Here is a 48354-nt window from a genome sequence, read left to right as displayed (position 1 = left end):
CCTACAGGATAAAATACAATACCTATAGGCCGCATGAGGCGCTGGGATATGATATCCCGGCTAATTATTATAAACTTGAAAATCTGGTGGGACTAACTTTAAACTCGAAATAGTTGTTCCGAAAAAGTCGAGCAGGACAACAATAGGCATAGATTTTACATTTTAAAGTTATCTTCCATTCTTTAAGGTTTTCCAGATAATAAAGATAATCTTCGTCATCTGCAAAGACCACCTGCCTATTGTGGCCTCTCTGGATTATATGATGAGGATATTCGGTCAAAACAACTCTTGCTATCCGTGGCATAAGACATCTTACTCATATCGCTTTTCTCTGTCAATAAATAAATCTGTCCCCTTTTCTTTTTTCCTTGCTTTTCTTTTTTCTTGATAATATTTTTAATTTCTGGGTTGATTTAAATTATGGCAAAGAAGATTTTAAAGCTAAAATGCTATATTCTGCCTTCTTTAATGAGAGCTAATATTATTTTCTGGCAATTTTCTGCTGCTGTTTTGATATCCCATTTACTCCTGTCCCTGTCCTCAACAATATTGCTTATACCTCTTATTTCAAGCATCGGAATTCCATACATCGCGCAGACATGCGCAACAGCCGCGCCCTCCATATTTTCGCAGATTGCATTGAATCGCTTTTCAATCTCTCTTGCCCTTCTGCCTGTGCCGGTAACAGTAGATACGGTAACAAATGCATCGGTTTCTATATTAGTTGAAAGTTGAGAGTTGAAAGTTAAAAGTTTCGCCGATTCAAAAGCTTTTTTTACAATCCCATTCTGGAGCGGAAATTCATTGAAGTATTTTTTCCTGCCTTTCTTTAATAAAGGTATCCCAATTGCATCAGCTTTATGAAATCCGTCTTTCAGCCAGAGCCCTTCATCACCGTATATCTCCTTGTCTGCAATCGCTATATCCCCTGTCCTGAGATTCGCCGAAGGATAGGCGCCGCCGATCCCAAAGTTTATCACAGCGGATGGAGAAAATTTTTCGATGAGAAGGGTTGCTGCGTGCGCGGCATTGGCCTTGCCGATGCCTGAGATGATATGAATGATATTTGTCTTTCCGATCTTCCCCTGATAAACAGGCAGCGCTAAACTTTTACCTCTAATCCTTCTGAGAGTTTTTAAGACAGCCCTGCTCTCTTTTTCTGTTGCTGATATCAGGCCTATACGTTTATTCAAAGATTACCTCCTGCCAAGATTTAAACCTTTATCCGTCATCCGATTTTACCATCACTGCTTTTGAAAAAACAAAGTAAAAAGTGTTAAATTAAAGAAACAAAGGAGACTGATGATTATGCAGAGAGTTCCCATGACGCGCGAAGGCTATCAGAAACTTCAGGAAGAACTTGATAGACTCCTGAAAGTAGAAAGGCCTAAAAATATTCAGGCAATAGCAGAGGCGCGCGCACACGGAGATCTTTCGGAAAACGCAGAATACCACGCTGCAAAAGAAAAACAGTCCTTCATGGAAGGGAGGATACAGGAACTTAAGGCAAAATTAGCCCTGGCTGAAATAATTGACCCTTCAAAGATAAATCAATCAAAGGCAGCTTTTGGCGCCAAGGTAAAGGTGCTGGACACAGCAGCAGATGAAGAATATATTTTTATGCTTGTAGGCCCTGACGAGGCAGATGTTAAGAGCGGGAAAATATCCATAAGCTCGCCTGTAGGCAGGGCCTTGATAGGTAAAGAGGTGGGCGATACAGCAATGATTAAGGCGCCTGCAAGAACAATGGAATACGAGATATTAGAGATAACCTTTGAGTAAATACATAAGAGCAAAAATAACAGAAAACACTCCTGTAAACAAAGGCCACAATCTTCTTGTCCTGAGTTCTGATAATATTCAGCAGCATCCGCTTCCGGGCCAATTTTATATGATCGGAACTGATTTTTCCTATGACCCATTACTCAAGCGTCCCTTCAGCATCTTTAGAGAAACATCATCCGCCGAAGGCGGAGAACTGCAGTTTCTCTACAGAATCAAAGGCAAAGGTACTGAAAGAATGAAAGAGATGAAAAAGGGAGACACCGTAAACTTGTTCGGGCCGTTAGGTAATGGATACCCGATGCCGGGCAAAAACTTTACTCCCGTTCTCATTGCAGGAGGTATAGGAATTGCGTCGCTATTCCCTCTTGCAGAGAAACTTTCAGGGAATATCCATTTTTTCTACGGGGCAAGGACAAGCGGTGAACTGCTCATGCTTAACGAATTAAAGGGGCTTGTTAAAAAGGAATTGATAATCAGCGCTGATGACGGCTCCGAAGGCAGGAAAGGAACGGTTGTAGATGCTTTAAATGTTTTCTTAACTTCTAACCCTCAACTTTTAACTTCTAACTTTTTGTTATATGCCTGCGGCCCATCACCAATGCTTGAGGCTGTCTCTAAATTTGCCGCAGAAAAAGGAATCAAAGGCTATATCTCTATGGAGGAAAACATGGCATGCGGTGTCGGAGCATGTCTGGGATGCGCGGTAAAAACAAAAAAAGGCTATAAAAGGGTATGCAAAGAAGGGCCTGTCTTTGAGATTGGTGAAATTGTATGGTAGCGCAAAATTATTATGCAACTTTGCTTGTTTGTCATTGCGAGCAAAGCGAAGCAATCTCGCCATTAAAGATTGCCACGTCGCTTACGCTCCTCGCAATGACGAATAACGAACCACTATGAATCTTACGGTAAACATAGGAAAGCTGAAACTTAAAAACCCTGTTATGACCGCATCAGGGACCTTCGGCTATGGTGAGGAATACTCTGAATTTGTTGACCTCAACAAGCTCGGAGCAGTTGTTGTAAAAGGACTTTCCCTTTTACCCAGAGAAGGTAATCCCCCGCCTCGTATCGTAGAGACGCCTGCAGGGATGCTCAATGCCATTGGACTTCAGAACATAGGCATAGAAAATTTTATAAGAGAAAAACTTTCTTTTCTAAGACAATTTGATACATCTGTAATAGTTAATTTTTTTGGTGATTCCATTGACGAATATGCAAAAGCAGCAGAGAGATTAAGCGCTGTGGATGGAATACACGGACTTGAGATGAATATATCATGTCCTAATAAAGAAGCTGACTGGCGTATTTTCGGTACAGACCCAAAGGGGACTTTTGAGGTTGTCAGCGCAGTTCGGAAGGTGACAGATCTCACTCTTATTGTAAAGCTCTCACCTAATGTGACCGACATCGCACTTATGGCAAAGGTGGCAGAAGATGCAGGGGCTGATGCTGTTTCTCTGATAAACACCATTACGGGAATGGCTATTGATATAAAAACAAAGAGGCCAAGACTCGGAAACATAACAGGCGGGCTGTCAGGCCCCGCGATAAAACCAATTGCCGTTAGAATGGTCTATGAGACATTCAGGGCAGTTAAAATACCTGTTATCGGCATGGGCGGAATAATGAACTCCTCTGATGCCATTGAATTCCTGCTTGCAGGCGCAACAGCAGTCGCAGTCGGAACCGCAAATTTTATAAATCCATCCGCAACCAATGATATAATTAAAGGCATAGAATCCTTTATGGCAGAGAACAACATAACTGATTTAAACGAACTTACAGGCGGAATAAAGTCACCACAGATAGAGATGGAGGCATCAGGTGCAGAATAATCCGATCATAACCCTTACATCCGACTTCGGTTATAAAGACCCGTTTGTAGGGATGATGAAAGGCGTAATATTATCAATCAACCCTCTGGCAAAGATAATTGATATTACACACGGCATAAGCCCGCACAACATAAAAGAGGCTGCGCTTACAATCGGCATGAGCCACAGTTTCTTCCCGCCTAAAACAGTTCATGTCGTGGTTGTTGATCCCGGCGTCGGTTCAAGCAGGCGGCCGATACTTGTCATAACAGACCATGCTTATTTCATAGGCCCTGATAACGGCGTGTTCTCTCTGATATACAACTCAAAAAATGAAACTCTTAAGGTAATTCATCTTACATCAGAGCATTATTTTATGCCCGACAAAGGCCCGACATTTCACGGCAGGGATATATTTTCCCCTGCTGCCGCTTGGCTTACAAAAGGCATAGAGTCGGTAAACTTCGGAGAAGCAATTACCGATTATGTAACCCTGCATTTTCCGTCTGCATCACGGCCTGAAGAAAAGGCTGTAGAAGGAGAAGTCATATACATAGACCGTTTTGGCAATGCTATAACCAATATAAAGGCATTGGATTTGAACATGCTCTACGGCATCAATCCCGAGGGGAAAATAAAGATTATTGTAAAGGAAAGGCATACAGAACTTAGAAGCCACTATTCACAAGTTCCGGATAAAGGACTTTATGCCTTGGTAAACAGCACAGAATATCTTGAACTCTTCACTTACAAGGGCAATGCTTCTTCGGTATTTGATATTAAGGTAGGGGATGTTGTAAGAGTCATACTGTCTGACGTGAAGTAATCCCTTAAAGATTCCACTTTGAAGATTTGAAATATTTCTCTTATTTGTCTGTATAGATTAAATCTCAATTATCACAGCGTCTTCGTCGCATTCAGGAAAGCGGGGACATCTGAGGCAGTCTCCCCATATCTTCTGCGGGAGTTTTGACTTATCAATACCCTTAAAGCCGTTCTTCAGGAAAAACGCAGGCTGATAAGTGAGAGCAAACACCCTTTTTATGCCGAGTCCTTTTGCCTCCCTGAGACATATTTTCAAAAGCCTGTTTCCTATCCCCTTGCCCCTTGATCCTTCTGCAACCGCAAGCGACCTTATCTCCGCAAGGTCATCCCATAATATGTGAAGCGCGCATACTCCTTTTATCCGGCCTCTGTCTTCGCACACAAAAAGATCGCGGATGCTTTCATAGAGGTCATTTAAAGAACGCGGCAGCATCTCCTCTTTTTTTGCAAATTCATTGATAAGCCGCTGAACCTCTCTGATGTCAGATATTTTTGCTTTTCTTATCTTCAATATATCTCCGGCCCTTTACTATCGCCTCTTTGTTTGCGCCAAGAGCCTTTTTCCTTTTCTGAGGGGTAAGCTCTTCAAGCGCATTGACTGCGGATTCTTCTTTTATTATCCCTGTCTGCGCAAGCAAGGCGCTGAGCATTACCATGTTGGCGCATTTCGTGCCTCCAATTGAGGCAGCTATTTCACTTGCAGGGACGTCAACAACGCGCACATCAGAGCGCAGTTCAGGTTTTTTTATGAGAGACGAATCAAATATTAAAATTCCGCCCTTCTTCAGCCTCGGCTGAAATTTATCAAGAGATGCCTCGTTCATTACTATAAGGATTTCAGGATTCCTAACAACCGGAGAGCCTATCATCTCGTCAGAGATAATCACAGTGCAGTTTGCAGTGCCGCCGCGCACCTCAGCGCCATAAGAAGGAAACCATGTAACTTCCCTGCCCTCGAGCATACCGCTGTACGCAAGCAGTTTGCCGAGGAACAGGATGCCCTGCCCTCCGAATCCTGCTACCATTATCTTATGTTCCAAAAGCATACCCCCTATGACTCGCCATATTTATCCTTAAATGTACCAAGAGGGAAAACAGCCATCATCTCAGAGCGCATCCAGTCTATGGACTCCTCAGCGGACATTCCCCAGTCAATTGGACACGGCGACAGGATTTCCACAAAACTGAATCCCTTGCCCTCCATCTGATACCTGAATGCCTTTTCAACATCTTTCTTTGTCGTCATAAGATTTTTTACAGAGTCAACCGAAGTCCTTGCAATAAACGAAACGCCCTCAATAGTTGCAAGCATTTCAGAAACACGCAGAGGATAACCTGATGTCTTAACATTTCTGCCCCTCGGCGTGGTGGTAGTCTTTTGCGAGATAAGCGTTGTCGGAGCCATCTGTCCGCCTGTCATACCGTATGTGGCATTGTTTACAAAGAACACAGTTAAGTTCTCGCCCCTGTTTGCGGCATGGATTATCTCCGCAGTGCCGATTGCGGCAAGGTCCCCGTCACCCTGATATGAAAATATTACTTTGTCAGGCATAACCCGTTTCAGCCCTGTCGCTGCCGCAGGGGGCCTTCCGTGCGCCACCTCAAGAATATCAAAGTTGAAATAGTCATAAGCAAAAACAGCGCATCCGACAGGCGCAATCCCTACAACTTTATCCCTGATATTAAGATTGTCTATACACTCTGCAATAATCCTGTGTATCAGGCTGTGCCCGCAGCCCGGGCAGAACCTGAAAGGCACGGATTTAAGGCTTACCGGTCTTTTAAATACCTGTTCCATAAAGTTTAAATTATGAGACCCTTTCAGAAAGTTTTATTAGTACACCCTCAAGCAGTCCGTTGTCACTCACAAGAATATTATCAAATCCGAATAATTCCATGATATTAATTGTAAAGAGTATGCCTGGGATAATCAAGTCTGCCCTTTCCGGCTCAAGTCCAATCATCTTTTTTCTCTCACTGAGAGGAATACTTATAAGTCTCCCTGAAATATCATAGAGTTTTTCTAAAGAGATATTGTGCCTGTGGATTTTTTCATGGCCGTAACTCTCAAGCCCAATATCAATAGATGCAGTCGTTGTAATTGTTCCTGCTGTTCCGATAAAAACTGTCCTGTTGCTTATGAGAGGCCCTATCTTAGTTTTAAGTCCGCTTAAGACAGTATCTAATTCTTTTTTCAGCGAGGCAATATCAGATTTTGATGGAGGGTCAGATTTTATGTGCTTGTCAAAGAGTTTTACAACGCCTGTCGGAATCGTCCCCAGTTCAGCAGGGTATGAATTCCGGCAGAAAATCCATTCAGCGCTTCCGCCGCCGATGTCAATAATAAAAGACGAATCCGTCTCCGGCAGGTCAAACATAACACCCCGCGCTGTAAGTTCAGCCTCTTCTTCGCCTGAAATCACTTCTATATTTATTCCTGTTTCCGATAAAACCCTCCTCATGAATTCTTCTGAATTTCCAGCCTCTCTTAATGCGCTTGTGCCGACGGCTCTTATATGCGAAATACCGTAAGCCGAAATAATATCTGAAAAAACCTTCAGGACAGATACTGATTTTTCCATGTTGTCAGGATTCAGCAATCCTGTCTCGCCAATGCCTGCGGCAAGACGGGTAATTACCATCTCGCATCTCATACGCACAATCTTCTGCCCTTCTATCATACCGACTAATAGCCTGAGCGTATTAGAACCGATGTCTATGGAGGCCAAGGGAGGCATGGATTATTATAACGTATGGTGTTTTGGAAAATAGAGACATTTATAATGAACAATCTCTGCAAATCATAAACTGGAACTGTTCCCTGATAACATCTTTATAAATACCCTCGTAAGAACAGGGTCAAATAATTCACCGCTTTTATCATGCATAAACCTTAAGGCATTTTCAGGGCTATAGACAGTCCGTTTATATACCTTTCCAGAGATGAGCGCATCATAGTAATCAGCTATAGTTATAATCCTGCTAAAGATATTCGGTGTTCTTTTCTTTGTGAGGTCAGGATAACCGGTTCCGTCATAGTTTATATGATGTTCTAAAGATACAAGCATAGCGATGACTGATATATCACTGAGGTCTTTTGCCCTTATCAGTATTCTCACACCATCTACAGGATGTCTCATTATAAGCTCCAATTCCTTTGGATTAAGCTCTGAGGGCTTATTTAAAATTGAGCGGGGGATCTCAGCCTTTCCTATATCATGAAAGATTGCAGCTATCCCGAGGCTGCTTAACTGATTCTTCGGGAGACTGATTCTCCTGCCAATTGCTATTGAAAATATAGCGGTATTCAACATGTGATTGTATAAATAATTTTCAAAGTTCTTAAGGGTCGTAAATCCCAGGAGATGGGTCTCATCTTTTAGAATATTGTCAACCATTGCATGAATAACCCTTTTGACCGTTCTTATGTTTATCGGTTTTCCTCTCCTTGCAGAACCGTCAAGCTCTTTAACAGCAGAAAGTCCTATGGTATATAATCTTGTCGCAACTTCTCTGGCATCGCTCATATCCAGAGAGTCTTTTTTTTCAAAAAAGAGGGGCCCTCCTATAGAGATGCCTTTTGTCAGTTTGCTTTCAAGCAATGACTGTATCTCAGACGCCTCAACTCCGCCTTTGATAGAATATGCAAGATATATCAGGTCATCGCTTTGAAGCGGCGCCTTGAATGCGAGAACACCTATCTTCCTTTTTTTAAACTCTCCCGCAAGGAATTCAAAATTATCAACATCTGATAAGGATGCCTTTACCCTTACATCCTCAATAAAGAATGACCCTTCGACCAGCTTAAGACTCAATGTCCCTTCTTCACCGAGCAATGGTTCCAGGTCTGAAAGAAGCCTTGCTGCGGCATTAATCATAGCCTCATTTATTGAACCGTGAATACCTGTCAGCTTTACAAGGATTGAGAGGTGGTTTACTATCAACCTCCCGTATCTTGCAACACTCTCCTTAAATGCATCATCGCTTTTTCTATCTTTCATCTAACACCTGTCCTTGCAAGCGATTTTTTACAGGCCTCACTCAAGAGTCCTTCCTTCTCACGCATCCCTTTTTCAAGAAGCATAATAGACTCTCTGGTGCCGAGGATTCCAAGACCATACGCAGCGCACGCCCTCAGCTCTTCTGTTTCTGTCTTTCTGAACAATCCCTTTTTTTTAAAAAACTCAGAGAGTATCGGGAATGCCATATCCCTGCCTGTCTCTGCTAAGGCCTCAAACAACTCTCTCTTTTCAGTGAAAGGCCTTTCTTTTAAATCACCTGCTAATATCCTCTCTTTTACAATATCAAACAACTTCTTATCACCAAATCTTCTTAATATCTTTAAAGCGCTGGTTCTTATGCCTGCATCACTATCTCTCAGGGCAATCATAAACGGGCCCTTTATCTCTTCTGTGCCTATGGAATCCAGCGCCTTTACAGCCTCTTTTCTTACCCTGAGTTCAGGATGGGTCAGTGTGCCTTCTATGTATTTTATCGCTGCAGGGTTCTTTATAATGCCGAGTATCATTAAGATATTTCTGACAAGATACCATCTCTTATCATGAATGCCGCCGGCAAATAGCTCTACAGCCTGTTTACCTATGACAGACAGGATATTGCAGAGGTATCTTCTCGTCTTTCTGTCCTCAAGTTCTCCAAGAATGTTCAGGAGAGACCGGATTGCATTTTTATTAAGAAGAAGCATATATGCCTGAACACTATCAAGATTCTTATCCCCGGTAAAGAGTTTTCTGAGCTTATCTTCGCTGCCTGCCCTGTCAATGACATCATCAATTATTTTTTTATGTTCGGATGAAATTTCAGATCCGCGTATATCTATTAATCTGCTGAGGATCTCTGTAACTTTCTCTATTGAGTCTTTTTCAAGCAGAACATCTATCATTTTCCCAATGTTCCTCGTAAACTCTTTAAAGCCTTCTATATCGCTTTCTGTTGTCATAAGTTCTAAAAATAATTCTGTTGCCTCAGAGAGCAAGACGTCACCCTCAAATCTCTGTATCTCGTGCTGTAAAGTATTCAGCTCGTCAGCATTTAGAGGCGCTGCCTCAAAGTCAATCACAGAAGGAGCCAGAACAGCATCCATATACACAGCGCCCATTGGAGCTAATTCATCTCCTGCTTCCTCCATGAGCAGTTCGCTGTCAACAGGCAATTCCTCTTCAATAAATCCTTCTGAAACAGAATAGCTGATATGTTCAATATTCTTTTCCCACAGAAGTGTTACAACGTCATCCTCAAGATTATGACCTTCTGATACCGCTTTAAAAATATCTACAAAACTTATCAGTTCTTTTAAGGTTATTCCCCTGTAAAAGCATATCTCTCTTATACCATCCACAAATAACATGAGTGCAATGTTATCAGTTCTGTCTTCATTGTGGAAAACCTCTTTTCCGTTTAACAACAGTGAAAACTGCTCTACTGTAAGGGGAAGCGAATCGTGTATCTCAAAAAAGGAATTAAATTTCTCAAGGAGTTCTGCGGCAAACTTTTGATATATGGGATTGTTAGGCAGGTAAGCCTTAAAGGTCTTGAAGGTTTTTGTCATGGACTTGAAGATCTCGCCTGCAAGGATTAAATCTTTTTCTTCCATATCATCCATGTCTCTCGTCCCCCGGTGCTGACAAACCCTGTTTTTATATAAGCATGAAACACATATTAATTTCAACTATTGACACCTGCATAACAAATGTCTTCCGAAGCTGTCACTCCCGCTTGTCGGGAGTCCATCCGTAAGAAAGATTCCGGACAAGCCGGAATGACAAGGACAAATAGGACATTATTAATGTATGTATCATTATTTATTCTATTAAAACGAGTTGCCTCGGTAATTCATAAGTATTGCATTAATGGCGCGATGAAACTTAAAATACCCTATGAACTCCCATATCCAGCAATTCCTGCGCTATCTTGAAATAGAAAAGGGCGTGTCCCTTCACACACTCAGGGCCTACAGGAAAGACCTTGGGGCCTTCTCCAATCACGTCAAGTCAAGGGCAAAGGACATAGAGCTGAATGACATCAGAGGGTTTGTTGCCGAAGAGATAAATTCAGGGCACAAAAAGACCACCGCAGGCAGAAGGCTCGCGGCAGTAAGGTCATTTCTGAAATTTCTTTACCGTGAAGGATATATAAAAGCAAATCCCGCAAAACTCGTCCCTACGCCAAAACTGCCGAAAATGCTGCCGAAATTTCTCTCTGTAGATGATGTATTCTCTCTCGTGGAAAAACCGGAAGGAATAGGTTTCCTGCCCGCAAGGGACAGGGCCATCCTTGAACTCCTGTATTCAAGCGGCCTTCGCGTAAGCGAGCTCTCAGGGCTGAATGCTGATGACATAAATACAAGAGAGGGACTCGTTAAGGTTAAAGGCAAGGGGAAAAAAGAGCGGATAGTTCCCGTAGGCAGAAAGGCATTAGAGGCAATGAAGACATATTTCATTGAAAGAGTTTTGCTTAAAAAGAAAGACGGAGCTTTTTTCCTTAACAGAAACGGCGCAAGATTGACAGACAGGAGTGTAAGACGTATAGTAATTAAGTATGCAAAGGCAATCGGTGTTAACAGCCGCATAGGGCCGCATACTCTCAGGCATACCTTTGCAAGCCATCTTCTTCAGGGCGGCGCAGACCTGAGAGTGATTCAGGAGCTTTTAGGACATTCATCTTTGTCAACAACACAGAAATATACGCATCTGGACATAACGCATCTGATGGATACTTATGACAAGGCGCATCCGCTTGCAAAAGATAAAAAGTGAGAAGTTAAAAGTTGAAAGTTGAAAGCTAAGGAGTAACTATGTTTAAGGGAACAACGATATTATGCGTGAGGCGTGACGGAAAAGTTGCCATTGCCGGAGACGGCCAGGTGACAATGGGCAATACTGTCTTGAAACACAATGCAAAAAAGGTAAAGACAATGTACGACAATAAAATCATTGCAGGTTTTTCAGGCGCAACAGCAGATGCATTCACTTTGTTTGAAAGATTTGAGGCAAAGATTGAATCATACCGGGGCAATATCAAAAGGGCTGCTGTAGAGCTTGCAAAAGACTGGAGAACGGATAAGATTTTACGGAGACTTGAGGCGCTTTTGATCATTGCCGATAAGGAACATACATTTATAATCTCAGGCACAGGCGATGTTATTGAGCCTGAGGACGGGGTTGCTGCAATCGGTTCAGGAGGACCCTACGCACAGGCAGCAGCAAAGGGGCTTTTTGAAAATACAAATCTCTCCGCAAGAGAGATAGTTGAAAAATCAATGAAGATTGCATCTAATATATGCATATACACAAATGATAATCTGACAATAGAGGAATTACAATAGTATTTTACTATTTGTCATTCCGAGCAAAGCAACGGAATCTCGTCGTAAGATTGCTTCGGGACATATGTCCCTCGCAATGACAACATATGGGAGTTAGAATGGAAAATCTCACGCCAAGAAAAATAGTAGAAGAGCTTGATAAGTATATCATAGGCCAGCACAGGGCAAAAAAGGCAGTTGCAATCGCTTTAAGAAATAGGTGGCGGAGGCTGCAGCTTTCCCCTGAACTGAAAGACGAGGTGCTTCCCAAAAATATAATTATGATCGGGCCGACAGGCGTCGGAAAAACAGAGATTGCAAGACGCCTCGCAAGGCTTGCACATGCGCCGTTCCTAAAGATTGAAGCCTCGAAGTTTACAGAGGTAGGCTATGTAGGCAGGGACGTTGAATCAATGATCAGGGACCTTACAGAAATCTCGCTTAACATGGTTAAGTCAGAACATATAGAGAAGATCAAGGAAAAGGCTGAATCTCTTGCGGAAGAAAGGCTCCTTGACGTTCTGCTTCCTTCCCCAAGGTCTGCCTCAGGCCGCCCCGGGCGACTCGCCGAGGAGAGCGGACGGGGCATAAGCATTGACGATGAGGAGAAAGAAAAGTATAAAGAGACGAGAGAGCGGCTCAGGCAGCAGCTTAAAGAAGGCAAGCTCGACAACAGATATGTGGATGTAGAGGTAAGAGAAAAGGTAATGCCTTTCGGCGTAATCTCAAACGTAGGGCTTGAAGAGCTTGAGATAAACCTGAAAGAGATGCTCGGAGGGTTAATCCCTGACAAGGCAAAGAAAAAAAAAGCCAAGGTGCCGGAGGCATTAAGAATGCTCGTGCAGGAAGAGGCAAACAAACTAATTGATATGGACACGGTAACAAAAGAGGCTATTGAGAGGGTCCAGCAAACAGGGATTATTTTTATAGACGAGATTGATAAGGTTGCGAGCAGGGGACATGCTCACGGCCCGGACGTGTCAAGGGAAGGCGTCCAGAGAGACCTGCTCCCTGTTGTTGAAGGCACAACACTAACAACAAAGCACGGCCCGGTGAAAACAGAGCATATACTCTTCATAGCGGCCGGAGCCTTCCATATGTCAAAACCCTCAGACCTCATCCCCGAACTTCAGGGAAGATTTCCTATCAGGGTTGAGCTTGACCCTCTTGGAAAAGACGAATTTGTGAGGATTCTTACAGAACCCCATAATGCTCTCACAAAGCAGTACACAGCGCTACTTGCAACAGAAAATGTAGAGATAAATTTCAGGAAAGATGCTGTGGAGGAGATAGCAGACATTGCGGCAACTGTCAATGAGAGGACAGAAAACATAGGCGCAAGAAGGCTTCATACAGTGCTTGAAAAACTCCTTGAGGATATATCCTTTGAGGCGCCTGAAAAAAAGAACGGCAAACTTCCGATAGACAGGGAATATGTGAGAGCCAAACTCGCTGATATTGTGAAGGATGAAGACCTGAGCAGGTATATACTGTAATGCAAATTTAAAATGAAAAGTGAAAAATTAAAAATTAAGAAGTTCCTTTACTTTGCATTTTTATTTTTAAATTTTACATTTTTCTTGGTTTCATGCGGTGCGCCGAGATACGGATACTACGAAGATTCCAAATACGAAACCCAGCCAAAAGAAAGCCCTAAAGAGACGCAGGCGACTTTAGAGGCAAAATATATGGTTGCCTCATGGTATGGGCCTGATTTCCATGGAAAGCTGACATCATCAGGTGAGCCTTACAATATGTATGCAAATACATGCGCGCATAAGGAATATCCTTTCGGTACAAAGTTGAAGGTGACAAACATCGCAAATAACAAGAACGTGGAGTGCACTGTGAATGACAGAGGGCCGTTTATTCCTGGAAGGGACTTGGACCTCTCCTACTCCTGTGCAAAGGAGCTTGAATTAATAGGAACGGGAACCGGAAAAGTAAGAATTGAACCCCTCGGAAGGGACATGCGGTATATAAAATATATAAAGTACTCGCCAACTGGCGGCAACGGGCCCTTTACAATACAGATAGGCTCCTACAAAGACCTGTCAAATGCTACACGCATGAAGGCATCTCTGGAATTTAAATACAGCAAGGTCTATATAACAGAGGCGGAAATCAGCGGGAGTAAATACTACAGGGTCAGGGTCGGCAAGTTCAATTCAAAAGACGATGCATACACCCTCGCAAAGGCCCTTGCAGATGAGGGATATAACACGCTGATTGCGCCTTATGAGGAGAGGATATAAAATCCGGCATGAAAAAACTTGATGAGGTTATTAAATTTCACGGCCACATCTGCCCCGGACTTGTTCTCGGATACAGGGCATCTGCGTTTGCACTGAAAGAACTCGGCAGAAAATCAATAGACGAGGAGATAGTTGCAATAGTTGAGAACAACTCATGCGCTGTTGATGCTGTTCAGGCTATGACGGGCTGCACATTCGGAAAAGGCAATCTCATTTTCAAAGATTACGGCAAACAGGTTTATACATTTATAAAAAGGCCTTCAGGAAAGGCAGTTAGAATATCAATTGACTGGACGCCTCCGCCTGAAACAGAAAAACAAAAAGAGATGTGGCAAAAATACATGAAAGGCGTCCGTTCAAAAGAAGTTCTAAAAGCAGTCCACCTGAGAAAATCAAAGAAAATAGAATCCATCTTAAAGACGGCTGATAGGGATTTGTTTAAAATAAAACACCTGAAGATGCCGCTGCCTGATGAGGCAAAGATATATCCGAGCGTCAGATGTGAGATATGCAAAGAGAAGACAATGGAGCCGAGGCTGAGGGTAAAAAACGGGAAGACGATCTGCATTCCTTGCTTTGAAAGGTAGAACTGGTTTAATATTTTCCGTAGGTGATTATGAGGAGCAATCATGAAAAAACTTATTGAAAAAGCAAACATACTCATTGAGGCTTTGCCGTATATCAGGAATTTTTCAGGGAAAACGTTTGTAATCAAATACGGCGGAGCCGCACAGACAGAAGAGCATCTAAAAGATTCATTCGCTCAGGACATAGCGCTCTTAAGTTTCATCGGGATCCATCCTGTGATTGTGCACGGCGGGGGGCCAAAGATAAGCTCCACGATGGAGAAGATGGGCAAGAAACCGAAATTTATCCAGGGCCAGCGCGTTACAGACGAAGAGACAATGGACATAGTTGAGATGGTTCTCGGCGGGCTTGTCAATAAAGAGATAGTCTCTATGGTAAACAAGCACGGAGGCAAAGCCATAGGCCTGAGCGGAAAAGACGGAGACCTTATAAAGGCAAAGAAAAAACTCATGAAAAAGACCTCGCAAAAAACAGGGGTTGAAGAGCTGATTGACCTCGGGCTTGTAGGCGAGGTAACAGACATAAACTCACAGGCGCTTAAAAGCCTTGAAAAAGAAGGTTTCATCCCTGTCATCTCTCCGATAGGCATTGGAGAACACGGCGAGACACTTAATATTAATGCGGACTATGTTGCATTTTCAATAGCGGCAAAACTCAAGGCAGAGAAACTCATACTCCTCACAGACGTGCCGGGCATTAAGGATAAAAAAGGAAATATAATCTCAACTCTTTCTCAAAAACAGATAAAGAAACTTGTCTCTGAAAGCACAATATCAGGAGGCATGCTGCCGAAGACTCAGGCGTGCATGAAAGCGCTTGAGGACGGGGTTGCCAAAACTCATATCATTGACGGACGCATCTCGCACTGCCTCTTGCTTGAGATATTCACAAAAGAAGGAATCGGAACAGAGATTGTAAAGTAATCATGGCTAAAGCAAAAACATTTTATCAGTGCCAGGCGTGCGGATATGTGAGCGCAAAGTGGCTCGGGAAATGCCCTGACTGCGGGGAATGGAATACTCTTGTTGAAGAGAAAAAAGAGACCAGGCAGGGAAGAAAATCATCGGGAAGGTCCGAACCCCAGCCCCTGAATACAATCGTCAGCGGAAAAGAAAAACGCACAACAACAGGGATTAAGGAATTTGACAGGGTTTTGGGAGGCGGGGTTGTTGCAGGCTCTGTAATCCTTGTCGGCGGAGACCCCGGAATCGGAAAATCAACTGTCCTTATTCAGACGCTCTCCGGCCTCTCAAAAAAATATGAAAGCGTGCTTTATGTATCCGGCGAGGAATCTCCTGAACAGATAAAACTGAGAGCGGAAAGGCTTTCCGTGGATTCCGGCAAGATACTGCTTCTTGCAGAGACATCGCTTGAGAATATAATTGACACAGCCTCAAAACTAAAACCCGGCGCAATAGTAATTGATTCCATCCAGACAATGTACACAGAGGAGATATTGTCAGCCCCGGGGTCTGTAAGTCAGGTGAGGGAATGCGCGGCAAGGCTGATGTTCTTTGCAAAGAAATCAGCAATCCCCGCCTTTCTTGTCGGGCATGTGACTAAAGAAGGCGCAATTGCTGGCCCGAGAGTTCTTGAACATATAGTTGACACTGTGCTTTATTTTGAAGGAGACAGAGGACATTCTTACAGGATTTTAAGGACTGTTAAAAACCGCTTCGGTTCAACAAATGAGATAGGCGTGTTTGAGATGACAGATTCAGGGCTTTCAGAGATTGAAAATCCCTCTGAATTATTCCTCTCGGAAAGACCGCTTAATGTCTCAGGCTCCACAGTTGTTGCAAGCATGGAAGGGACAAGGCCGCTGATGGTAGAGATTCAGGCTCTGGCCTCGCCGACAACATTCGGAATGCCGAGAAGGACAAGCATTGGAGTTGATTTCAACAGGGTTAATCTTCTGACTGCAGTGCTTGAGAAAAAGGCAGGACTTCAGCTCGGCGGAATGGATATATTTATAAACGTAGTCGGCGGGCTCAAAATAATTGAACCTGCGATTGACCTTGGAATTATAACAACAATAGCTTCATCATTAAAGGACATCCCCATTGATCCTAAGATATTTATGTTCGGCGAGGTGGGCCTTTCAGGCGAAATACGCGCAGTTGCTTATGCAGAGCAGAGGATTAAGGAAGCCGCAAAGATAGGATTCAAAAAAGCGCTCATGTCCGGAACAAACAGCGAGAGGCTGAAGGAATCTTTCGGGCTTGAGATAATGGGAGCAGGAAATGTTGAAGAGGCGCTTGAAAGCATCGGGATACGATAGCAGGTCGGCTATCAGCTATCAGCTATCAGCCATAGGAAGAGCAGCAGAGCAGCAGAGCAGCAGAGCAGCAGGCAAACAAATCACCTGTTATTACTGCGCTACTGCGCTACTGTGCTTCTGCTCTATTGCGCTTCTGCTCTTAACCTCCTGTACTGCAAAGAGAGTTGAACTGCCTGATTACGAAGGCGCTGACATTAAAAAGATTATCACCGAGCGTAGCAGCGTAAAAGGCGTTAACGCAACATTTCATATTGAGTTTGAAAAGAACGACAGCACAATTGCAGGAGATGCCGCACTCACACTTACAGAGAGAACCCTCGATCTGAGGATATACTCTATGGGATTTCTCATGGCAGAGATAAAAGAGACAGACGGGATAATAAAAAGCACCCCTCCCTCTGACAGGAACAAAAATATAATACTGGTAGAAGGGTTAAGAAGCAGCATATTGTGGTGGCTGATAAAAGATTACGAGATTGAAGAGCAAAACAGTAATTATCATATCAGAAATTCAAGCCGGAGGATTGTCATTGATAAAAAAAGCATGCTCCCTGTATCCCAGACAATAGAACTGGACAATGGTAAAGAACTCCGCATTTCTTATGATGAACCTGCAAACAGCAATGGATTCTGGTATCCTTCAAAAATGAAAATAGAATTATCAAAGTATGTTGTAAAACTGCAGATTAAGAGTATCTCCTTTATTCCTCACTCAGCCCAAGGTCAATAGTAACAGTCCTGATAATCGCCTCATCTATGGTATTCGTCTTAAAGAGGAATCCGTTAAGAAGGGCATTGTCGCAGATGGTATTTATCAAACGCGGCACGCCGTTTGAATAACGGTATATAGCCCGCATTGCGTCTTCTGTGAATGGATTTTTCGCAGAACCGGCAATATGCATCCTGTGAACTATATATTCCTTTGTGTTCTCTTCAGAAAACGATTTCAATCTCACCTTTATTGCAACCCTTTGTTTTAACGGCTCGTCAAGGGCCAGCACGCTGTCAAGTTCCGGCAAACCGACAAATATGAAATTCACCATCTTTCCTTCAGGCATCTCCATATTCAGCAGCCCCCTGAACTCCTCCATTATCTCCTTTGATTTCAGCATCTGCATCTCGTCGATGATAACAACCGCTACCTTGCCCTGTTCGCCCAGTTCAAAAAGCCTCTTGTATATCTGGCTGAGAAGTTCTACCTTCTCTTCCTTTAGATCCGTAACGCCGATCTGTATGGCAAGTTTTTTCAGAAGCCAGTCAGAGCTTACCGCTGAATGAATCACAACGAGGAGAACCGCCTCATAAATATTCTCGTCAAGCTCTTCAAGGAGCCTGCGCGCAAGCGTAGTCTTGCCGGCGCCTATGTCTCCTATGACAACAGCCAGCCCTTTCTTTGTATCTATGGCATATTTCAGCCTTACAAGCGCCTCTGAATGCTGTGTGCCCTTATAGTAAAACCTGTTGTCAACAACATTTGAAAACGGATGTTCTTTCAGCTTATAAAACTCAAGATAATCCATAGCTTACAAATAAGAAACTCTCTCCTTCTTTATCTTCTGAAACTCGGTTAGCACCGGTTTTTCTGCAGGTTTTGACGCATGCACCTTCAGCAGGTTAATCTTTTCTGCAACATTTCTGAATTTTGAATTCCACCCGTATACTTCCGTATAGTGCCTAAGCGCTTCTTTAAGATTTTCATTTTTCTCATACGCCTCTGCAAGTTCGTATTTCACGCCCCAGTATGATTCGTCCTTTGTCACTATCTTTTCCATCACGCTATTAAAAGAATCAATGGCGAGAGGATATAGTCCTTTTGCCATATAACACACCCCCAGCATACTTACCGACGGGATTAATCTTTCAGGGTCGTTCTTTGATGTCTGGAATTCCTTTATGGCATCGTCTATCAAGCCCATTTCTTTATATGCAATCCCGAGATTATAATGCGTCTCCAAATCCTCTGTCCCTATTTCTTTTTCAAGCCCTTTCTTGAACTCTTCAAATATGCCGAGGACATCGCTTTCAAGATTAAATTCAGGGGCCGTTTCTGCTTCCAGGATATCTGAAATCACAAACTCTTCTGTCGGACTTTCAATATCTGCCGGCTTTTCAATAACTGTCCCGGCAGGTTTCTCAACCTCTTTTAACGGCTTTTCTTCAGCTCTAACTTCTTCTTTGGCTTTAGCTCCAACCAGCGAAAGCTTTTCCCTTATCTCATTGTTATCCGGAAATAGTTCAAGAAGTTTCTTATATACTGCCTTTGCCTCCTCATACAACCCCTGCCTTAAATAAAACTCTGCCTCTGCCGCATCCTCGCTGTAATCCTCTATTCCTGGAGCAGACATGCCTCTCTGGGCAACGAATTCTTCAGCCGGCTGCATTCCTGCCCTCTCCAGCAATCTTGGATCCTCGGGATTTATTTCATCTGCCTCTTTAAGAATCCCTTCCCTCAACTCAATGTTCCCGCTTTTATTATAAAGTTCTGCGAGAATAAGGCACTCGTTCACAGCCTGTTCTTTGTCGCCTGTCTCTGAATATAAAGATTTAAGTTTTGCATGGACCTCAGCATTTTCAGGTTCCTGTATTTTAAGGGGCTCGAGCATTGTCCTTGCTTCATCATACAGTCCGTATCTTAAAAATATATCTGCCTCTGCAAGGGACTCCTCAACTGATTTCTTAGGTTCTGCGTATTCCTCGCCAAATTCCCTTTTGATATCGGTTATTTTCTCTTTTAACTCATTATCATCAGGATGAATCTCCGATGCTTCCTTATAACACTCCAAAGCTTCCTTCAGCATTCTTCCCTCTGAAAAAATAAAAGCATCGCCTAAAGAAACCAATTCCACAAAAGCTGCTTCATAATCGTTCTTCTGTTTATACAGCGCCACAAGCTTTTTTCTTGTCTCTACAGGTTCTGTATCTATGAACATCCTAAGGATATTCATAGCCTCGTCAAGTTTTCCCTCAAATATTATCTCGTCTATAATCACCTTGTATTCTTCCCATGCCTTTTGCTTATCCCCGCTTTCCGCATACATCTCACCGAGAAGTTTCCTTGCTGCGGTATTTGAAGGTTCTATTTCGGTAACCTTTGATATGTATTGCATTGCCTCTGAAAAAGACTTTGCCTTAACCAAAAACTCTGCGTATTCCAAGATTAATCCGGTATTTGACGGAGCAAGTTCAACCGCCTTCTTCAGATATTCCTGAGCCTGCCATGGATTGCCTGTTTTCTTGTATATTGAACTCAGCCCAAGCAAAGCCTCATTATTGTCGGGCTGGAGGTCGAGGGATTTTTTATAATACATGCCTGCATTGTTGACATCATCTTTCTCATTATATAACCTCGCTATATGCAGGTACTCTTTTGCAGCCTCAATCTGGAGCCCTTCCTTTTTGAAAATCTCCGCCACCTTATTTCTCAAAGAGATGTTAGACGGCGAGAGGCTCAGTATCTTGTCATACGCCTTTAATAATTCATCTTTTTTTCCTTCTTTGGAAAGGATATCCGCGCTGGCAAGATAATACTTTGTGGCATCGGTTGTCAGCCCTTTTTCCTCGCTTAACTCTCCAAGAGCATATAAGGCAGACATGTTTGAAGTGTTAATATTCAATATCTTCTTGTAAAGAGCCAGCGCCTTCAGAGAAAAACCTTCGTCCCTGAAAAAACGCGCCGCTTTATGAAAGGAATCTACAGCAGGAGTCTTGTCGCCTTTTTTAAGGTAGAGGTCTCCGATAGTATTATAAGTATTTGCATCAGGGGATTCCTTTATAAGTTTTTCCCATTCAGCAATTGCCTTATCTATCTGTCCCCTTGCAAGAAACTTCTGGGCTTCTTTTATTATCGCTGCTTTATCAGACATTTCCCTGCCTTAAAAATATCATATATTGACAAAGAGTGTCAATTAGCGGTCATTATAATGCTGCCTTGCTTAACCGCTTAAACCTTAATTCAAAAATCAAATTCCCATAGCAGTTTAAGACCGCTTCCTTTATTCAGAGATACCTCTATCTGTAAAAATATTGACAATTTATAGGCATTTCTATTAATATGTCTAATTCTTTATGTCCACACGGACTTAACTTTAAGAAAATTCTTTTAAAGAACATTAATGGAAGGTGCGTAAATGAAAACCAGATTTGCTAAAAAAACCGATATTGAGTATAAGTGGTATCTCGTAGATGCCAAAGACGCAGTCCTCGGAAGGCTTGCTGTAAAAATTGCTGTCTGCCTGCGCGGTAAAAACAAGGCTATATTTACCCCGAACGCAGACACGGGTGATTTTGTAGTTGTCGTAAATGCCGAAAAGGTCAGGACCACAGGCAAAAAGCTTGACGATAAAATTTATTACCATCACTCAGGCTACCCCGGCGGCATAAAAGCCAAAACGCTCAGAGAGCGCCTATCGGGAGAACCCGAAAAGGTTATAAGCGACGCTGTATGGGGAATGCTTCCTAAAAACAGGCTCGGAAGGGCCATGCTCAAAAAGCTCAAAGTATATAAAGGAAGCGAACATCCGCACGCTGCTCAGAAACCTGAAATCTTACAATATAAGGAGTTTTAAATGGCTGAAATAAAACATAATGCTACAGGACGCAGAAAATCCTCTATTGCAAGTGTGAGCATGTCCCCCGGCAACGGCCGTATAGTTGTAAATGAAAAACCTCTTGACTCGTATTTCGCCCGCGAGACACTGCAGATGATGATAAGACAGCCCCTTGAGCTGACAGGGATGTCAGGCAAATACAACATAACTGCAAAAGTTGTGGGTGGCGGCCTTTCAGGACAGGCAGGAGCGCTCAGGCACGGAATTTCACGGGCCATACTCTCAATAGACAACGACCTCAGGCTGAAACTTAAGAAGGAAGGCTTCTTAACGAGAGACCCCAGAGAAACAGAGAGAAAGAAATACGGGCAGAAGGGCGCAAGAAAGAGATTCCAGTTCTCGAAGAGATAAAAACAGTAACGAGTGACGAGTGAATAAGTTAAAAGTTAGAAGTTTAAAGTTTAAAGTTAAAAAATCTGATAAAACTCTTAACTCTCACCGCTTAACTCCTAACTTGTTATTATGCTAAAGGTCGCTATTTGCGGAGGCAGCGGTTATACAGGAGGCGAACTTATCCGCCTTCTTTCAAACCATCCCTATGTCAAAATAACTGCGGTAACCTCAGAAAAATCATCAGGTAAAACCGTAAGCGATTTATTCCCCCATCTTAGCAATCACTCAAATCTGACATACGAACCATTAGACAGAGAAAAACTTCTGAAAAAGGCTGACATCTTTTTTCTTGCATTGCCTCATGCCGCCTCGCAGAGCGCAGTGGATTTTTTCTTCAGGCACGGGAAAAAGGTTATAGACCTTTCCGCTGATTACAGGCTAAGGTCTCCTGCAATATACGAGGAGTGGTATAAGACTCCGCACAAATTTCACGGAACACTGAAAAGGGCTGTATATGGACTGCCTGAACTGTACAGGGCGAAAATTGCGAAATCATCCCTCATAGCAAACCCGGGCTGCTATCCGACAGGCGCGATTCTCGGACTTTATCCTGCTATAAAGACCCGTCTCATAGATGCAGATTCTATCGTTATAGATTCAACATCAGGGACAACAGGCGCAGGCAGAAACGCTGATGCCGCATTCTCATTCTGTGAAGTCAACGAAGGATTCAAGGCTTACTCAGTTGCATCACACAGGCACACGCCTGAGATAGAGCAGGAACTCTCTGTCATAGCTCATAAAGATGTAAAGGTCAATTTCACCCCTCATCTTGGGCCTTATGACAGGGGGATACTAACAACTATCTATGCAAAATTAAAAAAGAAGGCTGATACAAAAGCGATTCTTGATACTTATAAAAAGGTCTTTGCAAAAGAGCCGTTTATAAGGGCGCTTGCTGAAGGCAAATTCCCGAATGTTAAAAATGTCCGGGGGACAAACCTCTGTGACATCGGGCTTGCTGTAAACGAACGGACAAATACCCTCATAATTGTCACTGCAATTGACAACTTGATGAAAGGCGCCTCAGGGCAGGCAGTGCACAACATGAATATCATGATGGGGTTTAAGGAAACCGAAGGGCTGAAAGACATAGCGCTGTTTCCTTAAAGGCCCTTCCCTTCCGGAGCTTGATATGTCCAAAAAAATAATCACATTCATGCTTGCTGTGCTCTTTATTATTCCGGCTGAGTGTTTGGCGATTGAGCGAAGCGAGCAGATAACTATTTTTAAAAAAAGATTAAAGCAAATTATCCAAAAAGGCGTTCTACCCATAATTGACGTGGAATATCATCACGGCGGAAAAATAGAAAATGAGAGGCTCATCAGCAGAATGGATGATAACAGCGTGGCGCTGACATGGCTTGGGCCGAATGAAAAACTCGGCAGCGAAGAATCCATAAGGCTTAATGAATTATATCCTGACAGGTTTGTGCCCACCACTGTTCACGGCGACGGAAAACTCTGGCACAATAGCGATAAAGGCTTTCTTGAGAAACTGGCAAAAGATGTTATGTCAGGCAAATATTTTGCGATGGGAGAGTTTGAGGCAAGGCATTATCCGTCCAATACCAACAACAGGAATGTGCACATGCCTGTTGACTCTGAAGCCATGCAGGTGGTTTTTGCGTTGTCAAGCGAGACAGGAATGCCGTTTCTGCTTCATCATGAGGCAGAAGATAAACTGCTTCCTGAACTGGAAAGAATGCTTGTTAAATATCCGAAGGCAAAGGTGATATGGTGCCATGTCGGACGAAACCGGAATCCTGTTACATGGAAACAATTCACAAAAGCCGACGGGGTGCGGGATTTAATTAAAAAATACCCGAACCTTTATTTTGATCTTGTACAGTCAAGGCCCGGTTCTAAATATCACGGCACAGGTTATGTAGAGGGAATCATGTATGAGATTTCAAACTGGGGGACCGCCCTTGACCCTGAATGGAAGAAACTATTCGAGGAATTCCCTGACAGGTTTGTTATCGGTTCAGATATCAACACAGGCCGCTTTGATAACTATGACAGAGTAATGGATACCTTTAGGTCCATTGTTTTCAAAGATTTAACCAAAGCTGCCGCGGAAAAAATAGCATTCAAGAATGCATGGAGATTAATGACAGGAAAGGACTGGGAAGATTAATTACAGGTTACCTCACTATCTTCATGCTTATATCAACTGCGGTTGCTGAATGAGTTAAGGCGCCTATTGAGATTAAATCCACGCCAGTCTCTGCAACCTCTCTGACGTTCTCAAGGCTGACATTCCCTGACGCCTCAAGGATTACATCCTTCTTTGAGCTGCGGACAATATTTACAGCCTCTTTCATATCCTGAACAGACATATTGTCAAGCATCACAATGTCAGAGCCTCCTTCTACAGCCTCTTTCAGGTCATTGAGGTTTTCCACCTCAACCTCAATCTTTGCAAGATGATGCCCTTCACTTGCAAGACGCAGCGCCTCTGTTATGCTTCCGACAGCCTCGATGTGGTTGTCCTTTATCAATATGCCGTCAAAAAGCCCGAACCTGTGATTGTTCCCTCCTCCGACCCTCACAGCATACTTTTCCATGAACCTCAGGCCCGGTGTTGTCTTCCTCGTATCCACAATCTTTGTCTTGAGCCCTCTTACTTTTTCAACAAACATATTTGTAAGCGTTGCTATGCCTGACAGGCGCTGAAGCAGATTAAGGCTGACCCTTTCTCCCGATAGCAGAACCTTTGTGCTTCCTGAGACCTCAGCGATAACATCTCCTTTCATGACCTTGGCACCGTCATTGAGAAAAACATTGAATCTCACTTCCCGGTCGAAAAAGCTAAAGACTTCTTTTATGAAAGGGATGCCGGCAACAACAAAATTACCTTTTGCTATTATTAAGGCCCTTGATTCGCTGTCTTCAGGTATAAGAAAAGCAGTCGTTATATCGCCGTTTCCTATATCTTCTTCAAGCGCTATGCGGATTATTTCTCTGACGCTGTGTGGTATCTTCATATCCTATCTCTTCCTGAACAGAGAAAAGAGTCCCCACACGCCTCCAAAAACAGCTCCCATGGCAACAGCCGCACGCCAGTCAAACAGTGTGGTTACATTGCCTTCAACATTATTGGCAATCATCAGGACAGATGCGCTGTTCTTAACCTTGATATTCATAGCAGCCATAACACCCACTGCGCTCTTATTGGAAACCGCTTCCTCTTTTGACACGACCATGGGAGACAGGGAGAAATTAAGCGATACATTGTTCCCTGCGGTTACCGCGCTGATGCTCTGGTTCAGGCTCACGTCATTGCCTCTGAGAATACAGGCAGCGCCCTGCGTAACTTCAATCCTGTCGCCGTCAATGCTCAGGGCTCCTACCTGCTGCATCTCAATATGCCCGCCATCAACAGCCCTTACAGAGCTCTGTTTTATACTTACGGATTCAGCCTCAATTATCTCAACATCCTTCTCCTTAATAACCTCTTTGCTCTTTGCTGCCATATTACCCCCTTCCACCTCAGGCGGATCTTGCTGCTTTAAATTTGTTAATATTCTCCGCTATCCTTTCCTTCTTTGCTTCAAGCTCACTGCGTTTTGCTTTCTCCTTTTTAACTACATCTCCGGGAGCTCTCTGCAGGAAATCCTGATTCATCAATTTCCCGTCAATGAAAGCCATCGCCTCTTCAACCTTTCTTGATTCCTTTATAAGTTTATCAATTTCCGCGTCAATATTCAAAAGCCCTTTAATCGGGATGTATACTTCCATGAAATCCTTAACGCATACTGCAGAATCAGCAGGCTTTTTTATATCCTCCCCAATTGTTACATCCGCTGTCCGGGAGAGCTTTTTAATGTAATGCAGATGGGCTCTGAGAATACCTGATACTTCACCGGAAAAGGCCTTTATTAATACGTTTACCTCAACAGAAGACCCGATATTCAGTTCGCCCCTGACAGTCCTTATGCCTGTTATCGCCTCTATAACATAAGACATCTCTGTTTCTGCCTGAGAGTCTCGTGGAAGCGATTGAGGATAATCGGAAATAACAATGCTCTTCCTGCACAACAATTTTTGCTTGCTCGCTGAGCGCGGCTCGTTACCGGCAAATGGCATGTTCTGCCATATCTCTTCTGTTACAAAAGGCATGAACGGATGAAGAAGCTTCAGGGAGGTTTCAAGCGTATAAAGCAGGCACTGTATAACTCCGGCCGTTGATTTCGGATTGCTTATTTCAGTTTTTGACATCTCAATATACCAATCGCAGAACTCATGCCATACAAAATGATAAATGCTGTTTGCCGCATCATTAAATCTATATTCTTCAAGCGCTGCGTTTATTTCATCAGCAGTTCCAGCCAGCCTGCTCAATATCCACCTGCTTGCCAGATCCAGAGACGAGGGACGAGGGACGAGGGACGAGTCTTCGGAATCTTTTTTATTCTTTAACTCGTTACTGCCTTCAATGTTCATCATTATAAATCTTGTTGCATTCCACAGCTTGTTGACAAAATGCCTGTATCCCTCAACCCTCTCCTCCGAGAATCTTATGTCCCTTCCCTGCGCCGCAAATGCGCACAGAGTAAACCTGAATGCATCTGTGCCGTATTTGTCTATCATTATCAAAGGGTCAATAACATTGCCTTTTGATTTTGACATCTTCTGCCCTGACGCATCCCTGATAATCGCATGTATATAAACATCCCTGAAAGGCGCGTCTTCCATGAACTTAAGTCCCATCATTATCATGCGTGCAACCCAGAAAAACAGGATATCAAAGGCAGTTACCAGAACACTCGTCGGATAAAATTTCTTTAAATCATCAGTGGGTTCAGGCCAGTCAAGAGTTGAAAAAGGCCAGAGCGCGGACGAAAACCATGTATCAAGCACATCCTCGTCCTGAACTAATTTTTTGGAACCGCAGAACGGACATTCTTTCGGAGTTTCGCGTGATACGACAACCCCTCCTTTTTTCCTGCATATCTCATTATTCATTTCCTGGCAGTACCACACAGGAATCCTGTGTCCCCACCATATCTGGCGCGAAATGCACCAGTCCTTTATATTTTCCATCCATCCGAAATATGAATTTTCCCATGACCGGGGCATTATTCTTATCTTCCCGCTTCTCACAGCGCCTATTGCATCTCTTGCCAACGACCCGACATTCACATACCACTGCAGTGTCGGCAGCGGCTCTATTATTGTTTTGCACCTGTAACAGTGTCCTACTGCATGGCGGTGTTTTTCTTCTTTTTCTACAAACTGCAGTGTTTTTAAATCATTGACAATGCGCTTCCTGCATTCATACCTGTCAAGCCCTTCATACTTAGGCCCTGCATCAGAAGTCATCTTGCCTTCTTTCCCTATGACAACAACAAAAGGCAGCGAAGGGTTCTGTCTTTTTGCAATAGCCTCATCATTGAAATCATGGGCAGGCGTCACTTTAACAGCTCCTGTGCCGAATGCCGTATCAACAGCGCTGTCAGGAACAACAGGTATCTTCCTGTCTGTAAGAGGCAGGGCAATTGTTTTCCCTATAAAATCCTTGTACCGGGCATCAGAGGGATTTACAGCAACTGCGGTATCTCCAAGCATGGTCTCAGGCCTTGTAGTGGCAACTGTTAAACATCCGCTTCCGTCTGAAAAAGGGTATTTTATATAAGTCAAGGTCCCGTCAAACTCATCGTGCTCTACTTCAAGGTCGGACAATGCTGTATGACAGCGGGGGCACCAGTTTATCAATCTGTTATCGCGGTATATCAGCCCTTCTTCGTGAAGCCTTACAAAGGCCTCTCTTACAGCCTTTGAGAGCCCCTCATCAAGCGTAAACCTTTCCCTGGACCAGTCACACGATGCTCCGATCCTTTTAAGCTGATGTGTTATCCTGCCGCCGTATTCAGCCTTCCATTTCCATACCCTGTCAATAAAGGCTTCCCTTCCGAGCTGCTGCCGTGTAAACTTTTCTGTTGAAAGCTGCCTTTCAACCACATTCTGGGTTGCAATACCGGCATGGTCGGTGCCCGGAAGCCACAGCACGCTGAAGCCGCACATTCTTTTCCATCGCGCAAGAACATCCTGAAGCGTTGCGTTAAGGGCGTGTCCCATGTGAAGCGAGCCTGTAACATTTGGAGGAGGGATTACAATTGAATAGGGTTTTCCGGAGGGATTTATCTCAGGTTTGAAATAGCCCTCGTTAACCCACAGTTCATACCATTTTTCTTCTATCCCTTTGGGAATATAACTCTTACTTAATTCCGTCACACTACATCTCTGACTTTATCTTCTCTATCTCTTTTGCAATCAAAGTCTCTGCGATATCAGGAACAGTCTCCCACATTATCTTTTCAATTTCCTTGCTTAACGATGCGAGTGAACTCTGCAGCACTTCCTTTACCAGTTTATCGGTAAGCTCAGGAGCTATTTCCCACAAAATTTTATCAATGGAATCTTTTAATACCGGCACAAGCGACTCAAGCATTACACCTTTAATATCTATAGATGAAAGGGCTGATGCTACCCTTTCATCAACCGCTTTCTTAAACAGTGGAATAAGCTCCTCTTTTGATGGAATCTGCATTTCAGGGATTTCTTTTCTCACTTGTATCTCCGCAGGCGCAGGAATAACCTGTTCCTTAAACACCGGCGGGACTGCCCTTGCCATGCTCTCTTTTTCTGATGCTTCCATAACAGGGACTGCTATGTCCTCTACTGCCATTTCCTCTGCTTCCACCACTGCCTCTTCTGCGACTTCAAATTCCCCTGCTTCCTGCTCCGCAGCTTCAAGCGCTTGGGCAATGCTGACTTCTTCTTCTGCGGACACCTCTTCTATCCCGGCAGGAGTCTCCACAGAAACCCCTTCAACTGCCTCCATTGCCCAGAGGTCTTCTTCAGCGCCAACAGCCTCTGCAAACACCTCTGCTTCCACTCCGAGCTGCTCGGAGCTGTCTGCTGTCTCTTCCATTGTTGATGCAGATACCAGCGCCGCATTTATCTTGCTTATTAATTCCTGAGATTCAAATGGTTTTATAACAAAACTGTCTGCCTTTACATTCCTTGCAAGTTCCTCGTCAAGCGGCTCAAACGCCCCTGAAAGAAGAATTACAGGAACATTTTTTGTTGCAGGATGCGCCTTCAATTTTTCGCACAGCTGATAGCCGTTCATCTTCGGCATCTCTATATCTGCAAGGACTACATCAGGCTTGAATGTCTCGATTGCGGCAAGCGCCTCTTCGCCGTTATTCACAGCCTTTATTTCAAAACCTTCCTCTGCAAGGACAAGCTCTACAACCTTCTGTATCGTGATACTGTCATCTGCAAGAAGCATCTTACGCGCCATAAATTACTCCTTCCTGTATTTGTCAAATTTTATTGCCAAGACACAAAAAAGTCAAGCATTTTCGCACAGTTAAGAATATGGCATATCAAACAGAGAAATTTTTTCTGACTAATCTGATACACTAAAAAAAAGAAATGAAACAATATCTTGACAGGTTATCGGAAATTTACAGGGCTATTGACAGCGCTTACAGCGAGGCATTAAGGCGCTATAGCTTCAGCTGCGATGGATGCCCTGACAACTGCTGTGTTACAAAGTTTCACCATCACACCTTAGTGGAAGAGTTTTATCTTGCGGAGGGATTAAAAAAACTCGATGAGGCTGGACTGAGAGCCACCGCCTCTCGCGCAGAGAATGCGGCAAAGATACACAACTCATCTCCGGAGGATATACGGATTATGTGCCCGCTTAACGAAAACGGCTCATGTGTTTTATACGAATTCCGTCCCATGATATGCAGGATTCACGGCGTGCCGTACGAACTCTTCAAAAATTTTAAAATGGAATACGGCGATGGATGTTACAGGCTCATCATGGAAAAAGAAAATGCGCCAAAAGACTTTCGGATTAACCGCACGCCTTTCTATCTTGAAATTGCTCAGATTGAAAGGGAAGTCAGAGAAAAACTAAATTTTACATGCAGATATAAAAAGACAACAGCAGAAATGATTTTGAACATTATAGATGGAAAATACAAAGCTTAGTCTTCAGGTAGAGGGGATTTCCTGTACCGGCTGTGCCATGGACATCGAGACAGTTTTGAGCAACTGGGACGGAATATTAAAGGTAACTGTCGGTTATGCAACAGAAACAATAGATGTAGAATATAATCCTGCTGAGATTGATTCCGACAAAATACTCTCTGCTGTAAAAAGAATGGGACTTAAGATAAAAGTTCTTTAGATGTCCTGTATTTCATACGTCTATTTATTGACCGAACACAAAGAAATCTTTTATTATCAGACAAGCGAGAGTGGCGGAACTGGTCTACGACTCGTAGAGCAGACGCGTCCCGACTTGGCGGGCTGTTTTTAATTAGCAGATTAGGGCGTGTGGCGGAGTTGGCAGACGCGCCAGACTTAGGATCTGGTGGGGTAACCCATGGAGGTTCGAATCCTCTCACGCCCACTATTTGAGAGAAGATTAAGAAAGATGCGTTATTCGGGATGGGCAACCGTAGGGGTTCAACTCCCCTCTCTCGCACCAAAACTAACTTTGTCGGAATTGACTGCTCGGCTCCGCGCTCACCACGCGGCATGCGAGCCGGTACATCACCGGTCACTCTTTCTGAGGGGCAATCACCATGAATGATCATGATGACGCAAGCAGCTAGGAGCGAGGTGCCTCCCAGCATGGCGAGGCCCTTCGCCCACATCGCACCCTCAGTAAGCCCCCGCAGGGCCACACCCAACGGAAGACACAGCGCTGAGGCTGTGAAGACTGCCCCATAGCGTTTGAATCGACTCGAGCAGGCTGCACGACCGATGAGCAACCCGAATAGGATATTGATCATGCCGAACGGCATGCCATGGGTGTGCCCGACCATAGTAAGAGAGCGCCAGTACGTTATCTGTTCGTACCCATTCTCAAAGTACGCATCACGGGTCAGGCCCAACGCAAAAGCTGTGATGCCCGCCAGAATCATGGTCACGAGCCCGAGTACAATGTTGAATTTGCCGGTTATCATAGACTTCTCAAATGCCTGCCAGCCTCCCAGCCGTGGGGCGCGAGGTACTTCTCGCCTAGCGCGAGCGCCTCGTCCTCGAGCGGCGTCGCAAGCGTGTCGTTCCAGCGATTGAGGAACCCGAACAGTGCGATCATCGCCACGATCTCGACGATCTGGCCGTCGCTCCAGTGTTCGCGCAGCTTCGCGAACATCTCGTCGGTGACCCCGTTCGGTACTCCCCCCGCGGCGAGTGCTACATCTAGCGCGATGCGCTCAGCCTCGGTGTAAAGCGGACTCGTGCGGTATTCCCACACGGCCTCGATCTTGGCGTCGTCGACCCCGGAGCAGTGCGCAAGTCCAACCGTGTGCGTCATGCAGTAGCGACAGCCCGCGGCGCGGCTCGAAACATGGGCGATCAGCCGCTTGAAGCCGGCATCGACCTCGCTCGTTTCCGGGTCCGAGATCGCTCTCGATAACTGCACGTATGCGCGCAAAACTTTTGGCCTGCGCTGCATGATAAGCATTGCGTTCGGGATGATGGAACCGACGCACTGGAACACCGAGAAGACGTCGGCAAGCCCGGGGTCCGGAGGCAGCGGCTCGAGCCGGGGAGCGGGTTTCTTGAACAGATTCATAGTGTCTTTCCTCCTTTAGGAATATTCAACTAATTATTGAAGCAATTCAGCTTTCAACTCCGCAACCAAATGAGCAATATTAAACCTCCTCTTTTTTGTCCCACTCTCCCTTGAACCAATCCCACCACTTGTTCTTGTCTTCCTCGCTCGACTTTGCCATTCGCTCTCGCAGGGGCTTATGCGCCTCGTCAGTAGAACTCATAATGTGCGCTCCGCCTTTTTCGCCGACCTCTTTATATGTCTTTCCCTCGAACACCTCATCGCAAACTCCGCCCATTTCTTTGCAAGTAAATTTTTTCATAATGTTTTTTCCTCCTTTGATAAATAATGTTTCAACCTTTCTAATCTAATATACACAACTCACTTGCATTTTGCAAGTATTAATATTATAGTGTTTTTGTGGTAGCATATCAATAGTTTCCTTATCATGAAGAAAAAAACAGGAAAATCGAAAAGAAGGTCGGATTGCCCCATCAGTTTTGCATTGGATATTTTCGGCGACAAATGGTCGCTTCTTATCGTGCGCGACATCATATTCCGTGGAAAAACTTCCTATGGAGAATTTCTTGAATCAGAAGAACATATCGCCACCAACATTTTGGCGAATCGTCTGGCGCTTTTGGAAAATGCAGAGATCATAGAGAAAACCGCACATACCAAAGACAAGCGGAAAGACATATATACACTGACACGAAAAGGCATTGATTTGCTTCCCATGCTTTTGGAAGTGAGTCTGTGGAGCGCAAAATACGATACCCAAACTGGCGCTCCAAAAAAATTTGTTAGTCAATTGAAAAAAGACAAAAAGCGACTTATCGAGCAAATTAGGGTTGGCATAAAGAAAAATAAATTCCTTTTTAAACAAGAGTAAGTTTAATTTTTACCGCCAAGCCTCAACACAAACGATGGCGCGGCGGCGGGGCGGAGCGTTCGTCTTTTTCAGAAATTCTTGCTAAAATAGGTTCGCGCGAAGTGTATAATTACAGCACCATTATAAATAATTCTGGTATAAATAGAGATTTATCTGAATCCTTTGTTATAATCTCCTCATGGAAAGAAAGGTAATATATTTTGAAAAGCCCGGAAAAGAAAATACATCTACATGCCTTGAAGTTGCCATGCAGGCGATAAAAGACAGCGCATACAAACATCTTGTAGTGGCAACCACAGGCGGAGATACAGGCATCTTATTTTCAGAGGCGTTAAAAACATCCAAGGTTAATCTTGTTGTTGTGACTCATTCCGCTGGATTCAAAGAACCAAACACATCCGAAATACCAAATGATGTCATAGAGAAAATAAAGTCAAACGGCGCAAAGATTTACACAGGAACGATTCTCACCCATTCATTGGAAACAGCCTTTTCATCCAAATTCGGAGGGTTATATCCAACGCTCATTATCGCCCAGTCCCTAAGAAGGTTTGGAGAGGGGCCAAAGGTGTGCTGTGAGATTGTGATGATGGCTGCTGATGCAGGCCTTATACCTGAAGAAGAGGAAGTCCTTGCTGTCGCAGGCACAGGCAGAGGCGCTGACACAGTGATGATTATTAAATCTGCCCTCTCAAAGCGGTTTCTTGACCTCAGGGTTCTTGAGATACTTGCAAAGCCGAGAGCTTAAACTCAGTTATTGTAAAAAAGGAGGACTGATGCTGAAAAAATATTTTCTGTTCTCATTTACTGCCTGCATCTTAATGCTCTGTTATTCAGAGACCGTGTTCGGAGGCGATTATATTATCACCAAATGGCGTCCCATTTCCTCAAAATATAAAAAAACAAAGCTGCAGAAAAGAGAGGCAACAATAACCATTAAATATCAGGGAAGCGGCAGCAGGTTAATCAACAACAGCTGTTTCAAGGCAGTTTTTGAAGATGACTCTACGTGTGACGGGACTTACGGAGACTTTAAAGAAATAAGAATAGACTCAGGACAGCGCATCACAAGGAGAGTTTATTTCTGCGAAAACAAGTATAAAATTAAAGACATAACCTACACTTGCAAGGATTCATTTTAGGTCTTAAATGAAGATATTAGTTAAAAATATCAGCGAAACAAACTGCGCCTGCGATGCGCTGGTTCTTCCTTTTATAGAAGGGGATTCAGAGTTTTATAAAAAATTCGGCTCAGCCTTTCAGAAACAAATCAGGAAGGCATTCTCAAAGGAATTCCACGGCAAGCGGAACGAGCTTCTTCTAATGCCGGCGCCTGAAGGGATAAAACCTGAAAGAATTTTACTTGTCGGCCTGGGCAAAAAAAACGAGGTATCTGCCGAGATCATAAGACAGGCAGGCGGAAAAGCAGCAGTGCATCTTCGCGACAAAGGAATGAAGAAGATTGCTGTTTCCACAACTTTAATCTCATCTCTTAAACTTCCCCTTGTAAATCTTGTGGAAGGAGCTTTGCTCGGTTTATACACCTTTGACAGATACAAAAAAGAAAAGAAGAACAAAAAGATAGAGAGCATTACGATTCTTTCAAAAATATCAAAAAGGCTTAGCGACGAACTCAATTGGGCTGAGATCATAACATCATCTGTATATTTTGCGCGGGATTTGATAAATACTCCGTCCAATGATATGACTCCTTCAGACCTTGCAAAGACAGCGGTGTCCCTGAGACAAAAAAATCTTTCGGTGAAAGTCCTTGAGAAAAAGGATGCAGAAAAACTTGGGATGGGAGCATATCTCTCTGTTGCAAAAGGCTCCAAAGAACCGCTGAAGTTTATTGTGCTTGAATATAAAGGCAGCAAAGGGAAGCCTCTGGCGCTGATAGGCAAGTCAATAACCTTTGACAGCGGAGGCATATCGCTGAAACCTTCTGACGGAATGGAAAAGATGAAATATGACATGGCAGGAGGCGCAGCAGTCTTGGGTGTGTTAAAAGCTACGTCTGCATTAAAACTTCCAGTAAATCTTATCGGCATACTTCCGGCTACAGAAAACCTGCCGGGAGGCTCTGCAACAAAGCCGGGTGATATTGCTAAAGCAATCACAGGCAAAACTGTTGAGATAATAAATACTGATGCGGAAGGCAGGCTGATACTTGCGGATGCAATCGGATATGCAATAAAACATTTCAAGCCAAAGGCAATTATTGATATCGCAACCCTCACAGGCGCATGTTCCGTTGCGCTCGGAAACGAGGCCATAGCCATGATGGGAAATGACAGGAAATTGCTTGATGATATCAAAAAGTCTGCTGACAATACCTATGAGCGCGTATGGGAAATGCCTTTATTTGATGAATACAAAGAGTATATAAAAAGCGACATCGCCGATATCAAGAACACAGGCGGCAAAACCGGTGCATTGGTAACAGCAGCATATTTCCTCTATGAATTTGCAGAAAAAACGCCGTGGGTTCACCTTGACATAGCAGGCACTGCATGGGTGGAAAAAGACAAGCCTTATATTCCGAAAGGCGCTTCAGGTATCAGCGTCAGGCTGATAATGGATTTGATAAAACATCTCAAGTGAATTCCAGACAAGCAGGGCTTATAACTCCTGCTTAATATATCCTTCAATCAAAAAATCTTCGCCTATTCTTTTTAAAGTTATATTTTTTAGCTGATGCGCCTCTGAGAGTTTTCTGAATGCCTTTCCGCCGACAGACGGGAACGACTCTTTACCGCCGATAATCTTTGGCGCTATGAAAAACATAACCTTGTCAACTATGCCATGTTCAAGCGCATGGCTGTTTAAGGAAGAGCCTCCTTCAATCAGCACAGATGCTATTCCCCTCTCGCCAAGCTTTTTCATCAGCCATTTCAGATCAACACGTTCTCCATCGTATTCGATTATTTTTATGTTTTTCTCCAGAAGTGTTTTCTTTTTAGACGCTGACACTTGACTCTTTGACACTTTCGTAACTATTACCGTCTCCGGCGGAGTATTCAATATCTTCGCATCAATAGGAATCTCAAAATCTGGGTCTATTACAATTCGGATTGGACTTCTTGTCCCTTTCTTTATTCTTGCAGTTAACTGCGGGTCATCAGCTTTGATTGTTCCTATCGCTGTCATCACAGCATCAACGCTGCTTCTTGTTTTGTGAACCAATTCTCTTGCCTTTTCTCCTGTAATCCATTTTGACTCGCCTTCCGGAGTGGCAATCTTTCCGTCAAGGGTCATTGCAACTTTTAATATCACAAACGGTCTTTTTGTCATAATATATTTCGCATAAGCCTCGTTCAGCTTCATCGAATCTTCCTCAAGAACTCCTGACACTACGTTTATGCCTGATTTGCTAAGTTCTTCTATCCCTTTCCCTGAAACCTTTGGATTTGGGTCTTTCATGCCTATGACAACTTTCTTTATCCCTGCTTTGATAATCGCCTTTGTGCATGGAGGCGTCCGCTTATCCGTATGACAGCATGGTTCAAGGTTCACATAAAGCGCTGCGCCTTTTGCCTTTTCTCCAGCTTTGTCTATGACAAGAGCCTCTGCGTGAGGAGCGCCGGGTTTTCTGTGATAATCCTCTGCGATGATTTTCCCGTTTTTGACAAGCACAGCGCCTACCATCGGATTCGGGCTTGTCATGCCCCTTGCCTTCGCAGCAAGCCTCAGAAGCCTTTTCATTATAGCTGTATCTTTCATAGGTTAATATTTTACATTATTTAATAAGAAAACTATTATAGGTGGAGTAAATTGTAAGATGAATAGTGGCGAGGCATGCCGGGCGAAAAAGCCTTGAGCGACAGCGGGCTTTACCCCTTCGTATACGGCAGTAGCCCGCCTTTTATGATAATCTGTTTCTGCCTGTCATTCAAATCTGATACAACCTCGAATGCCGCGCCCTTTGTTATGTTTTCAACATTATAAACCTGACTGCCGTTCAGTGAATTTATCACACCCTTAATGACAAGCCTGTCGCCCTTCTCTGCTTTCTCATAGTCAGAGGGGTTTTTGAACTGTAACGGCAATATTCCGAAGTTTATGAGATTGGCCTTATGTATCCTTGCAAATGCCTTTGCAATCACAGCCTGAAGCCCGAGGAACATCGGAGCCATTGCAGCATGCTCCCTTGATGAGCCCTGACCGTAGTTTTCACCGCCTATGATAATGCATCCGCCCTTTTCCTTCAGTTCATTAGCCCTCTTGCTGAAAGTGGCATCAATGCCGCTGAAGACAAACTCTGAAATCTTAGGTATGTTTGAGCGAAACGGAAGAACCTTTGAGCCTGCCGGCATAATGTCATCAGTTGTTATATTGTCTCCGAGTTTAAGCAAAACCTCTGCCTCAATCCTGTCTTTCAGAGGCTCTTTTACAGGAACATCTTTAATGTTCGGTCCCTTTATTACTTTCACATCTGATGTGTCCTTCAGAGGAGGAATTATGAAGCTCCTGTTTATCAGATATTTGGAAGGCTCTTCAAAACTGCCTATCTTAATGCCTGATTCGCGGGGATCAACTATTTCTCCCTTAATTGCAAAGACAGCGCATGATACAGGGCTTGCAAGATAAACAAACGCATCCTTTGTCCCGCTTCTTCCTTGGAAATTCCTGTTATATGAGCGGACTGATATCTGGCCGCTGCCCGGCGCGCCTCCCATTCCAATGCATGGCCCACATGATGCCTCGAGCATTCTTGCGCCTGATGAGATCATGTCTGCGATGAGTCCTTCCCGTGAAATCATCTCATATACCTGTTTTGAACCGGGGTTTATCAGTAGGGTTACACCCTCTGAAACAGTTTTGCCCTTCAGAATCGTTGCAACTGCCTTTAAACTCTGATATGAAGAATTTGTACAGCTTCCGATGCATATCTGGTCAACCTTTGTGCCTTTAAGGCTTTTCACCGTAACAACATTGTCAGGGCTGTGAGGCTGGGCTATCATCGGCTCTATTGCGCCTAAATCAATATCTATTATCTCCGAATACTCTGCGTCATCGTCTGCTTTAAGCTCTACCCAGTCAGTTTCTCTGCCGACTGCTTTAAGATAGAATTTTGTCCTCCCATCACTCGGGAATATTGATGTTGTTGCCCCAAGTTCTGCGCCCATATTTGTAATCGCAGCCCTCTCAGGAACATTCAGGTCTTTAACTCCCGTCCCTCCGTATTCAAATATCTTTCCGACACCGCCTTTTACAGTCAGCCTCATGAGGATTTCAAGAATAACATCCATTGCACTAACCCACGGGCGATTAAGTTTTCCTGTGAGATTTATCTTTACGACCTTGGGCATCGTGAGTTCAAACGGCGCTCCTGCCATCACTGTTGCGGCATCGAGACCGCCTACGCCTATGGCAATCATTCCCATTCCGCCGCCTGTTGGCGTATGACTGTCAGTGCCGAGCGCGGCTCTTCCGGGTGCGGCAAACTGCTCAAGATGAACCTGATGGCAGATACCATTGCCGGGCCTTGAGAAATACGCGCCGTATTTTGCGGCTGTGGTCTGAAGGAATTTATGGTCATCAGGATTCATGTAATCTGTCTGGAGCATATTATGGTCAATGTATGAGACAGCAAGCGGAACCTTAACCCTATCAACGCCAATCGCCTCAAGCTGAAGCCATGTCATAGTGCCTGTTGCATCCTGCGTATACACCTGGTCAACCCTGAGCCCGACAGGACTGCCGGTTTTCAGCTCGCCATATGCTTTATGCGCCTCAAAAATCTTCTCTATAATGTTTTTACCCACGCCGCACCTCGCATTTTCAGAATCAATTCATTTATTCTACATATCTGAAGTCAGCGGAATCAACTTTTAAATTGTCCTGCGAGGAACTCACGGCGAAAAATGACGAGATTGCTTCGGAATAAAGACTCCTCGCAATGACAGTTCACAAAAGATTATTTTGTCATTGCGAACAAAGTGAAGCAATCTCAAGCCTTTGCGATTTCACCGTGAATTGCTGTTATCATGCCTTTTGTATCACCCCATCAAGAACTTGCCATAGCTGTTTGAATATTTCATTGACATCCTGAATGCCTGTAATATCTATCCAATGTATATCCTCTTCTTTATTGAACCATGTAAACTGCCTCTTGGCATAACGCTTTGTGTTCCTCTTTATGAGCCTTATTGCCTCTTCAAGCGGTATCTCTCCATTAAGATACATTGCAATCTCTTTGTATCCTATTGCCTGCATACAAGAAAGTTCAAAGTTTGGAATTTGGAGTTTGGAGTTTGAAACAAGACTCGTGAGTTTCTTAACTTCCTCCACAAGCCCTGCATCTATCATCTTATCAACACGTTCCTCAAGCATCCTGTAAAGTTCTTTTCTATCCCTCCTGAGTCCTATCTTTATAAATTCATACGGTAAGGAGGTCGTGAGTTTTTGCTGGAACTCCGAGATGCCTTTTTTGGTTTTAAGGCATACCTCAAGCGCCCTTATGATACGCCTTGTGTCAGCAGGCATTATCTTCGAAGCTGCCTCCGGATCGAGTTTCTGCAGATAACTATAAAGCGCACCGCCCTGTCCTTCCTCAAGCGAAGCGAGTTCTTCCCTGAGTTTCCAGTCAGCGGAAGGCCCGCTGAATATCCCCCTTGTCATTGCCTTTATGTAAAGCCCTGTCCCTCCTGCAACGATGGGGATTTTGTCTCTTCTGTGAAGCTCCTCTATTATTGGCGTAACATCTTCAATGTATCTGCCGACGCTGAATGGCTCTACAGGACTTACACTATCTATCATGTGATGTTTAATATTCATCCTCTGCTCTTCAGACGGCTTTGCAGTCCCGACATCCATCCCCCTGTAAATCTGCATTGAGTCTGCGCTGATTATTTCTGTGTCCAAAGCCTTTGCAAGAAGGATGGAGACCTCTGTTTTTCCGACGCCTGTCGGCCCTAAAAGGATAATTACTTTTTTCATAACTTTTAATTTTTAACTCTCAACTTTTAACTTTTGTTTTATATCCTGCCTTAAGCTGCCCGCATGCAGCAAGAATATCCTGCCCCTTGCTCTTCCTTATAAAAGTATAAATTCCCCCTCTTACAAGAATCTCCTGAAAAGCAAGAACCCTCTCATCAGAGGGCCTTTTAAACCTGCTTCCTGCAAATGGGTTGAAAGGAATAAGATTCACTTTTGAAGGAATCCCTTTGAGAAGCGTCATAAGCCGCTTTGCGTCAGACAGGGAATCATTCATGCCGTCTATCATCACATATTCAAATGTTATCCTGTCCCTCGGAGATAAAAATAGTTGGGCTTTCCTGCAGGCGTCAAGCAAAACCCTGATGGGATATTTCTTGTTTATTGACATGAGCCTGTTTCTTACTTCATCGGTAGCCGCATTCAGAGAAACAGCAAGATTAACGTGAGGCGCCCTTCTGTAAAGTTCTGCAATCTCAGGAGCGATTCCGCATGTAGAAAGCGTTATCCTCCTCTTTGAAAAGCCCATAAACCCGGTTATCCTGTGAAGCGCCTCAACCACTTCATCAAGATTTAACAGCGGCTCGCCCATCCCCATAAAAACGATATTGGTAATCCGCCCTGCGCCCACCTTTAGTAAAGTGGGGGGAGTGGGGATTATTGATTCTGAACTTTTAACTTTTAACTCTTCACTCTTAACTTTCATTACCGCAATTATCTGGTCAACAATCTCATGCGCCTTAAGATTTCTCTTGAATCCTATGCCCCCTGTAAGACAGAAACCGCACGACATGGCACACCCTACCTGAGAGGAAATACAGAGCGTGTGACGGTCTTCATCAGGGATGAGCACGCTCTCTATTGACTCACCATCTTCAAGCCCGAATAGGAATTTTTCAGTCCCGTCTTGAGAAATCTGCCTGCTCAGGAGTTTTAGATTGCTGACATAGGCGGCATTAGAAAGTCTCTCCCTTAAGTCCTTGGATAATTCGGTGATATCCTCTATTGACTCAGCTTTTTTTCCGTATATCCAATGAAGTATCTGTTTTGCCCTGTAAGCAGGAAGCCCCTGCTCTTTTACAAACTCCTCCATTGCAGTTTTGCTTAATGCCCTGAGATTAATTTTTGACATGGTTAATTATAACAAGCGAGAGAAGTTAAAAGTTAAAAGTTTTTAAAGACCTATATTCTTATTCATACTAAGGAGTTCATAAGTAAGATTACATCCTTGTCATTCCCCGACTCGATCGGGGAATCCAGAAAGGGACTGGATGCCCGCTTACGACCTGCGGGCATGACGAATAAAGTCATTGCGTGTATGCTTACTAATGAACTGATTAGTAATTCTCACCTAACTCTTAACTTCTGTAAAAGGTTGCTTTTTGGGTCTTTTTTACTTTATTCTTAAAGATACGGTTCTACAAAAAAATTCCAAGAGAACCTGACTAAGGAGGTTTATTGTGATAACAATAACAGACACTGCTGCAGAAAAAGCAAAAGAGCTACTCACAACAGAAGGAAAAGCCGGCTGGGGGCTTCGTGTATATACTGCCGGAGGGGGATGCTGCGGCCCGTCTTACGGAATGGATATAGATGAAAAGCCGGGAGATAACGACGATGTAGTGGAGAAAAACGGTATTAAGGTCTTCGTTGACAAAGACACATCAAAAAAACTTGAAGGCATGAACATTGACTTCATAGATGACGGTGAAAAACAGGGCTTCGTCATCACAGGCGGAAGCGCTCCGTCATGCGGCCCAAGCTGCACCAGCTGCGAATAAATCTATGTTCCCTTTGCACAGGCCTCGAAGGTTGAGAAAGAACGAAGTCATCAGGAGAATGGTGAGAGAAACCTCGCTTTCTCCCGATGATTTTATATATCCTCTCTTTGTCACCTACGGCAAAAACACCCGCAAAGAGATAAAATCAATGCCGGGATGTTATCAGGAATCAGTTGATAAGATTGTAAAACATGCAAAAGAGGTCTATTCCCTCGGCATACCTGCGGTAATACTTTTCGGGATTCCTGAACACAAAGACGAAACAGGTTCAGGCGCATATGACCCTCACGGAGTCGTGCAGAAGGCGATAAAGGCAATAAAAAATAGGGTGCCCGGACTCTATGTCATAACAGATGTCTGCATGTGTGAATATACAGCTCATGGCCACTGCGGGATAATCGAAAAAAGCGCTGTAAAGAATGACCCCACATTAGAACTCCTATCCAAAGAGGCGGTATCTCACGCAAGGGCAGGAGCAGACATGGTAGCGCCGTCTGACATGATGGACGGAAGGGTAAAGGCGATAAGAATTGCGCTCGATTCCGAGGGGTTCTCAGAGATGCCAATAATGAGTTATGCGGTAAAATACGCATCGGCTTTTTATGGGCCGTTCAGAGAGGCTGCTGAGTCCACCCCTAAATTCGGTGACAGGCGCTCGTATCAGATGGACCCGGCAAACAGAAGAGAGGCGTTGAAAGAAGCTGCGCTTGATATTGAAGAAGGCGCTGATATTGTGATGGTAAAGCCTGCGATGACATATCTTGATATTATTTCTGATGTAAGAAATGCGTTCAATGTGCCTGTTGCAGCATACAATGTAAGCGGTGAATATTCTATGGTAAAGGCAGCAGCAAAACTCGGATGGATTGATGAGAAACGCGTTATGATGGAAGTTCTCACCTCAATAAAGCGCGCAGGCGCTGATTTGATTCTCACCTACTTTGCAAAAGAAGCGGCAAAGATTCTGAATAAATAAATTTGCTCTTCCGCACTTTCGTTCTTGTGTTTTTCTGTTCTATTTGTTACTTCCGATCTTCCGAACTTTTCGAATTGTCAGCGAAGAGTCGCCCCCGTGCTCAGGCGGGTTCGCTGATGAGAATGAGGCGACTGCTTTTCTGCGCTTAGTTGAACGAGTATTGTCCGACTCGTCGGATTCTCTGAGGCGAACACGCACAGATTTAATTTCTTCTGACCGGAGGGAATACCTAAAGACTATATATATAGAAATATTCTCAAGTATTTCGCTTTGTGGAGTGTTAAAATGTTAAGTGATTGGAGGCATTTAGGTTTGAAAAGGATAGTCTTAATATCTTGTGTAAGCATGAAGCTTAATCGCCCTGCTAAAGCCAAAGACCTGTATATTAGTCCCCTGTTTAAGAAGGCATTAGCCTATGCCCATACTCTGAAGCCCAACAAGATCTTCGTTCTTTCGGCTAAATATTATCTCGTGCCTCTTGACCAAACAATTAGCCCCTATAATCTGACTCTTAACGACATGAGCACAGAGGAAATAAAGTCATGGGCAATTAAGGTAGCTGCAAGATTGAAAGGGGAAACAGACTTGGATAGAGATGAGTTCGTCTTTTTTGCAGGAGCCAATTACAGGAGATTTCTTATTCCAAGAATCAAGAAATATTGGGTTCCGATGGAAGGATTAGGAATAGGGAAACAACTTAAATTCCTGACCGATAGGCTGAAATGACTGACAAGTGCCTTTTAATTCATCAATGGTTCAATGCATTAAAGAGGTTTCGCTTCCCTTTTGATAAGAACCTTGAACTGATCCCAAGGAATGGTATTTATATTCTCTTCGAAAAAGGTGAATCGTTCGCCGACATAGACAGAGTTGTCAGGGTGGGAACTCATACAGGCGGCAATCAATTACAGTCACGACTTTATCAGCATTTTGTCTATGAGAATAAGGATCGCAGTATATTCAGAAAGAACATTGGTCGTTGTTTCTTGAACAAAGAAACTCATCCGTATCTAAAGGTCTGGGAATTCGATCTCACAACAAGAGACCAGAGAAACAAAAATGCGCACCTTGTGGACGAGCCACTGCAAAGACAGATCGAAAAAAGGATTTCTCTTTATGTCCAGAATAACATGTCCTTTTCTGTAATCGAGGTGAATGACAAAGACGAGCGTTTGCACTTGGAATCAAGAATTGTTTCCACTATTTCGCTTTGCAAGAAGTGCGGATCATCTGCCAAATGGTTAGGTCAACATTCCCCGAAAGTGCGAATAAGCGAGAGCGGCTTGTGGCAGGTCAATGAGCTTTACAGAGAGCCTTTGAATGCGGCGGACATGAAAAGATTGAGTTCATTGATAGAGAAACATCTTTATATCCCCCGCCGCCCATCCGCTCCAATGCAGAAACGTAAAAGTGCAATAGAGCAATAGTGCCTTAGCCCAGTCTCATCGGCTCGAGGAATTTGACAATCGTATATATGTGATATACAATATATACAAGATATATTTTGGAGGTGAAGAGATGTCAACGCAGATGATTATAAGGATTGATGACGAGGTCAAGAACAGGCTCAACAGGCTTGCCAGAGGCGAGGGCAAGACTACGAGCGAGATGGTGAGAGGGCTTATAGAAGAGCACATTAAAGAGCGTGATATCGGCGCGTATATTGATGACCTGTGGGGTAGAATCGGCAGGAAATTGAAGTCAAAAGGCGTAACGCCTGCAGCGATTGACAAGGCTATTAAATCGGCGCGCAAAAAATAAGGATGAAGGTCGTCATTGATACTAACATCTTTGTCTCATCTTTTTTCGGCGGAAACCCGAAGAAGATTACAGACCTGTGGAAAAATGAAAAAATAACCCTCTGCCTGTCCCATGCTGTCCTTGATGAATATATAGACGTCCTTGGCAGGATCGGCATGAAGGACGAAGCTGAACTTGAAGAACTGTTATCCCTTTTCGCCAAGGGCTTCAACATCCTGTTTACCACGAAAACACCAAAGATAAAGATTGTCAAAAATGATCCCGATGATGATAAGTTTATTGAATGCGCCGTGGCATTAAAGGCAGATGCTGTCATAACCGGCGATGGAGAAGTCCTTGCCATACAGGAATATATGGGTATCAGAATATTGCCGCCTCAGGAGTTTTTAGAGAGCTATCGGACTAAATAGGACAGCGGCGCAATTATTTCTTAACCACCGTTTTTAGCGTCCTTATTCTCGCAATCTCTTCCTGATAACCGTAGATATGAGCGCCTGCGCTGTACGCATACATGGGCCCGTTCTTTAGATTTGTTTCTCCGGCAACATAGCTTTTTAAAAGCTCTATGCCGCCGAGGTTTGTAGGAAAACCTGCCCACAGATCCCATGAACGAAAGTAGCAGCTTACAGTAAGAACGAGCTCATCATTAATCGGCACTGCCTTAAAATCCAGAAGCCTCAGGCATGGAGGATCAAGGTTCCCGTCGTTTCCATAACATATATCATGGTCTTCCGGAGAGCCTATCTCTATAACAGCCTGATTTGTAAGTGGTGTAGCCTTAAGCATTTCAATTACCCTTTCAAACTGCGTCCCTCCCTTTGGCATCGGGTGATGAATCCTGCTTGAATACTTATAGGTCTCATTTTCTGAAAGCTCAGGGTCCATAAGGTAATTTGCGAAATAATCTTCTATATAGTCCATTGTCGTAGGCGACGGGATATTCAACGCAGGCGGAATCACAGGAATCATATCCTCGCCGGGGTGTTCAATGAACACTGCCATGCCCGGATACTGAAGGCGATACTGCTCGTTTTCAAATGAGCCTTTCTGGATTTTCTGAGTGTAGGAATGGTCAAAAATATTATATATCAACTGAAACCACGCATCTGATATTGTCTTGGCATGCAAACAAAAAGGAAGCATAATATCCTTCACCTCGTATGGAAATGTATGGAGGTTATTATACCAATGTTGGATGACTTTTTAAAAACAAAAAGCGCCGCATTCTTTAAAGAGGGGATATTCAGATTTTGCTCGCACTCTAAAAGCATATATCTTATCCTGAAATAAATGTTTACATATTCCATAAAAATAGGTATATTTCAACCATGTCTATAGGTGGAATATCCGAAACAGGTTCGGATATAACCCCAAATCTTGACAAAAAGCGAAGTAGGAATGCGTTTGTGACCAAGTTAAGTGAAATTCCGAACCCGATAATTGAAAACAAAAACTTTTAAAAAAGTGAGAATGTTAAATAATATGAATAAATTAATTATTCCAATTTTTGTCGTTATAATTATTGCCGCAGGCATTGGCGCATTTTTTGTTTTTCAGAAATCCGCTTTTTCTGAACCAAAGATGCCAATTGCAAAATTCGGCAGATGCGGCGACGGGATTTGCGATGAGTTTGAAAAAAAGAATCCGACTATATGCCCACAGGATTGTAAAGAACAGGCAGCTCCGCAGCTAACTTCACCCAGCCATACTATTTCAACTAAGTCTATAACCCCAAATATAAAATCTCAAGTTTCGCCGTTTGGGGTCTTCAATCCATATACCGAGACCATCGTTGTTGACAGAATGAACATTTCCAGGTCCGAAATAAATCAATACCTCGGTGATCTTGGCGTGAAATGGGTTCAGGAGATGCCAGTTCCCAATTCAACAAACATAGAATCTGTTCCTCAAAATATAAAAGTATATTCCAGATTGGTCGCTATGGAAGGGGGCAATCAACCGCCAAACGTCTCAGAGGAATATAAGAAGGCGGCCAGGGATATAGTTCGGAAGTATAAAGATAGAGTAAAAATTTGGGAGGTTGATACGGAGCCAAATGCATTCTGGGGAACCTATCCTAAAGAATACGCAGAGTTTCTGCAAACTACCTATAAAATAATCAAGGGTGAATGCAGTGATTGTAAGGTTGTTTTGGGAGGACTCAGCAGCTTTGGCTATTGGAACATCACCGAGGCAGGCGATTGGGAAAAAGTCAATCCAGGCGATGCAGAGCCGCCAACTAATGATATCCACAATCCAGCCAGATTTTTGAAGGCAATTCTTGAAAACGGCGCCAAGGGATATTTTGACATATTTGAATTTAAGCAACATCACGCAAGAGCGGAAGATTACAAACTGCTCAAGAATAGGATTGAGGTTTTCGGAAAGATTCTTTCCAATTATGGGATAAATGTTAAAGAAGTGCCGATTTATCTGGAAACAGCAATGTACGATGGTCAGCCTGCCTATCCCGCCCGCCACCCCATAGCAAATCTTTTGCCTTACCAAACAGAGAGTCAGCAAGCTGCGGCATTGCTTAAAACATACGTCTATTCACTCGTTCAGGGCATTGATAAGATTTTTTGGATGTATGTGATAGAAAGAAAACCTAATCACCAAGTTTTTTCTCACTACGGGTTTATTCATGACAATGGTTCTAAAAAACTCTCCTACTACACCTACAAAAAGATGGTTGAGGTCTTAGAAGGAAGCGATTGGAATAATATCCAGACGATTCAGGAAAAGGACGGCGTGTATGTATACAAATTTACAAAAAACGGAAAATCAATTTATGCCGCTTGGAATGACAATAGCGCTTCAAAAACAATTGAAATAAACACAGGCAATATCAAGCAAGTCAAAATCACCGAAGCTATACCTAAATACGAGTCAGGAAAAGAAGTGACGGATTATAACACCGCTTTCAACACCGAGACAAAATCTGTTGCTGCCGGAAAAATCACTTTAACCCTAAAAGACAAGCCGATGTTTGTGGAGGAGAAATAACATGAACAAACTATTCATTCCAATTATCACAGTCTTAATAATCGCCACAGGCATTTGCGCATTTTTTGTTTTTCAGAAATCCGCTTTTTCTGAGCCGCCCGTGGACAGGTGTGGTGACGGGATATGTGACGAATTTGAAAAGGCAAACCCTAACCTTTGTCCAAGGGATTGTCAGTCTTCCACAGAAAAACCAACTCAAAATAAACAGTCAACACCTCAAATCGGCAAATGCGGCGATGGTGTTTGCGATGCCTTTGAAAGAGCCAATCCTAATGTGTGCCCGAAAGATTGCCAACAAGTCCAACCCTCTGCAACACAATCGCCAGCCATGCAATCTCCCACAACACAACTTCCGGCCACGACCCCACCCGTCATAACTCCGCCGCCAGTTTCAAGCGGGAATTCGCCTTTTGGGATTTTCGGGCTCAAAATCGGCTACGAAGAAGCAAAATCAAAAAACAAAGAAACTTATTTTCAAATAGCCAACGATTTGGGATTGAATTATGTGAAAATAGTAGTCCCTCAAGACACAATTAATCCCAGCAATAGTGAATGGCGCTGGAAAACTTCACTCGGCGGGATTGAATTTGATTTTGACGAAATTGCCAAATTTGCCAATCAATACGGCATTTCTATTATTCCAATGTTTGCCCCATCGGCTAATTTCAGCCGGCAAAAAGACGCTGAATCGTTTGCGGAATTTGTTTATCGCTTCATTGCCCGCTACAAAGATAAAATGAATATCAAATATACAGAGTCTCAAAATGAGCCAAACCCGGGAAACGACGGAAGTGGAGCGTCAAATTCTTTGCCCGGCTCATATAACGGAACTGCGGAGAATTTAGTTAAACTTGACAATGCTGCTTACGAAAAGATTAAGGCGGCCTTCCCAGATATTATGGTCGGCTCACCCGGATTTATTGGCGAAAGCAAAAATCAGAGCAAACTCTACACGGAAAAATTTTATCAAGCGTATTTTAAGGCGAAACCGAAATTCGATGTTTTTATGTATCACGATTATCCTAAAAGTTTTGGTTATGTCCAAGGCACAAAAGCTGGCGATCTGGCTTCTGAATATAACCTTTATGAAACCTATCGCGCTTTATTGAAAAAATATGGCTATGGCGATAAACCCATTTTGATATCTGAAGGCTTTATGGATACACCATATTTGAAAAATGGGAGAAGAGATTGGGGATATCTTGATGAAGACGAGGCTTCTATTTTATGGGTTGAAGGATATGTCATGGCGTTTTCCAATGCTTCAAAAAATAATGTCACCGGCAAAATAATAACCGGAATATCGAGAACCGCCAAAATCGGACTTATTGATTCAAAAACCGGCGCCAAAAGAAAACAGTATTATGTCGTTAAAAACCTGATTGCTCTGTTTAAAAAATACCCCGTTCATTCAAGGCATCTTTTCGGAGAAATAAATCAATCCGGTTATTGGCTTGAAGAATTTAAAAATACAAACGGGAAGAAAATGTGGGTGGCATTTAATCCTTTTCTCTATGAAACTGCTGATGATG

The 48354-nt window shown here is 43.6% G+C and carries 49 protein-coding genes, 1 tRNA gene and 1 pseudogene (1 of these 51 running past the window's edge); 31 read left to right on the top strand and 20 right to left on the bottom strand.

Annotation, left to right across the window (positions count from 1 at the left end):
• Positions 1-449 precede the first annotated feature (449 nt).
• Positions 450-1193, bottom strand: a complete 744-nt coding sequence (gene mqnB / locus HY035_06445) for a futalosine hydrolase (GenBank protein ID MBI3378020.1) — start codon at positions 1191-1193, stop codon at positions 450-452.
• A gap of 112 nt (positions 1194-1305) precedes the next feature.
• On the opposite strand from mqnB, the gene greA reads away from it, so the two are divergent.
• From greA to HY035_06425, 4 genes are all read left to right on the top strand, one after another.
• Complete coding sequence (gene greA / locus HY035_06440; GenBank protein ID MBI3378019.1) at positions 1306-1782, top strand: transcription elongation factor GreA; 477 nt, start codon at positions 1306-1308, stop codon at positions 1780-1782.
• Positions 1775-2563 (top strand): dihydroorotate dehydrogenase electron transfer subunit, encoded by a 789-nt coding sequence (locus HY035_06435; GenBank protein ID MBI3378018.1) that lies wholly within the window; start codon positions 1775-1777, stop codon positions 2561-2563. The genes greA and HY035_06435 overlap by 8 nt, the downstream gene beginning before the upstream one ends.
• Positions 2564-2678: 115 nt before the next feature.
• Positions 2679-3620, top strand: a complete 942-nt coding sequence (locus tag HY035_06430; GenBank protein ID MBI3378017.1) for a dihydroorotate dehydrogenase — start codon at positions 2679-2681, stop codon at positions 3618-3620.
• Entirely contained in the window at positions 3610-4425 is an 816-nt protein-coding gene (locus HY035_06425) for an SAM-dependent chlorinase/fluorinase (GenBank protein ID MBI3378016.1), read from the top strand. The genes HY035_06430 and HY035_06425 overlap by 11 nt, the downstream gene beginning before the upstream one ends.
• A 57-nt stretch (positions 4426-4482) precedes the next feature.
• On the opposite strand, the gene HY035_06420 is transcribed toward HY035_06425, so the two are convergent.
• The 6 genes from HY035_06420 to HY035_06395 all read right to left on the bottom strand — a co-directional run bounded on the left by HY035_06420 (position 4483) and on the right by HY035_06395 (position 10047).
• Positions 4483-4935: an N-acetyltransferase gene (locus tag HY035_06420; GenBank protein MBI3378015.1), complete on the bottom strand. Its 453-nt coding sequence runs from the start codon at positions 4933-4935 to the stop codon at positions 4483-4485.
• Positions 4907-5464: a 2-oxoacid:acceptor oxidoreductase family protein gene (locus HY035_06415; GenBank protein ID MBI3378014.1), complete on the bottom strand. Its 558-nt coding sequence runs from the start codon at positions 5462-5464 to the stop codon at positions 4907-4909. Before HY035_06415 ends, HY035_06420 begins: the two co-directional genes overlap by 29 nt.
• A gap of 11 nt (positions 5465-5475) precedes the next feature.
• Positions 5476-6222, bottom strand: a complete 747-nt coding sequence (locus HY035_06410; GenBank protein MBI3378013.1) for a 2-oxoglutarate oxidoreductase — start codon at positions 6220-6222, stop codon at positions 5476-5478.
• A gap of 10 nt (positions 6223-6232) precedes the next feature.
• The gene (locus HY035_06405) at positions 6233-7162 is read right to left on the bottom strand and encodes a hypothetical protein (GenBank protein ID MBI3378012.1); all 930 of its coding nucleotides are present in this window, start codon (positions 7160-7162) and stop codon (positions 6233-6235) included.
• A gap of 63 nt (positions 7163-7225) precedes the next feature.
• Positions 7226-8425: an HD domain-containing protein gene (locus HY035_06400; protein ID MBI3378011.1), complete on the bottom strand. Its 1200-nt coding sequence runs from the start codon at positions 8423-8425 to the stop codon at positions 7226-7228.
• A complete protein-coding gene (locus HY035_06395) occupies positions 8422-10047 on the bottom strand; it encodes a hypothetical protein (protein ID MBI3378010.1) in 1626 nt (541 codons plus the stop codon). The genes HY035_06400 and HY035_06395 overlap by 4 nt, the downstream gene beginning before the upstream one ends.
• Positions 10048-10321: 274 nt before the next feature.
• On the opposite strand from HY035_06395, the gene xerC reads away from it, so the two are divergent.
• The 8 genes from xerC (at position 10322) to HY035_06355 (ending at position 17602) form a co-directional block, all read left to right on the top strand.
• Positions 10322-11200, top strand: a complete 879-nt coding sequence (gene xerC, locus HY035_06390) for a tyrosine recombinase XerC (protein MBI3378009.1) — start codon at positions 10322-10324, stop codon at positions 11198-11200.
• Between the two features lie 38 nt (positions 11201-11238).
• On the top strand, positions 11239-11769 hold the full coding sequence (gene hslV / locus HY035_06385; GenBank protein ID MBI3378008.1) for an ATP-dependent protease subunit HslV: 531 nt from the start codon (positions 11239-11241) through the stop codon (positions 11767-11769).
• A 98-nt stretch (positions 11770-11867) separates the two neighbouring features.
• Positions 11868-13244 (top strand): ATP-dependent protease ATPase subunit HslU, encoded by a 1377-nt coding sequence (gene hslU, locus HY035_06380; GenBank protein MBI3378007.1) that lies wholly within the window; start codon positions 11868-11870, stop codon positions 13242-13244.
• A 12-nt stretch (positions 13245-13256) separates the two neighbouring features.
• Positions 13257-14003 (top strand): septal ring lytic transglycosylase RlpA family protein, encoded by a 747-nt coding sequence (locus HY035_06375; GenBank protein ID MBI3378006.1) that lies wholly within the window; start codon positions 13257-13259, stop codon positions 14001-14003.
• 8 nt (positions 14004-14011) lie between these two features.
• Positions 14012-14590, top strand: coding sequence for a TraR/DksA C4-type zinc finger protein (locus HY035_06370; GenBank protein ID MBI3378005.1), 579 nt, complete (start codon positions 14012-14014; stop codon positions 14588-14590).
• A gap of 42 nt (positions 14591-14632) precedes the next feature.
• Positions 14633-15514: an acetylglutamate kinase gene (argB, locus tag HY035_06365; GenBank protein MBI3378004.1), complete on the top strand. Its 882-nt coding sequence runs from the start codon at positions 14633-14635 to the stop codon at positions 15512-15514.
• 2 nt (positions 15515-15516) lie between these two features.
• Entirely contained in the window at positions 15517-16872 is a 1356-nt protein-coding gene (radA, locus tag HY035_06360) for a DNA repair protein RadA (GenBank protein MBI3378003.1), read from the top strand.
• Positions 16835-17602, top strand: a complete 768-nt coding sequence (locus HY035_06355) for a hypothetical protein (GenBank protein ID MBI3378002.1) — start codon at positions 16835-16837, stop codon at positions 17600-17602. Before radA ends, HY035_06355 begins: the two co-directional genes overlap by 38 nt.
• Here the strand turns inward: HY035_06355 and HY035_06350 are convergent.
• Positions 17574-18392 (bottom strand): AAA family ATPase, encoded by an 819-nt coding sequence (locus HY035_06350; GenBank protein ID MBI3378001.1) that lies wholly within the window; start codon positions 18390-18392, stop codon positions 17574-17576. The genes HY035_06355 and HY035_06350 overlap by 29 nt on opposite strands.
• Before the next feature lie 3 nt (positions 18393-18395).
• On the bottom strand, positions 18396-20735 hold the full coding sequence (locus HY035_06345; protein MBI3378000.1) for a tetratricopeptide repeat protein: 2340 nt from the start codon (positions 20733-20735) through the stop codon (positions 18396-18398).
• A 264-nt stretch (positions 20736-20999) separates the two neighbouring features.
• On the opposite strand from HY035_06345, the gene rplM reads away from it, so the two are divergent.
• From rplM to HY035_06325, 4 genes are all read left to right on the top strand, one after another.
• Positions 21000-21437: a 50S ribosomal protein L13 gene (rplM, locus tag HY035_06340; protein ID MBI3377999.1), complete on the top strand. Its 438-nt coding sequence runs from the start codon at positions 21000-21002 to the stop codon at positions 21435-21437.
• Positions 21438-21830, top strand: a complete 393-nt coding sequence (gene rpsI / locus HY035_06335; GenBank protein ID MBI3377998.1) for a 30S ribosomal protein S9 — start codon at positions 21438-21440, stop codon at positions 21828-21830.
• A gap of 111 nt (positions 21831-21941) precedes the next feature.
• Positions 21942-22982 carry an N-acetyl-gamma-glutamyl-phosphate reductase gene (locus HY035_06330; protein ID MBI3377997.1) on the top strand — a complete coding sequence of 347 codons (1041 nt, stop codon included), beginning with the start codon at positions 21942-21944 and terminating at the stop codon, positions 22980-22982.
• Between the two features lie 25 nt (positions 22983-23007).
• The gene (locus tag HY035_06325) at positions 23008-24012 is read left to right on the top strand and encodes an amidohydrolase family protein (protein ID MBI3377996.1); all 1005 of its coding nucleotides are present in this window, start codon (positions 23008-23010) and stop codon (positions 24010-24012) included.
• A gap of 7 nt (positions 24013-24019) precedes the next feature.
• Here HY035_06325 and nadC read toward each other — a convergent pair whose 3' ends face one another.
• From nadC to HY035_06305, 4 genes are read right to left on the bottom strand one after another with little or no spacing between them, the layout of a single operon-like run.
• Positions 24020-24862 carry a carboxylating nicotinate-nucleotide diphosphorylase gene (gene nadC, locus HY035_06320; GenBank protein ID MBI3377995.1) on the bottom strand — a complete coding sequence of 281 codons (843 nt, stop codon included), beginning with the start codon at positions 24860-24862 and terminating at the stop codon, positions 24020-24022.
• Positions 24863-24865: 3 nt separating this feature from the next.
• Entirely contained in the window at positions 24866-25351 is a 486-nt protein-coding gene (locus HY035_06315) for a hypothetical protein (protein MBI3377994.1), read from the bottom strand.
• Between the two features lie 16 nt (positions 25352-25367).
• Entirely contained in the window at positions 25368-28112 is a 2745-nt protein-coding gene (locus tag HY035_06310) for a valine--tRNA ligase (protein MBI3377993.1), read from the bottom strand.
• A gap of 1 nt (position 28113) precedes the next feature.
• Positions 28114-29187: a response regulator gene (locus tag HY035_06305; GenBank protein ID MBI3377992.1), complete on the bottom strand. Its 1074-nt coding sequence runs from the start codon at positions 29185-29187 to the stop codon at positions 28114-28116.
• Positions 29188-29321: 134 nt separating this feature from the next.
• Between HY035_06305 and HY035_06300 the strand changes: the two genes are divergently transcribed.
• The 3 genes from HY035_06300 (at position 29322) to HY035_06290 (ending at position 30315) form a co-directional block, all read left to right on the top strand.
• Complete coding sequence (locus HY035_06300; protein MBI3377991.1) at positions 29322-29891, top strand: hypothetical protein; 570 nt, start codon at positions 29322-29324, stop codon at positions 29889-29891.
• Complete coding sequence (locus HY035_06295) at positions 29872-30090, top strand: heavy-metal-associated domain-containing protein (protein MBI3377990.1); 219 nt, start codon at positions 29872-29874, stop codon at positions 30088-30090. Before HY035_06300 ends, HY035_06295 begins: the two co-directional genes overlap by 20 nt.
• A 143-nt stretch (positions 30091-30233) precedes the next feature.
• Positions 30234-30315, top strand: a tRNA-Leu gene (locus HY035_06290).
• 555 nt (positions 30316-30870) lie between these two features.
• Here HY035_06290 and HY035_06285 read toward each other — a convergent pair.
• Entirely contained in the window at positions 30871-31488 is a 618-nt protein-coding gene (locus HY035_06285; GenBank protein ID MBI3377989.1) for a carboxymuconolactone decarboxylase family protein, read from the bottom strand.
• A gap of 79 nt (positions 31489-31567) precedes the next feature.
• Positions 31568-31789: a hypothetical protein gene (locus tag HY035_06280; protein MBI3377988.1), complete on the bottom strand. Its 222-nt coding sequence runs from the start codon at positions 31787-31789 to the stop codon at positions 31568-31570.
• Between the two features lie 126 nt (positions 31790-31915).
• Here HY035_06280 and HY035_06275 point away from each other — a divergent pair, with 126 nt between their 5' ends.
• From HY035_06275 to HY035_06260, 4 genes are all read left to right on the top strand, one after another.
• A complete protein-coding gene (locus HY035_06275; protein MBI3377987.1) occupies positions 31916-32359 on the top strand; it encodes a helix-turn-helix transcriptional regulator in 444 nt (147 codons plus the stop codon).
• A gap of 178 nt (positions 32360-32537) precedes the next feature.
• Positions 32538-33107 carry a hypothetical protein gene (locus HY035_06270; GenBank protein ID MBI3377986.1) on the top strand — a complete coding sequence of 190 codons (570 nt, stop codon included), beginning with the start codon at positions 32538-32540 and terminating at the stop codon, positions 33105-33107.
• 28 nt (positions 33108-33135) lie between these two features.
• Positions 33136-33501: a hypothetical protein gene (locus HY035_06265; GenBank protein MBI3377985.1), complete on the top strand. Its 366-nt coding sequence runs from the start codon at positions 33136-33138 to the stop codon at positions 33499-33501.
• A 7-nt stretch (positions 33502-33508) separates the two neighbouring features.
• Positions 33509-34963 (top strand): leucyl aminopeptidase, encoded by a 1455-nt coding sequence (locus HY035_06260; protein MBI3377984.1) that lies wholly within the window; start codon positions 33509-33511, stop codon positions 34961-34963.
• Positions 34964-34981: 18 nt separating this feature from the next.
• Here the strand turns inward: HY035_06260 and ribD are convergent, their stop codons facing one another.
• From ribD to rlmN, 4 genes are all read right to left on the bottom strand, one after another.
• Positions 34982-36082: a bifunctional diaminohydroxyphosphoribosylaminopyrimidine deaminase/5-amino-6-(5-phosphoribosylamino)uracil reductase RibD gene (gene ribD / locus HY035_06255; protein ID MBI3377983.1), complete on the bottom strand. Its 1101-nt coding sequence runs from the start codon at positions 36080-36082 to the stop codon at positions 34982-34984.
• A 110-nt stretch (positions 36083-36192) separates the two neighbouring features.
• Entirely contained in the window at positions 36193-38127 is a 1935-nt protein-coding gene (locus HY035_06250; protein ID MBI3377982.1) for an aconitate hydratase, read from the bottom strand.
• A gap of 220 nt (positions 38128-38347) precedes the next feature.
• On the bottom strand, positions 38348-39301 hold the full coding sequence (gene miaA / locus HY035_06245) for a tRNA (adenosine(37)-N6)-dimethylallyltransferase MiaA (GenBank protein MBI3377981.1): 954 nt from the start codon (positions 39299-39301) through the stop codon (positions 38348-38350).
• Between the two features lie 19 nt (positions 39302-39320).
• Entirely contained in the window at positions 39321-40430 is a 1110-nt protein-coding gene (rlmN, locus tag HY035_06240; GenBank protein ID MBI3377980.1) for a 23S rRNA (adenine(2503)-C(2))-methyltransferase RlmN, read from the bottom strand.
• Between the two features lie 328 nt (positions 40431-40758).
• On the opposite strand from rlmN, the gene HY035_06235 reads away from it, so the two are divergent.
• The 6 genes and pseudogenes from HY035_06235 to HY035_06210 all read left to right on the top strand — a co-directional run bounded on the left by HY035_06235 (position 40759) and on the right by HY035_06210 (position 44226).
• Positions 40759-41079 carry an iron-sulfur cluster assembly accessory protein gene (locus HY035_06235; protein ID MBI3377979.1) on the top strand — a complete coding sequence of 107 codons (321 nt, stop codon included), beginning with the start codon at positions 40759-40761 and terminating at the stop codon, positions 41077-41079.
• A gap of 4 nt (positions 41080-41083) precedes the next feature.
• A complete protein-coding gene (gene hemB, locus HY035_06230) occupies positions 41084-42055 on the top strand; it encodes a porphobilinogen synthase (protein MBI3377978.1) in 972 nt (323 codons plus the stop codon).
• 285 nt (positions 42056-42340) lie between these two features.
• Positions 42341-42781, top strand: a complete 441-nt coding sequence (locus tag HY035_06225) for a hypothetical protein (protein ID MBI3377977.1) — start codon at positions 42341-42343, stop codon at positions 42779-42781.
• Positions 42778-43413: pseudogene (locus HY035_06220) on the top strand (hypothetical protein). The gene HY035_06225 and the pseudogene HY035_06220 overlap by 4 nt, the downstream one beginning before the upstream one ends.
• Before the next feature lie 160 nt (positions 43414-43573).
• Positions 43574-43816 carry a ribbon-helix-helix protein, CopG family gene (locus tag HY035_06215; GenBank protein MBI3377976.1) on the top strand — a complete coding sequence of 81 codons (243 nt, stop codon included), beginning with the start codon at positions 43574-43576 and terminating at the stop codon, positions 43814-43816.
• Between the two features lie 2 nt (positions 43817-43818).
• Positions 43819-44226 carry a putative toxin-antitoxin system toxin component, PIN family gene (locus tag HY035_06210; GenBank protein ID MBI3377975.1) on the top strand — a complete coding sequence of 136 codons (408 nt, stop codon included), beginning with the start codon at positions 43819-43821 and terminating at the stop codon, positions 44224-44226.
• Positions 44227-44239: 13 nt separating this feature from the next.
• Here the strand turns inward: HY035_06210 and HY035_06205 are convergent, their stop codons facing one another.
• Positions 44240-44959 (bottom strand): thymidylate synthase, encoded by a 720-nt coding sequence (locus HY035_06205; GenBank protein ID MBI3377974.1) that lies wholly within the window; start codon positions 44957-44959, stop codon positions 44240-44242.
• 339 nt (positions 44960-45298) lie between these two features.
• Between HY035_06205 and HY035_06200 the strand changes: the two genes are divergently transcribed.
• Both HY035_06200 and HY035_06195 read left to right on the top strand, forming a co-directional pair.
• Positions 45299-46822, top strand: coding sequence for a hypothetical protein (locus HY035_06200; GenBank protein ID MBI3377973.1), 1524 nt, complete (start codon positions 45299-45301; stop codon positions 46820-46822).
• Between the two features lies 1 nt (position 46823).
• Positions 46824-48354: the 5' portion of a cellulase family glycosylhydrolase gene (locus HY035_06195; protein MBI3377972.1), read on the top strand. It continues 179 nt past the right edge of the window; only the first 1531 of its 1710 coding nucleotides appear in the window; its start codon is at positions 46824-46826; the stop codon falls past the right edge of the window.

The sequence above is a fragment of the Nitrospirota bacterium genome (assembly GCA_016195565.1).
Classification (GTDB): Bacteria; Nitrospirota; Thermodesulfovibrionia; order Thermodesulfovibrionales; family UBA1546; genus UBA1546.
The sequence above is the reverse complement of the archived record's forward strand: the minus strand, read 5'-3'. Positions and strand labels throughout refer to the sequence as shown.

Coding starts and splice junctions, on each gene's coding strand:
- HY035_06225 (MBI3377977.1), top strand. CDS start 42,341: ATGTTAAGTGATTGGAGGCATTTAGGTTTGAAAAGGATAGTCTTAATA.
- nadC (MBI3377995.1), bottom strand. CDS start 24,862: ATGAAGATACCACACAGCGTCAGAGAAATAATCCGCATAGCGCTTGAA.
- HY035_06305 (MBI3377992.1), bottom strand. CDS start 29,187: ATGGCGCGTAAGATGCTTCTTGCAGATGACAGTATCACGATACAGAAG.
- HY035_06370 (MBI3378005.1), top strand. CDS start 14,012: ATGAAAAAACTTGATGAGGTTATTAAATTTCACGGCCACATCTGCCCC.
- hemB (MBI3377978.1), top strand. CDS start 41,084: ATGTTCCCTTTGCACAGGCCTCGAAGGTTGAGAAAGAACGAAGTCATC.
- HY035_06315 (MBI3377994.1), bottom strand. CDS start 25,351: ATGGCAGCAAAGAGCAAAGAGGTTATTAAGGAGAAGGATGTTGAGATA.
- HY035_06200 (MBI3377973.1), top strand. CDS start 45,299: ATGAATAAATTAATTATTCCAATTTTTGTCGTTATAATTATTGCCGCA.
- HY035_06265 (MBI3377985.1), top strand. CDS start 33,136: ATGCTGAAAAAATATTTTCTGTTCTCATTTACTGCCTGCATCTTAATG.
- HY035_06275 (MBI3377987.1), top strand. CDS start 31,916: ATGAAGAAAAAAACAGGAAAATCGAAAAGAAGGTCGGATTGCCCCATC.
- HY035_06325 (MBI3377996.1), top strand. CDS start 23,008: ATGTCCAAAAAAATAATCACATTCATGCTTGCTGTGCTCTTTATTATT.
- HY035_06330 (MBI3377997.1), top strand. CDS start 21,942: ATGCTAAAGGTCGCTATTTGCGGAGGCAGCGGTTATACAGGAGGCGAA.
- HY035_06270 (MBI3377986.1), top strand. CDS start 32,538: ATGGAAAGAAAGGTAATATATTTTGAAAAGCCCGGAAAAGAAAATACA.
- ribD (MBI3377983.1), bottom strand. CDS start 36,082: ATGAAAGATACAGCTATAATGAAAAGGCTTCTGAGGCTTGCTGCGAAG.
- HY035_06355 (MBI3378002.1), top strand. CDS start 16,835: ATGTTGAAGAGGCGCTTGAAAGCATCGGGATACGATAGCAGGTCGGCT.
- radA (MBI3378003.1), top strand. CDS start 15,517: ATGGCTAAAGCAAAAACATTTTATCAGTGCCAGGCGTGCGGATATGTG.
- HY035_06400 (MBI3378011.1), bottom strand. CDS start 8,425: ATGAAAGATAGAAAAAGCGATGATGCATTTAAGGAGAGTGTTGCAAGA.
- miaA (MBI3377981.1), bottom strand. CDS start 39,301: ATGAAAAAAGTAATTATCCTTTTAGGGCCGACAGGCGTCGGAAAAACA.
- rpsI (MBI3377998.1), top strand. CDS start 21,438: ATGGCTGAAATAAAACATAATGCTACAGGACGCAGAAAATCCTCTATT.
- HY035_06300 (MBI3377991.1), top strand. CDS start 29,322: ATGAAACAATATCTTGACAGGTTATCGGAAATTTACAGGGCTATTGAC.
- HY035_06375 (MBI3378006.1), top strand. CDS start 13,257: ATGAAAAGTGAAAAATTAAAAATTAAGAAGTTCCTTTACTTTGCATTT.
- HY035_06410 (MBI3378013.1), bottom strand. CDS start 6,222: ATGGAACAGGTATTTAAAAGACCGGTAAGCCTTAAATCCGTGCCTTTC.
- xerC (MBI3378009.1), top strand. CDS start 10,322: ATGAACTCCCATATCCAGCAATTCCTGCGCTATCTTGAAATAGAAAAG.
- HY035_06405 (MBI3378012.1), bottom strand. CDS start 7,162: ATGCCTCCCTTGGCCTCCATAGACATCGGTTCTAATACGCTCAGGCTA.
- HY035_06260 (MBI3377984.1), top strand. CDS start 33,509: ATGAAGATATTAGTTAAAAATATCAGCGAAACAAACTGCGCCTGCGAT.
- HY035_06285 (MBI3377989.1), bottom strand. CDS start 31,488: ATGAATCTGTTCAAGAAACCCGCTCCCCGGCTCGAGCCGCTGCCTCCG.
- rplM (MBI3377999.1), top strand. CDS start 21,000: ATGAAAACCAGATTTGCTAAAAAAACCGATATTGAGTATAAGTGGTAT.
- HY035_06295 (MBI3377990.1), top strand. CDS start 29,872: ATGGAAAATACAAAGCTTAGTCTTCAGGTAGAGGGGATTTCCTGTACC.
- HY035_06205 (MBI3377974.1), bottom strand. CDS start 44,959: ATGCTTCCTTTTTGTTTGCATGCCAAGACAATATCAGATGCGTGGTTT.
- HY035_06210 (MBI3377975.1), top strand. CDS start 43,819: ATGAAGGTCGTCATTGATACTAACATCTTTGTCTCATCTTTTTTCGGC.
- rlmN (MBI3377980.1), bottom strand. CDS start 40,430: ATGTCAAAAATTAATCTCAGGGCATTAAGCAAAACTGCAATGGAGGAG.
- HY035_06345 (MBI3378000.1), bottom strand. CDS start 20,735: ATGTCTGATAAAGCAGCGATAATAAAAGAAGCCCAGAAGTTTCTTGCA.
- HY035_06395 (MBI3378010.1), bottom strand. CDS start 10,047: ATGGATGATATGGAAGAAAAAGATTTAATCCTTGCAGGCGAGATCTTC.
- HY035_06350 (MBI3378001.1), bottom strand. CDS start 18,392: ATGGATTATCTTGAGTTTTATAAGCTGAAAGAACATCCGTTTTCAAAT.
- HY035_06430 (MBI3378017.1), top strand. CDS start 2,679: ATGAATCTTACGGTAAACATAGGAAAGCTGAAACTTAAAAACCCTGTT.
- HY035_06215 (MBI3377976.1), top strand. CDS start 43,574: ATGTCAACGCAGATGATTATAAGGATTGATGACGAGGTCAAGAACAGG.
- hslV (MBI3378008.1), top strand. CDS start 11,239: ATGTTTAAGGGAACAACGATATTATGCGTGAGGCGTGACGGAAAAGTT.
- hslU (MBI3378007.1), top strand. CDS start 11,868: ATGGAAAATCTCACGCCAAGAAAAATAGTAGAAGAGCTTGATAAGTAT.
- argB (MBI3378004.1), top strand. CDS start 14,633: ATGAAAAAACTTATTGAAAAAGCAAACATACTCATTGAGGCTTTGCCG.
- HY035_06280 (MBI3377988.1), bottom strand. CDS start 31,789: ATGAAAAAATTTACTTGCAAAGAAATGGGCGGAGTTTGCGATGAGGTG.